This window comes from Streptomyces sp. NPDC005574 (genome assembly GCF_040605435.1).
Lineage (GTDB): Bacteria > Actinomycetota > Actinomycetes > Streptomycetales > Streptomycetaceae > Streptomyces.
This window is the reverse complement of the sequence record NZ_JBEXCW010000014.1, coordinates 1-57,671: the sequence shown is the minus strand read 5'-3', so window position 1 is coordinate 57,671 and position 57,671 is coordinate 1. Positions and strand designations below refer to the sequence as shown.

The following is a 57,671-nucleotide window of genomic DNA, read 5'->3' as shown; positions in this document are numbered from 1 at the left end:
TTCAGGCCGTGGCTTCCGCTCATCCGCTCCAGCAGGTAGCGGGCGGGATTGCGCAGCCGCGGGCCGTAGTAGTCGTTGGAGCCGAAGACGTACGCCCCCGGGAACTCCATCAGCGGCCCCAGCGCGTCCAGGACCTCCGGGACGCCCTCCGGGTCGGACAGGTTGTCGCCCGTGTTGATCACGAAGTCGGGACGCAGGCCGGCCAGTGAGCGCAGCCAGCGCTGTTTCTTGCGCTGACCGCCCACCATGTGGATGTCGGAGACCTGGAGCACGCGCAGGGGACGCATGCCGGCGGGGAGGACGGGGACCGTCACTCGCCGCAGGCGGAAGGAGCGGACCTCGAAGCCCGCCGCGTAGACCAGTCCGGCGGCGCTGGCCGCCGCGACTCCCAGAGGTACTCCGTATCGCGCGCGCATACGTCCATCGTGTCAGACCCCGCCGGTGCCCCGTGCCCCACCGTCCCTTTAATGAACGGGCGTAGGGCGTGCGACACCTGCGACAATCACCCCATGACCACGCTCAAGTCGAAGCTGCAGGCAGACCTCAACGCCGCGATCAAGGGGCGCGACGAGCTCCGCTCCTCGACGCTCCGGCTGACCCTCTCCGCCATCACGAAGGAGGAGGTCGCGGGCAAGGAGAAGCGCGAGCTCTCCGACGACGAGGTCCTCAAGGTGATCACCAGGGAGGCGAAGAAGCGCCGTGAGGCCGCGGACGCCTTCGAGCAGGGTGGCCGCCCCGAGTCGGCCGAGCGGGAGAAGGCGGAGGGCGAGGTGCTCGCCGCGTACCTGCCGCAGCAGCTCAGCGACGAGGAGCTGCGCGGGATCGTCGGCCAGGCCGTCGAGGAGGCGAAGGCGGCCGGTGCCGAGGGGCCGCGGGCCATGGGCGCGGTCATGAAGATCGTCAACCCGAAGGTCGCCGGGCAGGCCGAGGGCGGCCGCGTCGCCGCCGTGGTCAAGCAGCTCCTGGCCGGCTGACCTCCACTTCGCAACCCGGCACCCGACCGGCCACCGGTAAACACAGGGGCGCCCTTCCCGTCGTACGACAGGAAGGGCGCCCTCGTTCGTGCCGTCAGCGGGCAAGCGGCCCGGGGCTGATCACCGGCTCAGCCCCGTCCCCCGTTCCCGTTGCCGCCGTTGCCTCCGTTGCCCTGTCCCTGGAAGAAGTTGTCCGGGATGGAGAAGGTGGGGTCCGGGAAGGTGTTGCCGCCGTCGTTCGTGCCGCCGTTGTTGTCGCCGTTGTTGCCGTTGTTGTCTCCGTTTTCGTCACCCTTGTCCTTGTGCTTCGGGGGGTCGGGGATGTTGACGAGGTTGAAGGACTCGGCGTTCTTGCCGGCGAGGGCGCCGGCCATGGCGTCCTTCCAGATCGGGCCCGGGACCTGACCGCCGTAGACCAGGTCGTGGTAGACGCCGCCGATGCTGATCTGCCGCATCTGGACCTTCTGGGTGGCACTGCCGACCCAGACGGCGCCCGACATGTTCGGGGTGTAGCCGACGAACCAGGCGTTCTTGCGCTCGTCCGTCGTACCCGTCTTACCGGCGCTCTCGCGGTCGGTGAGACCGGCCTCCTGCCCCGTACCGGAGTCGATCACTCCGCGCAGCAGGGTGTTGACGGTGTCCGCGGTCTTCTCGCTCATCGCCCGCGAGCACGTCGACTTCGGCACCTGCATCGACTTCTGCTCGTCGCCGACCTTCCGCGTGATCGACTCGATGGCGATCGGCGTGCAGTACATGCCGCGGGAGGCGAAGGCGGCGTACGCGCTCGCCATGGTCAGCGGGGACAGGCCCACCGAGCCGAGCGCGATGGCGGGCCGCTCCGGCAGCTTGGTGCCGTTGCCCTGCCTGACCTGGAGCTTGTCCGTCATGTTGACGACGGGGCACAGGCCGATGTCGGAGATCATCTGGACGAAGTAGGTGTTGACCGACTTGGCCATCGCCTCCTTCAGCCGGTACGGCCCGACCTCGGACTCGCTCTCGTTCGAGACCTTCTGCGCGCCCTGGTTGGTCCACGGCTTGTTCTCGCAGGTCTGGACGGGGCTCGGGTACTCCATCTCGTACGGCGAGGAGAACTCCTGGGTCGCCGGCCGGCCCTGCTCCAGCGCGGCCGCGGCCACGAACGGCTTGAACGTCGAACCCGTCGGGAAGCCGAAGTTGGAGCCGCCCATGGCCGCGTCGACCGAGTAGTTGTACTCCGTCTCGTTCTTGCTGTAGCCGTACGGCTTCGACTGGCCCATGCCGACGACCTTGCCGGTGCCGGGCTCCACCAGGGTGGCGGCGGCGGCGACCGAGTCGGACTTGTAGACGTGGTCCTTGAGCGAGGCCTGCACCGACGCCTGCGCCTGCGGGTCCAGCGTCGTACGGATCGTCAGACCGCCCCGGTTCCAGACCTTGGCGCGGGCCTCCTTGGTCTTGCCGAAGACCGGGTCGCTGAGGAAGACCTTCTCGACGTACTTGCAGAAGAAGCTGGCGCCGTTGACCGCCGTGATGCAGCCGTTCTTGGACTCGCTGACCTTCAGGCCGAGCGGTGACTGCTTCGCCTTGGCCGCGTCCGCCCGCGAGATGTCACCGACCTCGGCCATGCGCTCCAGCACCGTGTTGCGCCGCTTGGTGGCCTCGGCCTCGTCATTGACCGGGTCGTAGCGGCTCGGCGACTGCACGATGCCGGCGAGCAGAGCCGACTCCTGGAGGTTCAGGTCCTTGGCGTGCTTGGAGAAGTAACGCTCGGCGGCGGCCTCGACGCCGTACGCCTGCTCGCCGAAGAAGGTGATGTTCAGGTAGTTCTCGAGGATCTTCTTCTTGCCGAGTTCCTCTTCGACCTGGATCGCGTACTTCAGTTCCTTGATCTTGCGGCCGAGGGTCTGCTGCGTGGCCTGGGCGACCTTCGTCGGGTCGTCACCGGCCTCCTCGACGAAGACGTTCTTCACCAGCTGCTGGGTGAGCGTGGAGGCGCCCTCGGACACCCCGCCGCTCTGCGCGTTCTTGTTGAGGGCGCGCAGGACGCCCTTCAGGTCGATCGCGCCGTGCTGGTAGAAGCGCGCGTCCTCGATCGCGACGATCGCCTTCTGTATGAACGGCGACATGTCCTTGAGGCCGACCACCGTGCGGTCACGTGAGTAGACCGTGGCGATCTGATGGCCCTTGCTGTCGAGGATCGTGGTCCGCTGGCTCAGTGGCGGGCTCTTCAGGTTGGCCGGGATCTCGTCGAAGCCCTCGACCGATCCCTTGGCCGCGAGGCCCAGCGCACCGGCCGCGGGCAACGCGATGCCGGCCATCACGGCTCCCGCGAGCACACTGACACCGAGGAACTTCGCGGCCTGCTGCGTTGACGACAGACCACCGCCCGAGCGCTTCTTTGGCATGGGGGCAGCCTACGTTCTCATTCGCCGGACACGCGTATATGCCTTGGCCTAAGCTGCTCTCGACTGTCACAGCAGTAGGTCCACGTATCAATACGTCCGGCGAACCCGAATCGTTCCGGAGGTACCCCGATTTTTTTGGGGAGGGCGTGTCCGAATCCGCCTTGTGTGTCACCTGGCGCCCGTTGTGACGCAACATAACTGTCCCGTTTCGCCGGGAAGGTCATGTATGTCGCCAGCTCACTCCCCCGGGTGATCTGCCGCTTACCCATAGTCCGTTCGGGCCATTCAAGATTGGGCCCGAAGGGGGTGTTGCGCTGTCCCCGCCTTCCGTAACGTCCTCAACTGGCGGCGGTGAATATGCCGCTGCCGCCGTGGGGGAGCCTCGATTCGGGAGAGGACGGCGCCGGTATGGGCTGGGTAACCGACTGGAGTGCGCAGGCGGCCTGCCGCACTACCGATCCGGATGAACTGTTCGTTCAGGGAGCAGCGCAGAACAGGGCCAAGGCGGTGTGCACCGGATGTCCGGTTCGCACCGAGTGCCTGGCCGATGCGCTCGACAACCGCGTCGAGTTCGGCGTGTGGGGAGGCATGACGGAGCGGGAGCGCCGCGCACTGCTGCGCAGGCGGCCCACGGTGACGTCCTGGCGTCGGCTGCTCGAGACCGCGCGCACGGAGTACGAGCGCGGGGCCGGCATCCTGCCCCTCGACGACGACGAGATCTACGAGAACTACGCGGCGGTGGGCTGAGGGGAAAGCCTCCCGGCTCAGCCTCCGGCAGGCTCGGGCAGCTCCGGCCGCCCGGCCGCGAGCCGGTCGCCGATGTCCCGCAGTCCCGCGAGGTCGTGCACATCGCCCGGCAGCGCGGCCACTTCGGCCACGGCCACCTCGGGGTGGAGCGCGCTGAAGCGGTCACGCGTGCGCTGCTCACGCGAGAGCAGCCGCATGCGATCGGCATGCAGCCTCAGAAGGGCTGCGGTGAGCTGGGCGGGGGAGCCTGACTCGGACGCCGTGCCGTGTGCTGGATCGAGGCCGGGTTCTGCTTCCGGGCTGGGTGCTGATGCGGGGCCGGGTGCTGCTTCGGGCGCCCGACCCGGTGACGGACCGGATGCCGGCTCGGGTGCGGGCGGTTCTGAACTGCCGTACGTGTCGGGAGAGTTACGAAGTCCAGCTTTCCCGCCGTCCTGATCCACAATGCGGGGCTCTTCAAGATTTTCCGCGTCGTCGGATTCGTCGAGGTCAAGTGTCTCCGCGGCGGCCAGTGCCCGCTCGGCCGACAGCTGGACGGCGCCGCTGCCGTGGACCCGGTTGAGTACCAGGCCGGCCAGCGGCATGTCCTCGGCGGCCAGCCGCTGCACGAAGTACGCCGCCTCACGCAGCGCGTCCCGCTCGGGCGCCGCGACGACCAGGAACGCCGTGCCGGGCGCCTGGAGCAGTTTGAAGGTGGCGTCCGCCCGTGTGCGGAACCCGCCGAACGTGGTGTCCATCGCGGACACGAACGTCTGCACGTCCTTCAGGAGCTGGCCGCCGAGCAGCTTGCCCAGGGTGCCGGTCATCATCGACATCCCGACGTTCAGGAACTTCATGCCGGCCCGCCCGCCCAGCTTCGCCGGGGCGGTCAGCAACCGGATCAGCCGTCCGTCGAGGAAGGACCCGAGGCGCTTGGGCGCGTCCAGGAAGTCCAGCGCCGAGCGGGACGGCGGGGTGTCCACCACGATCAGGTCCCACTCGTCCCGCGCGCGCAGCTGCCCCAGCTTCTCCATCGCCATGTACTCCTGCGTGCCGGCGAAGCCGGCGGACAGCGACTGGTAGAAGGGGTTGGTCAGGATCGCTGCGGCCCGCTCGCGGTCGGCGTGCGCCTCGACGATCTCGTCGAAGGTCCGCTTCATGTCGAGCATCATGGCGTGCAGTTCGCCGGTAGCGGAGTCGTCGATGCCCTTCACCCGGCGCGGCACGTTGTCCAGCGAGTCGATGCCCATCGACTGCGCGAGCCGGCGGGCCGGGTCGATGGTGAGAACCACCACCTTGCGCCCCCGCTCGGCGGCGCGCAGCCCGAGCGCCGCCGCCGTCGTCGTCTTGCCGACCCCGCCGGAGCCGCAGCACACCACGATGCGGGTCTCCGGGTCGTCGATCAGCGGATCGAGGTCGAGCACGCGCGCGGGAGACAGGCGGCGGGCCGCGGAGTCCTGCGCGCGGGCCGGTTCCGGACGGCTCATGACATCCCCTGCTTCCCCTGCTGGTGCTGTCCGCTGTGCTGCTCGTGGTCCTGCTTCCGAAGGGTGAACGGCCTCATGCCGTGCCCTGGTTCCGCAGCTCGCCGGCCAGTGCGTACAGACCGGCCAGATCCATGCCCTCCGTCAGCAGGGGCAGTTCGTCCAGCGGCAGTCCCAGGTCACCGAGGACGGCCCGCTGCTCGTGCTCCAGCTCGTACCGCTCGGCGTACTCCTCGGCCTGCCGGAGCAGCGGGTCCACCAGCTTCTCGGCGTTCCCGCCCCGCCGGGCGCCGCCCAGCCCGGCCGCCGACAGCGACTTGGCGACGGCGGTGCGGGGCACATGGCGTACGAGTTCCAGATCGGCGGCGTCCAACACCTGCGGCCGCACCATGTTGACGATGATCCGCCCGACCGGCAGCCGCGCGGAGCGCAGTTCGGTGATCCCGTCCGCGGTCTCCTGGACGGGCATCTCCTCCAGCAGGGTCACCAGGTGCACGGCCGTCTGCGGCGACTTCAGCACCCGCATCACGGCCTGCGCCTGATTGTGTATCGGCCCGATCTTCGCCAGCCCGGCGACCTCGTCGTTGACGTTCAGGAAGCGGGTGATGCGCCCGGTGGGAGGCGCGTCCATGACGACATGGTCGTAGGCGAAACGTCCGGACTTGTCCTTTCTGCGCACCGCCTCGCACGCCTTGCCCGTGAGGAGTACGTCTCTGATCCCGGGCGCGACGGTGGTGGCGAAGTCGATCGCGCCGAGTTTCTTCAGGGCCCGTCCGGCGCTTCCCAGCTTGTAGAACATCTGGAGGTAGTCCAGAAGGGCCTGTTCCGCGTCTATGGCGAGGGCGTACACCTCCCCGCCCCCGGGAGCGACGGCGATCTTTCGCTCCTCATAAGGCAGCGCCTCCGTTTCGAAGAGCTGCGCGATGCCCTGCCGACCCTCCACCTCGACGAGAAGCGTCCGCTTCCCCTCGGTGGCGAGGGCCAGCGCGAGGGCGGCGGCGACCGTCGTCTTTCCGGTCCCGCCCTTGCCGCTGACGACCTGGAGCCTGCTCACGTCTTCGAGCCTAACCAGTCCGCGTCCGTGCCACGCGGGGGCCTGTGGACAACGTGGCTGCGGTCGGCCGTCGAGGCCACCCCGGCCAGCGGCTAAAGTCGGCCGCATGACCAAGTGGGAATACGCAACCGTGCCGCTGCTCGTCCATGCCACGAAGCAGATTCTGGACACCTGGGGCGAGGACGGCTGGGAGCTCGTCCAGGTCGTGCCCGGGCCGAACAACCCCGAGCAGCTCGTGGCCTACCTGAAGCGGGAGAAGCAGGCGTGAGCGCGGTCGAGGCGAAGCTGGCCGAGCTCGGCCTGACCCTGCCGTCGGTCGTGCCGCCGCTCGCCGCGTACCAGCCGGCCGTCCGATCCGGCGTGTACGTGTACACCTCGGGCCAGCTGCCCATGGTGGAGGGCAAGCTTCCGGTCACCGGCAAGGTGGGCGCCGAGGTCACCCCCGAGGAGGCCAAGGAGCTGGCGCGTACCTGCGCGCTGAACGCCTTGGCCGCCGTCAAGTCGGTGGCCGGCGACCTGGACCGCATCGCGCGCGTGGTGAAGGTCGTCGGCTTCGTCGCCTCGGCCTCGGACTTCACCGGCCAGCCCGCCGTGGTGAACGGCGCCAGCGAACTGCTCGGCGAGGTCCTCGGCGACAAGGGCGTGCACGCCCGCAGCGCGGTCGGTGTGGCCGTACTGCCGCTGGACGCGCCGGTGGAGGTCGAGATCCAGGTGGAGCTCACCGGGGCCTGAGCGGCTGCCGAGCGTGGCCCGATCGGGCTCTGACCGGGGCTCCGTCGCGCTGGGGGAGGATCACCGCCGCCCCTCGAACATCGGCGCGCCACGGGATAGCCTCCGAGCATGGCGAACGGGCAGTGGTATCCCCAGGAGTGGCCGGACCGCATCCGCGCGCTGACGGACGGCGCCCTCACCCCGGTCACCCCCAGGCGGGCGGCCACCGTCATGCTCCTCAAGGACACCGACGGCGGCCCGGTCGTCCACATGCTGCGCAGACGCGCCTCCATGGCCTTCGCCGGAGGCGCGTACGCGTATCCCGGCGGAGGCGTCGACCCGCGCGACGACGACCATCACGTCCGCTGGGCGGGTCCCCCGCGCGCGTGGTGGGCGGACCGGCTCGGCGTCGGCGGGGCGGAGGCCCAGGCGATCGTCTGCGCGGCCGTCCGGGAGACGTACGAGGAGGCGGGCGTCCTGCTCGCCGGCCCGACCGCCGACTCCGTGGTCGGCGACACGACGGGGGAGGACTGGGAGGCGGACCGCGCCGCGCTGGTCGCCCGCGACCTGTCCTTCGCCGAGTTCCTCGACCGGCGCGGACTGGTCCTGCGCTCGGACCTGCTCGGCGCCTGGACCCGCTGGATCACCCCCGAGTTCGAGGCCCGCCGCTACGACACCTGGTTCTTCGTGGCCGCCCTCCCCGAGGGCCAGCGCACCCGCAACGCCTCCACGGAGGCCGACCGCACGGTGTGGATCCGGCCCGAGGACGCGGCCGCCGGGTACGACAGGGGCGAGCTGCTGATGCTGCCGCCCACCATCGCGACCCTGCGCCTGCTGATCCCGTACGGCACGGCCGCCGAGGCGCTCACCGCGGCCCCCGCGCGCGATCTGACCCCTGTCCTGGCGCGGGCCCGGCTGGAGGGCGACGAGATCGTCCTGTCCTGGCCCGGGCACGACGAGTTCACCAAGCACATCCCGACCGGTGGAGCCCCCGCATGACGGACGCAGCAGCCCTTCCCGGACGGCCGCGCGACGGCGCCCTGTCGGGGCCCGCCACCGCGCGCGCGGTGAACGTCCTGGCGCCCAACGCCTCCCCGATGACCCTGGACGGGACGAACACCTGGATCCTGTCCGAGCCGGGTTCCGAGCTCGCGGTCGTGGTGGACCCGGGCCCACTGGACGAGGGACACCTCGCCAACGTCGTCGACACCGCCGAGAAGGCCGGCAAACGCGTCGCCCTGACCCTGCTGACGCACGGCCACCCGGACCACGCCGAGGGCGCCGTACGCTTCGCCGCGCTGACCAGCACGAAGGTGCGGGCGCTCGACCCGGCGCTGCGGCTCGGCGACGAGGGGCTCGCCGCCGGGGACGCGGTCGGCGTCGGCGGCCTGGAGCTGAGGGTCGTTCCCACGCCGGGGCACACGGCGGACTCCCTGTCCTTCCACATTCCGGCCGACCGTGCGGTCCTGACCGGCGACACCGTCCTCGGCCGCGGTACGACGCTCGTGGCGCACCCAGACGGCCGCCTCGGCGACTATCTGGACACGCTGCGGCGGCTGCGGTCCCTGACGGTCGACGACGGCGTCCACACCGTGCTGCCCGGCCACGGGCCCGTCCTGGAGGACGCGCAGGGCGCCGTCGAGTTCTACCTCGCCCACCGCGCCCACCGCCTCGCACAGGTCGAGACCGCCGTGGAGGACGGCCACCGCACCCCGTCCCAGGTCGTCGCACACGTGTACGCGGACGTGGACCGCTCCCTGTGGCCGGCGGCGGAACTGTCGGTGCGCGCCCAACTGGAGTACCTGGAAGAACACGGCCTCATCTGACCAAGCCCGCCGGGCGGGGCAGCAGGGGAGGGCGAGGTCCCCGTCGGTCTCCTGCGCGGTGGCGGCCACAGGCCGGAAGGCGTGCCCTACGCGCGCGTGCCTCGGGGTCGGTGCCGTGCGGCCGGTCTGCGGCACGGCTCCGGGCGGCCTGGCGCGATTCCGTACGACCACGGGTGCCGGGCCGCTCCGGAGGGTGCCGGCCCTCTACGCGCGCGGGCGCGACGGCGCGCGGCGGCCCTGGAGGGCGGCCACACGCGCCGGACCCGGGTCAGCGCGAGCGCTTCGCCAGTCGCTCCACGTCCAGCAGGATGACCGCGCGCGCCTCCAGGCGGAGCCAGCCGCGCTGCGCGAAGTCGGCCAGCGCCTTGTTCACGGTCTCGCGGGACGCGCCGACCAGCTGGGCCAGCTCCTCCTGCGTGAGGTCGTGGACGACGTGGATGCCTTCCTCCGACTGCACGCCGAAGCGGCGGGACAGGTCGAGGAGGGCGCGGGCCACGCGGCCCGGGACGTCCGAGAAGACGAGGTCCGACATGGCGTCGTTGGTCTTGCGCAGCCGGCGTGCGACGGCGCGCAGCAGGGCGGTCGCCACCTCGGGCCGGGCGTTCAGCCAGGGCTGGAGGTCGCCGTGGCCGAGGGCGAGGAGCTTGACCTCGGTCAGCGCGGTGGCGGTCGCCGTGCGCGGGCCGGGGTCGAACAGCGACAGTTCGCCGATGAGTTCGCCCGGGCCGACCACGGCCAGCATGTTCTCGCGGCCGTCCGGGGACGTGCGGTGAAGCTTCACCTTGCCCTCGGTGACGACGTAGAGCCGGTCACCGGGGTCGCCTTCGTGGAACAGCGAGTCTCCGCGGGCGAGGGTCACCTCACTCATGGAGGCGCGGAGCTCCGCGGCCTGCTCGTCGTCGAGAGCAGCGAAGAGCGGATTGCGCCGCAGAACGTCGTCCACGAGTTCTCTCCTTGTCGACCTGCTCAGGGGATCTTGTCCCCGCTACCAGGGGACCGTGTTCCCCATTTTGCCGGACGGTCCAAACAGTGTGATCTGTCACAAGGATGCCGCACAGGTGTCCCGGGGTAAGCGGCAGGGGTCCAATTGGGGGCCGATCTTCAGGGTCCGAGGCGGATGTCAGTGCCGGGCTCTAGGCTGGCCGGGTGTCCAAATCGCCGGTGGGAGCACAGACCGAGGGGGCTGAGCGGGTGGTTGTACGTCGCGATTCCGCTGTGGGCGAACAGGCCCCCGGTGGTGGCGGGAAAACGGCAAAAGCAGCAAAGAAGGCGCCGGTGGCCCCGAGGAAGAAGGCAGTTCCGGCGGAGAAGGCGACCCCGGTGAAGAAGGCAGCCTCGGTGAAGAAGGCGGCCCCGGTGAAGAACGCGGCCGCAGTGAAGAACGCGGCCGCGGCGAAAAGTGCGGCCTCCGTGAAGAAAGCGGCCCCGGCGAAGTCGACGACGCCCGCCAAGACGCGCACGCCCGCCAGGACGGAAACCCCGGCGAAGGCGCGAACCCCTCTGAAGGACGAGTCCCGTACCGCACTCGTCCGCCGGGCCCGCCGCATCGACCGCGAGCTCGCCGAGGTGTACCCGTACGCCCACCCGGAGTTGGACTTCGAGAACCCCTTCCAGCTGATCGTCGCCACGGTGCTGTCCGCGCAGACCACCGACCTGCGGGTCAATCAGACGACGCCCGGTCTCTTCGCCAAGTACCCCACCCCCGAGGACCTGGCCGCGGCCGACCCGGAGAAGGTCGAGGAGATCCTCCGGCCCACCGGGTTCTTCCGGGCCAAGACCCGGTCCGTCATAGGGCTGTCCAAGGCGCTGGTGGAGGAGTTCGGCGGCGAGGTGCCCGGCCGGCTGGAGGACCTCGTCAAGCTGCCCGGCGTCGGCCGCAAGACCGCCTTCGTCGTGCTCGGCAACGCCTTCGGCCGCCCCGGCATCACCGTGGACACACACTTCCAGCGGCTGGTGCGGCGCTGGCGGTGGACCGAGGAGACCGAGCCCGACAAGATCGAGACCGCCGTCGGCGCGCTCTTCCCCAAGACCGACTGGACGATGCTCTCCCACCACGTCATCTTCCACGGCCGCCGCATCTGCCACGCCCGCAAACCCGCCTGCGGAGCCTGCCCCATCGCCCCGCTGTGCCCCGCGTTCGGCGAGGGCGAGACGGACCCGGAGAAGGCGAGGAAGCTGCTCAAGTACGAGAAGGGCGGCTTCCCGGGCCAGCGCCTCAAGCCCCCGCAGTCGTACCTCGACGCCGGCGGCAGGCCCGCCCCTCCGCTGGGGGCGGGATGACGGAACGATCTCCGTGGGGCCGGGCGTTGAGCGAGAGAGAACGGGGGTGGAGATGACGCGAGCGAGCCATACCCAGGGCGGCCCGGTGACACTCAGCAAGGAGGGCCTGCCCGCCTGGCTGGACCCGGTGGCGCACGCCGCCGAGACGGTGGAGCCGTTGCAGCTCAGCCGTTTCCTGCCCCCGGCGGACGGCGCGGGGCGCCAGTCGGCCGTCCTCATCCTGTTCGGTGAGGGCGAGCGCGGCCCCGAGCTGCTGCTCATGGAGCGGGCCACCTCCCTGCGTTCCCACGCCGGCCAGCCGTCCTTCCCCGGCGGAGCCCTCGACCCGGAGGACGGCGACCCGAAGGCCGACGGCACACTGCGGGCGGCCCTGCGCGAGGCCGAGGAGGAGACCGGGCTCGATCCGAGCGGCGTCCAGCTGTTCGGCGTGCTGCCCGCGCTGTACATCCCGGTCAGCGGGTTCGTCGTGACGCCCGTCCTGGGCTGGTGGCGCGAGCCCAGCCCGGTCGCAGTCGTCGATCCCAACGAGACCGCCCGCGTCTTCACCGTCCCCGTGGCCGATCTCACGGATCCCGCCAACCGGGCGACCACCGTGCACCCCAGCGGTCACCGGGGCCCGGCATTCCTGGTCGAATCGGCCCTCGTGTGGGGCTTCACGGCGGGCGTGATCGACCGCCTGCTGCACTTCGCGGGCTGGGAGCGCCCCTGGGACCGTGAGAAGCAGGTCCCGCTCGACTGGCGGTCATGACAGGCTGTCTGCCGTGTGTGTCTTTCCGGGGGATGCTGCGTCCGTGTGCCGCTTCGCGGTGGGCCGGTCCCCCGGCCGACCAGAGGTGACCGCGAAGTGATGAGGCGAGGCTCGAACCGGTGAACGTGCTCGACATCCTTTTGCTGGTCGCCGCCGTGTGGTTCGCGGTCGTCGGTTATCGCCAGGGCTTCGTCGTCGGCATCCTGTCGGTGATCGGTTTCCTGGGCGGCGGTCTCGTCGCCGTGTACCTCCTGCCCGTGGTCTGGGACGCACTGACCGACAACGCCGAGGTCAACACGACCGCCGCCGTCATAGCGGTGGTCGTCGTCATCGTCTGCGCCTCCGTCGGCCAGGCCCTGACCACGCATCTGGGCAACAAGCTGCGCCGGCACATCAGTTGGTCCCCGGCCCGCGCCCTCGACGCGACCGGCGGGTCCCTGGTCAACGTCGTCGCGATGCTCCTCGTGGCCTGGCTGATCGGCTCCGCGCTCGCGGGCACCACCCTGCCGACGCTCGGCAAGGAGGTCCGCAGCTCCAAGGTGCTGACCGGGGTCGCCCGGGCGCTGCCCGACCAGGCCGACACCTGGTTCACGGACTTCTCCTCCGTCCTCGCGCAGAACGGCTTCCCGCAGGTCTTCAGCCCGTTCGCGAACGAGCCGATCACCGACGTTCAGCCGCCCGACCCGGCCCTCGCCGACAGCGCGGTGGCCTCCCGCGCGCAGCGCTCCATCGTCAAGGTCATGGGCACCGCGCAGAGCTGCGGCAAGGTCCTGGAAGGCACCGGTTTCGTCTTCGGCTCACGCCGCGTCATGACCAACGCGCACGTCGTGGGCGGTGTCGACGAACCCACCGTCCAGATAGGCGGAGAGGGCCGGAAGTACGACGCCACGGTCGTCCTCTACGACTGGCGCCGCGACATCGCCGTACTCGACGTACCGGATCTCACCGCGCCCGCCCTGCGGTTCTCGTCCGCGGACGCGGCCGGCAACGACAGCGCCATCGTGGCGGGCTTCCCGGAGAACGGGTCGTACGACGTCCGCGCCGCGCGCGTCCGCGGCCGCATCAAGGCCAGCGGGCCGGACATCTACCGCCGCAGCACCGTGCGCCGTGACGTCTACTCGCTGTACGCGACCGTGCGCCAGGGCAACTCCGGCGGTCCGCTGCTCACCCCGCAGGGCAAGGTGTACGGCGTGGTGTTCGCGAAGTCGCGCGACGACGCCGACACCGGTTACGCGCTGACCGCCGACGAGATCCGGGAGGACATCGTCAAGGGTCGCACCGCGAACCAGCAAGTGGACAGCGACAGCTGCGCGTTGTGATCCGGGCCGGGTCAGCCTCGCGGATGACGCAGGCGTACCGAGACCCAGCGGGCCCGGCGACGCAGGATGCGCGGGATTCCGACGCGGAGATCCGTGCCCGTCAGTTGCGGGGCACCGCCTCGATGGTGGGAACTCAGGCCACCGCCCGAGCGCCGATTGCGTGCCGCGTCACTGTAGTCGTGCGTCCAGCCCATACCCCGACGTCTGCCCCCGCCCCAAGGTCGATAACCGCCCCGCAGGCGGCCAATTGGCCTATGCGCCGGGCAAGTGGCCGTTCGTAGGACAGGTGTTCCCGTCCATGGATACCGGGCGCGTCCACCCGGTCACCGATCGGGCTCGGGGTCCTTCAGCCAGTTGACGAGTTCGGTGGAGAACGCCACCGGATCCTCCTCGTGCGGGAAGTGGCCGAGCCCGTCGAACAGCCGCCAGCGGTACGGCGCTTCGACGTACTCCCCGGAGCCGGCCGCGCTCCTGGTGCGCATCACGGGATCGAGCGAGCCGTGCAGGTGGAGGGTCGGCACCCGCACCGGGCGCTTCATCCGGCGGTTGAACTGGATGCCGTCGGGACGCGCCATCGACCGCACCATCCAGCGGTACGGCTCGATCGAGCAGTGCGCCGTGGAGGGGATGCACATCGCGCGGCGGTACGTCTCGACCGCCTCCTCGTCCAGCAGGCCGGGCCCCGACCAGTCCCGCAGCAGCCGGGCCACCAGCGCGCCGTCGTCGGCGAGGAGCCGGCGCTCCGGCAGCCAGGGCCGCTGGAACCCCCAGATGTAGGAACCCGCGGAGGTCTGCTTGACGTCGGAGAGCATCGCCGAGCGCCAGCGCCGGGGATGCGGCATGGAGGAGACCGCGAGCCGCCGCACCAGCTTGGGGCGCATCACGGCCGCCGTCCACGCCAGGTATCCGCCCAGGTCGTGGCCGACCAGCGCGGCGTCCGGCTCACCCAGCGAGCGGATCACGCCGGTGACGTCGAGGGCGAGGTTGGCCGGGTCGTAGCCGCGCGGGGTGCGGTCGCTGCCGCCGACGCCCCGCAGGTCCATGGCGACGGCCCTGAATCCCGCGTCGGCCAGCGCCACCATCTGGTGCCGCCAGGCCCACCAGAACTGCGGGAAGCCGTGCAGCAGCAGCACCAGCGGCCCGTCCCCGAGCTCGGCGATGTGGAAGCGGGCGCCGTTGGCGGCGACGTCCCGGTGGGTGACCTCCTGCCCACCGGGGAGGTCGATGCGTACGACCGAGGCAGGCTGCGCCCAGGGGGCGGCGGGATCCGTCATGAGGTCGAGCGTGCCACAGCCTCGATGGCCTCGCGGCCACGGTCCTGCGGCAGCTCCGGCCGCGGATGCGGCTTGGCCTTCTGGAGCACGCCCGCCGTCTCCTTCACCGAGGCGGCGACCTTCTGCGGGCCCTGGCCCTTCTTGGCCTTCTTCGCGAAGACGACGCCGACCAGCGCGAGGAGACCGGCGACGAGCACGTTCGCCGCGAAGGACAGCAGGAAGCAGACCGCGAGGTTCCAGTCGCTCCAGGTCCGGATGCCGTACGCCAGCGCGAAGTTCAGCATCGGCAGGGAGAACACCAGGACCGCGCCGGCCAGCGAGAACGCGCCGCCGCTCGTCGCGCCCCGCTTGACGTCCTGTTTCAGCTGCGCCTTGGCCAGCGCGATCTCGTCGTGCACCAGCGCCGACATCTCGGTCGTCGCCGAGGCGAACAGCTGGCCGATGCTGCGTTCTGCGCCGACCGGGCTGCCGTCGGGTGCGCTCATCGCGGTCTCCCTCATCTGCCTGACTTCTGCGTGACTTCCGCGTGCCCGCGGACGTGTTCTTTTGTACCGTCCCGTCAGATCATGCCGGACTGTCGCCGTCCTCGCCTGCCCCGCCCGTCACTTCGGCAAGCCCGTGGCGCGCGGCGGCCTCCCGTTCCGCCGTCCTGAGGGCGGCGATCCGACGGTGCTCGGCGGCCTTGCGCTCGTGGATGTCGGCCATCCGCAGGTGGTACGCCGGGTCGTGTTCCTCGTAGATGTCCGGGATCCCGTCGAGGTCCTCGTCGCGCTCCTCCGCCTCGCACATCCTGCGGTACTTGGCGTTCCGGATCTTCAGTACGACGGTCGCCAGGACGGCCGCGACGAGCGACCCGGTCAGCACGGCGGCCTTGACCTCACCCGTCAGTACGGCGTCGCCGGCGAAGGCGAGTTCCCCGATCAGCAGGGAGACCGTGAAGCCGATGCCGGCCAGGGTCGCCACCGCGAAGACGTCCGCCCATTCGAGGTCGTCGCTGAGCGAGGCCCGGGTGAAACGGGCCGTCAGCCAGGTCCCGCCGAAGATGCCGATCGTCTTGCCGACGACGAGCCCGAGGACCACGCCGAGCGTCTCCGGCCTGCCGAACACATCGCCCAACGCGCCGCCGGAGATCGCCACACCGGCGCTGAACAGGGCGAACAGCGGCACGGCCAGGCCCGCCGACAGGGGGCGCACGAGGTGCTCGACGCGCTCGCCGGGGGAGTGCTCCTCCTGCTGCGGCCCGCTCGGACCGGTGACCTCGCGGGTGGTGCAGCGCAGCATGAGGCCCATGGCCACGCCGGCGATGGTGGCGTGGATGCCGCTGTTGTACATCAGCCCCCAGATGACGAGGGCGAGCGGCACGTACACGTACCAGCCGCGCACGCCCTTGCGCAGCAGCAGCCAGAAGACGACGAGACCGGCGACGGCGCCGCCGAGCGCGGCGAAGTGGATGGTGTCGGTGAAGAACACCGCGATGATCAGGATCGCGAAGAGGTCGTCGACGACGGCGAGGGTCAGCAGGAAGGCGCGCAGCGCGCTCGGCAGCGAGGTGCCGATCACGGCGAGCACGGCCAGCGCGAACGCGATGTCCGTCGCGGTGGGCACCGCCCAGCCCCCGAGTGAGCCGCCGCCGGCAAGGTTGACGACGGTGTAGACGAGTGCCGGTACGGCCATGCCGCACAGCGCGGCCACCACGGGCAGGGCGGCGGCCCTCGGGTCGCGCAGGTCACCTGCGACGAGTTCCCGCTTCAGCTCGATACCGGCGACGAAGAAGAACACCGCGAGGAGCCCGTCGGCGGCCCAGTGCGCGACGGACAGATGCAGGCCGAGCGCCTCGGGGCCGAAGTGGAGGTGGCTGACGGTCGCGTAACTGTCGCCGAAATCGGGCACGTTCGCCCAGGTCAGCGCGGCGATGGTGGCGATGAGCAGCAGCACACCGCCGACGGTCTCGGTGCGCAGCGCGTCCGCCACGAAGTTCCGCTCGGGCAGGGACAGTCGTCCGAGAACGCTGCGGGAAGGGGAGGAGCGGGGGGCGGTCACGGGCGAGACCTCCAGTCGGTGGGCAGCACGCATCACATGCCGACCAGACTTCCCGGCGCACCTTTTTTATCGCTCTTGCTTTGTTTAGTTTACCTAAGGTGCGCGGGAAGGCGCGGGGAGGAACCCGGCAATTCTCTCATCAGGGCAGGCCATGGGCGCCGAAAAGGCACCCGGCGTGCTGATCGCCGGGTGCCCCGGAGGGCCGCACACAGTCCTCGTGCGCGGCTCTCGTGCGCTGCTCCTGTGCTCAGTCCTCGCTGCCCGCGCTCGGGAGGTTGGTCTGGATGAGGTCCATGACCGTCGAGTCGGTCAGCGTGGTGACGTCACCGAGCTCACGGTTCTCCGCCACGTCCCGCAGCAGGCGGCGCATGATCTTTCCGGACCGGGTCTTCGGCAGTTCCGCGACCGGCAGGATCCGCTTGGGCTTGGCGATCGGGCCGAGGGTGGCGCCGACGTGGTTGCGCAGATCGGCGACGAGTCCCTCGTCCTCGGCGTTCGCCGTGCCGCGCAGGATGACGAAGGCCACGATGGCCTGCCCGGTCGTCTCGTCCGCCGCGCCGACCACGGCCGCCTCGGCGACCGACGGGTGCGAGACGAGCGCCGACTCGACCTCGGTGGTGGAGATGTTGTGGCCCGACACGAGCATCACGTCGTCGACGCGCCCGAGGAGCCAGATGTCACCGTCGTCGTCCTTCTTCGCCCCGTCGCCGGCGAAGTAGCGGCCTTCGAAGCGTGACCAGTAGGTGTCGAGGAACCGCTGGTCGTCGCCCCAGATCGTGCGCAGCATGGAGGGCCACGGCTCGGTCAGGACCAGGTAGCCGCCACCGCCGTCGGGCACCTCGTTCGCCTCGTCGTCCACGACGGTGGCGGAGATGCCGGGCAGCGGTGTCTGCGCGGAGCCGGGCTTGGTGGCGGTGACGCCCGGCAGCGGCGAGATCATCATCGCGCCGGTCTCGGTCTGCCACCAGGTGTCCACGATGGGGGTGCGGTCGGCGCCGATGTGCTTGCGGTACCACATCCACGCCTCGGGGTTGATGGGTTCGCCGACGGATCCGAGGACGCGCAGCGACGACAGGTCGAACTTCGCGGGTATGTCGTCACCCCACTTCATGAAGGTGCGGATGGCCGTGGGCGCCGTGTAGAGGATGGTGACGCCGTACTTCTGCACGATCTCCCAGAAGCGGCCCTGGTGCGGGGTGTCCGGGGTGCCTTCGTACATGACCTGCGTCGCGCCGTTGGCCAGCGGCCCGTACACGATGTAGGAGTGGCCGGTCACCCAGCCGACGTCGGCGGTGCACCAGTAGACGTCGGTCTCCGGCTTGAGGTCGAAGACCGCGTGGTGGGTGTACGCCGTCTGTGTGAGGTAGCCGCCGGAGGTGTGCAGGATGCCCTTCGGCTTACCCGTGGTGCCCGAGGTGTAGAGGATGAACAGCGGGTGCTCCGCCTCGAACGCCTCCGGCGTGTGCTCGGCGGACTGCCGGTCGACGATCTCGTGCCACCACGCGTCCCGCTCGTCGTTCCAGGCGACGTCCTGGCCCGTACGGCGGACCACGAGCACGTGCTCGACGTTGCCCGCCTTCTCGACGGCGTCGTCGACGGCCGGCTTGAGCGCCGAGGGCTTGCCGCGCCGCCAGCCGCCGTCGGAGGTGATGACGACCTTGGCGTCCGCGTCCTTGATCCGGGTGGCGAGCGCGTCCGCGGAGAAGCCGCCGAAGACGACGGAGTGCGCCGCCCCGATGCGGGCGCAGGCGAGCATCGCGACCGCGGTCTCGGGGATCATCGGCATGTAGACGGCGACCCGGTCGCCCTTGCGCACCCCGAGTTCCAGCAGCGCGTTGGCCGCCCTGGAGACCTCGTCCTTGAGTTCGGCGTAGGTGATGGCGCGGCCGTCGCCGGGCTCTCCCTCGAAGTGGATGGCGACCCGGTCCCCGTTGCCCGCCTCCACGTGACGGTCGACGCAGTTGTACGCGACGTTGAGCTCGCCGTCCTTGAACCACTTCGCGAACGGTGGGTTCGACCAGTCCAGGGTCTCGGCCGGCTCCTTGGCCCAGGTCAGCCGACGGGCCTGCGCGGCCCAGAAACCGAGCCTGTCAGCCTTGGCCTGCTCATACGCCTCCGCCGTGACGTTGGCGTTCGCCGCCAGGTCGGCGGGGGGTGCGAACCTGCGCTCTTCCTTGAGCAGGTTGGCCAGGCTTTCGTTGCTCACGGCATCTGCCTTTCCCGGGGTGTCCGTTGTGTCCCAGGCCACAGCTCATCAGACCGGGGGGTCCGATGACAAGGGTCGACCGACGATTGGTTTAGACCTCTGCTTCCTGAGTTGCCGTGCTGGTCTCCGTGGCCGGAGTCAATGGTTCCCACGGACGCCGGTCAGCCGGAGTTCAGCCCCGGGTGCGCCTTTCCGCCCCGTTCCTCGCGTTCGGGCCGTCGGCGGGGGCGCTCGTGAGGGGGCGCGTGCTGGGCGGCGGGGGCGGCACGGCCTGGCCGGGGCCGGCCCGAGGTCACGGGAAAGGTGCCGTGACCTCGAGCGCGGCCCCGGGCCGGACGAGGCATTGTTCACACGGGCAGGTCGGCCGCCCGGACGTGGTCGAACAGTTTGCCCTCGTCCGCCTCGGCGAGCAGGTACGCCTGGGCCTCACCCACGTGGAAGTACATCCCGTGGAGCTCCAGCTCACCCTCCCGCAGCGCCCTGGCCACCGACTCGTGGGCGCGCAGGTGCTCCAACTGCTGGACCACGTTGGTCAGACAGAGCTGCTCGACCGCGTCGGCGGGTGCCCGCCCGGCCAGTCCGGCCCACGGCCGGCTGTCGTCGGCCATGCGCTCCAGGCTGGGCAGCCCGTGTCGCAGCCACCGCTTCAGCGGGGTCTGCACGCCGCCCGGCTCGGAGGAGAGCAGCGCCTGCATGGCCCCGCATCCGGAGTGCCCGCACACCGTGATGGAGCGCACCTTGAGCACGTCCACCGCGTATTCGAGGGCCGCGCCCACCGAGTCGTCCCCGCTCTCCTGGCCGGGCGGCGGAACGAGGTTGCCCACGTTGCGCACCACGAAGAGGTCCCCGGGTCCGCTGGAAGTGATCATCGACGTGACCAGCCGTGAGTCGGCACAGGTGAGGAAGAGCTGAGTGGGCTGCTGCCCCTCGCGCGCCAGCCGCGCCAGCTCGCCCCGGACCAGGGGCGCGGTGTTGCGGTGGAACGCGCTGATGCCTCGGGCCAGTTCGTCCCCGCCGGACCCGCGGCCGGTCGCGGACTCGCCGATCCCGCCGATGCCGCAGGGCTTACGGGACTGGTCGGGCCCGCCAGACGTGCCGGACGTGCTGATGTGCTCGGGTCTGCCGATCGCGTCGGTCTCGGTGTCGGCTGCTGCCGCACTGTTCAGTTGTGCGCCGGGTGGTGGTGCGAGCTGCGGGAGGTCGCACTGGTGGTTGCGCCACGGCGTCCAGGGGCTGCACCGGCAGTCCCCCAGGGGGATCACCTCCGCCGGAACGAGGCCGAGGGCGTGGGAGAGGTCGAGGGCGTGGGCGTGGGAGGACGCCGGCTCGCTGTCCCGCCTCCCGGGGTGGCGGCCGGTCAGCTCGACCGACCCGCTCTGCGCGATGTGCGTGTTCTGCCAGTCGTGCAGTGCCTCGTAGGCCGCGTGGTCCATGAACGATCCGTCCAACTCCACGACGGCGTGGGTCCCCTGAGGCACGAGATGCAGGGCCCGGCTGAGCCGCGGCACGGCGAGGAACGTCAACTGGCCTCGTACGTGGACGTAGTGGGCTCCTTCCTTCTCCTCATGCGTGATCCGGGTGTGGGCGAGGCGGTTCAGGGCGACGGAGACCGCGACGGCGATGCCCAGCGTCACGCCTTCCAGGACGCCGAGGAACACCACGCCGAGTGTGGTGACGACGTAGACGAGCACTTCTCGGTGGCGGGTCACCGTACGGATGTGGTGCAGGGACACCATCTGGATGCCGACGGCCATCACCAGGGCGGCGAGCGAGGCGAGCGGGATGAACTCGAGGACCGGGACCATCAGCAGTGCGGCGACTACTACGAGAACGCCGTGCAGCATCGTGGAGTTCCGGCTCACCGCACCCGCGTTCACATTCGCGGAACTCCTTACGGCGACCCCGGCCACCGGAAGGCCGCCGAGCGCGCCGGAGACGATGTTGGCGGCGCCCTGGCCGAACAGCTCGCGGTTCAGGTCGGACCGGCCGACCCGGGCGGACAGGCCCGGCCTCCCGGCCGCCAACTTGTCCACGGCGACCGCGCCGAGCAGTGACTGCACACTGCACACCAGCGTGGTGGTGAGCACGGCGGCGGCGACGCCGAGCACCGGCCCCTCGGGCAGCCCGGCCAGGGCATGGCTGCTCCAGGAGGGCAGATCGACCTTGGGCAGCGTGAGCCCGGCGAGCGAGACGGCCAGGGTCGCGCCGGCGACGGCGACGAGCGCGGCCGGAACCCTGCGCAGGAGCCGTCCGACCCGCCCGGGAATCCGTGGCCAAAGCAGCAGCAGGGCCAGCGTCAGCACGCTCGCCGAGACGGCGGCGGGCTGCAAGTCGGCCAACTGGCGGGGCAGCGAAATCAGGTTGTCGAGGACGGAGCTCTGCGGGGTGCCGCCCAGGACGATGTGCAGTTGGGCGACGGCGATGGTGACGCCGATGCCGGCGAGCATCCCGTGCACGATTGCGGGGCTGACGGCGAGGGCCGTACGGGCCACCCGCAGACACCCGAGGCCGATCTGGGCGAGCCCGGCGAGGACGGTGATGGCGCACGTCGTTCGCCACCCGTAGTGGTGGATGAGGTCGGCGGTGACGACTGTGAGGCCGGCGGCGGGTCCGCTGACCTGGAGCGGGGCGCCGCCGAGCCGCCCGGCGACGAGCCCTCCGACGGCGGCCGCCACGAGGCCCGCCTGGAGGGGGGCACCGGTGGCGAGGGCGATGCCGAGGGACAGCGGGAGTGCGATCAGGAAGACGGCGATCGAGGCCGACAGGTCGGCGCCCTCGACGCGGAAACGCCGGGGCGGAGCCGGTGGCGGGCTGTGGGACGAGGGGGTGCGCTCGGTCCGACTCGGGTCGGTGGTGCGGGTGGGGACGCAGGCAGACATGGTTCCCGTCTCCTCCGGGGCAGCGCGGTCGCGGATCAGGTGGTCCCCCGCCCGTGACGGGGGGTCGGGTCGCGGCCGTGGGGTCACGGCATGCAGCGGCGGGATGAATTGACGCTCAGTAAATGGATCGTAATGCAGAGTAAAGCAATGGCATAGACTTAATGCGCAAATGGGGTAACGAAGCACCCATTAGGGTGAGGCGGTTATTTCATCGGCTTGTCGTACTAATTCCTTCTCGGTCCCGTGCGACCTTGGCGGCGCTGTCGGCCCACCGCGGCAGACGGCACCAGAGAACGCCCTCACCGGCGTTGGCCTGAGAGAAGGAAGAAGGTGGGCGGAACATGGCCGCCACCCAGAGGTTCGCCGCGGGCGCCGTGGTCGCCGCGGTCTGTGCGGTGTCGCTCGCCGGCTGCGCGATCGGCACCGACGCTTCCAAGACAGGGGCCTCCGGCCCGCAGAAGGCGAAGCCGGCCCCCGCGCCGAAGAGCGTGATGCGCCTGATCGGCGACGGCTCCACCGCGTACACCGGAGCGCAGCCCCACCTGCCCAGAGCCGAGCGCCTCAAGCCCGGTCAACGGCCCCCGCAGTTCGTGGTCTTCTCGTGGGACGGCGCCGGCGAGGACAGCCAGCGGCTCTTCTCCCACTTCCGCAAGGTCGCGCAGGCGAACAACGCGACCATGACGTACTTCCTCAGCGGCGTCTACATGCTGCCGGAGGCCAAGCGAGACCTGTACCGGCCGCCGCAGCACTCCCCGGGCCGCTCGGACATCGGCTTCAACGACGAGCAGGGCATCTCCGACACCGTGAAGCAGCTGCGCCTGGCGTGGCTGGAGGGCAACGAGATCGGTACCCACTTCAACGGCCACTTCTGCGGCAAGAACGGCGGAGTGGGCGAGTGGTCGGTGGACGACTGGAAGGACGAGATCTCCCAGGCGAAGCAGTTCGTGAAGTCCTGGAAGACCAACACTGGCATGAAGAATGCGGCCCCGCTGCCCTTCGACTACGACAGGGAACTCGTCGGCGCCCGGACCCCGTGCCTCGAAGGCCAGAAGAACTTCATGGCCGCCGCCCGCGAGCTGGGCTTCCGCTATGACACCAGCGGCGTCGACCAGCAGGTCTGGCCGGCGAAGAAGAAGGGCCTGTGGGACCTGTCGATGCAGCTCGTGCCCTTCCCCGGGCACACCTACGAGCAGCTCACCATGGACTACAACTTCATGGTCAACCAGTCCGGCACCACGACCCAGGGCGACCCCGCCAAGTACCAGTTCTGGGGCGACCAGATGCGTGAGGGCCTGCTCAAGGGGTTCAACCGGGCCTACGACGGCAACCGGGCGCCCCTGATCATCGGCAACCACTTCGAGTCCTGGAACGGCGGCACCTACATGCGCGCCGTCCAGGAGGTCGTCGAGCAGGTGTGCACCAAGCCGGAGGTGCGGTGCGTCTCCTTCCGGCAGCTCGCCGACTGGCTGGACGCCCAGGACCCGCAGGTCGTCCGTAAGTTGGGCACCCTGAACGTCGGCGAGGCCCCGAAGCAGGGCTGGGCGTCCTTCCTGGCGGACCACCCGGCCCCGGCCCCGAAGGGCGTGCCCGGAGCTCCGGCGGTGAAGCAGTAGGGCCGCCAGGCGCGGGCTCCGACCGGGCGGGCACGTGGCGTGCCTGCCCGGCGGGCTCTCCGGGCGTGCCTGCCCGGTGTCGTCCGGGCGGGTCCGGTCCTGTGATCGGCTGCCGGAGCCTGTCCGGACCGGACCGGGCCGGCGTCAGGCGCCCGGTTGCCGGACGCCTGTTTCCGGCCCGGCCCTCTCCCACGTCAGGCGTTCGCCGACACTTCCTCGCCGAGCACGAAGTCCGGGTCGACCTGCGCCGCCAGGTCGACCCCGGTGCGCGCATTGCCCCAGGACCGGGCGTTCCTCAGGTGGAAGTCCACCATCTGCCGCGTGTAGCGCTCCCAGTCCCGCAGTTCGTACGTCGAATCGACCGCCGTCCGCAGCAGGTGCAGGGCTCGCCGGTTGGCGTCCTCCAGGAGGTCGAACCGGGGCGGCCGGCCCTTCTCCAGAGCGCGCACCCAGTCCGAGTGACCCACCGTCACGAGCAGGTCGTCCCCGGCTTCGGCGCGGAGGAAGTCGAGGTCCTCCTGCCCCTGCACCTTGTTGCCGACGACCTTCAGGGCCACGCCGAAGTCGCGGGCGTACTCCTTGTACTGGCGATAGACGGAGACCCCCTTGCGTGTCGGTTCGGCGACGAGGAACGTGATGTCGAAGCGGGTGAACATGCCGGACGCGAACGAATCCGAGCCCGCCGTCATGTCGACCACGACGTACTCGCCGGGGCCGTCGACGAGGTGGTTGAGGCAGAGCTCCACCGCGCCGGTCTTCGAGTGGTAGCAGGCCACTCCCAGATCGGCGTCGGTGAACGGCCCGGTGACCATCAAACGGACGGCGCCGCCGTCGAGTTCCACCGGCCGGGCGCAGGCGTCGTAGACCGGATTGTCCTCGCACACCCGCAGCAGCCGTGAGCCCTCGCCGGGCGGGGTCGTCTTGATCATCTCGTCGGCCGAGGAGATCCGCGGGTTGGTGCCGCGCAGGTGGTCCTTGATCAGGGGCAGCCGCTCACCCATCGCGGGCAGCGCCGCGGCCTCCGCCTCGTTCAGGCCGAGCGCGGGGCCCAGGTGCTGGTTGATGTCGGCGTCGACCGCGACGACCGGGGCGCCGGTGGCCGCGAGATGGCGGATGAACAGGGACGACAGCGTGGTCTTGCCGCTGCCGCCCTTCCCGACGAAAGCAATTTTCATGTTCACGAAGCGTAGTCGAGTCATAGCTGTACGTGTCAGACGGGCGTGAAGAAGACCACTCCATCGTGGGGTGTGCCGCCCGGGTGCGTAGGGTCGTACTCATGAGTACGACAGGCGCGACCGCCGATCCGCTCGCGGCCCTGGGTGCGCTGCCCGGGGTGGCCGAGTCCGTGGAGTCCGTGCGCAAGGCAGTGGACCGGGTCTACGGGCACCGGGTCATGCGGCGCCGCAGCAACGAGATCACCGCCGAGGCGGCCCTGCGCGGCTCCCGCGGGTCGGCGGCGCTGTCCGGTGCGGACTGGGCCCTGGAAGAGGTGCGCCGGCGTACCGACTTCAGCGGTGACGTCGAGGCACGCGTAGTGGGTGCCTCCCTCCGGCTGAGCGCCGAAGCGGGACAACTGCTGTCCATCTGGCGCCAGTCACCCCTGCGTGTGCTGGCCCGGCTCCACCTGGTCGCGGCCGCGGGCAAGGGCGACGACGTCGGTCGTCCGCGCCAGGAGGGCGAGCCGGTCGACGAACCACTGATCGAGCTGCCGCTGCCGGGCCCCGCCGAGGTGTCCGGTCGCCTCGAAGGGCTCTCCGAGCTGATCATCGCGGGCGGTTCGGCGCCGGCGCTGGTGACGGCCGCGGTCGTGCACGGCGAGCTCCTCGCGCTGCGCCCCTTCACCTCCCACAACGGCCTGGTCGCACGCGCGGCCGAGCGGATCGTCCTGGTCGGCAGTGGCCTCGATCCCAAGTCGGTCTGCCCGGCGGAGGTCGGACACGCCGAGCTGGGCCGTGCGGCCTACCTGGCGGCGCTCGAGGGATACGTCTCCGGCACCCCCGACGGCATGGCCGCCTGGATCGGGCACTGCGGCCGGGCGGTGGAGTTGGGGGCGCGGGAGTCCACCGCCGTGTGCGAGGCGCTCCAGCGCGGGGCGGCGTAACAACGCGGCGTACCAAGGCGGCGCAACAACGAGGAATCGGCCCTCGCGCAGAGGGCCGAAAAGGGTTGCGGCGGTACGAGTTGTCGTACCGCCGCTGGCATGTTCACCGGGTTACCAGGCGTCCTCGTTGTGTCGCCCATCAGGTCGGGACTTTGCCCGTCACCTGGTGCGGCTGGCCCGTAATCGACGGGTCGACGTCGCGTGGGTGCTCGGTGTTCATGCGCGGTCCGTGGGGCCGGAATGCGTATTGAAGGTGATCCTCGCGGATGTCCTTGGTCTCGCGGGCCGTTAAACCCTTTGTACTCCTGGTCCCGGGCAAGCGGAACCCCTGGCTGCGGTTCTTTGCTTTTAGACTCAAACAGTTCAAAAGCGGACCGAATAAATTGCGGAGCAACTGCCGTGTGTCCGGCGCCGGGTGGCCGCACCGGTCGTCGGTGAGGCTCACCAGGGGGCGCGGGGCGCGGGGCGTGCCGCGGGATGTCGCGCGGGCGCGCTCAGGCCACCGCCGTCCGGCGCCGGCTCGCGTACCAGACGAGGCCCGCCGTGGCGGCCGCGGCGCCTATCGCCGCTGCCGCCACGAGCGCCGGGCGGGGCGGTACGGAGAAGGTGGGGAACCGCTGCTTGAGCCGCACCGGGCGGTGGAAGTCGAGGATCGGCCACCCGCGCGCGAGGGCCTCGCGGCGCAGGGTCCGGTCGGGGTTCACGGCGTGCGGGTGACCGACCGCCCCCAGCATCGGCAGGTCGGTCGCCGAGTCGCTGTACGCGAAGCAACGCTCCAGGTCGTATCCCTCGGACAGGGCCAGTTCCCTGATCGCCTCCGCCTTCGTCGGCCCGTACGCGTAGTACTCCACCTCTCCGGTGAAGCAGCCGTCGTCTCCCACGACCATCCGGGTGGCCACCACGCGGTCCGCGCCGAGGAGTTCACCGATGGGCTCGACCACCTCCGCGCCCGAGGTGGACACGATCACGACGTCACGGCCGGCGGTGTGATGCTCCTCGATGAGGGAGGCCGCCTCGTCGTAGATGATCGGATCGATGATGTCGTGCAGTGTCTCGGCGACGATCTCCTTGACCTGCTGGACGTTCCAGCCGCGGCACAGCGCGGACAGGTACGTGCGCATGCGCTCGATCTGGTCGTGGTCGGCGCCGCCCGCGAGGAACACGAACTGGGCATATGCGGTGCGCAGGGCGGCCCTGCGGTTGATCAGGCCGCCTTGGTAGAAGGACTTGCTGAAGGTGAGCGTGCTCGACTTCGCAATGACCGTCTTGTCCAGGTCAAAGAAGGCCGCTGTGCGGGGCAAGGAGTGGTTTTCCACGCCCCGAGCATAGGCGCAGCCCATTCGGCGTAAGGTAGGCGCGTTGGTTTGCCTGAGAGGCCTCTCGGGTACACCATGGAAGTCACGGATCGTTCGCGACCGTGCTAACGCGGTCCGGCTCCTCCCCCCCCGAGTCGGCCGTGAAGGCGACCCCCGCTCTCCCCCCCGGCGGGGGTCGTCGCATGTCCGGGTGGGTTTCTCCCTTTCTGTGTGCGGCTGTCCTGCCGCTGCCGGGCGGCCGAGGCCGCCCCGCTCGCATGTTCACGATCCCTCACGCTGTGTAGTCGTCGTGCTGCGCTGTGGAAGTCGTACGGCGTTGTGCACAGGGGTCACCGGTATGGGTGAAGCTGATATTCACAGCCGTCGAGTTGTCCACAGTTATCGACCAAGATCCACACGTTTTCCCGGATCGCTGCACCGTGATTCCAGCGCTTCCCGCCGATGCCGACTTCATGGCCGGTTCCGGTTAGTCGGAGGCGTTTGGCCGGTTCGTATCGGCCGCACATATGGAGGCCGCTCGCCGGTTCTTCACATGTCTGGGAATCGCGGGGCCGCAGTGGCTGCGCGAAAGATGCAGCGAAGGGGGAGACAGACCGTGGCCGGAACCGTCACACACGATCCACCGCCCGCCGCCGGAGGGCGGCAGGGCGCACCGCTGATCGTCACCGAGGACGCCGAACTGCTCGACGACCTGCTGCGACTGTGCGCCGCTGCGGGCGCCACACCCGAGGTCCACCACGGAGTTCCCGAGCGCGGGGGCCGCTGGGAGGCGGCGCCGCTCGTCCTGGTCGGCGACGACGCGGCGCGGCGGGTGCGGGGAGCGGCGAGCAGACGCGGGGTGGTGCTGGTCGGTCGCGACCAGGACGACTCGGGTGTCTGGCAGCGAGCCGTCGAGATCGGCGCCGACCATGTCCTGATGCTGCCCGACGGGGAGCAGTGGCTGGTCGACCGCATCGCCGACGTGGCCGAGGGGGTGGGCCGGCCCGCGCTCACCGTCGGCGTCATCGGCGGCCGGGGCGGGGCAGGGGGCATGTTGACCGAACTAAATCTGCCAAAGATGCAGGTCACCGGCAGGGGTGAATCTGGTGCGGATGAGGGTCGTCCTGCTGTCAGTATTCCGGCATGCTTCTCGAACCGGGCCGCGATGTGGCCAATCTCGTCGTGCCTCAGGTCGGGCGGTTGGCGGTGGTCGACGATCCCGTACAGCCGTACCGGGTCACCGATCGCGAGGACCAGGAGGTCGCGGCCGTCTCGGACTTCCTCAAGGACCTCCGCGCCCGGGACCTGAGCATGGAGACGCTGAAGTCGTACGGGCGGGCTCTGCTGCGCTGGCAGCGCTTTCTCTGGGCGATCGAGCACCCATGGGAGCGAGCCGGCCGGACAGAGGTCCGGGACTTCGTGCTGTGGCTCCAGCAGGCCCGCAAGCCCGCGAGGCGACGGCGGCCGGACGCGCCGCGGCCCGGCTCGGTGAACATCACCACGGGCAAGCGCTACACGGGCACCGGATACGCGCCCAGGACCATCAACCACAACCTGACCGTGGTGAAGGAGTTCTACGACTTCCAGTCGGTCGCCGGCCGGGGGCCGATCGTCAACCCGGTGCCCCGGCCGAGGGCGGCCGACGCCGCCGGACGGCTGCACGCCCACCACAACCCGATGGAGCTCTACCAGCGCCACCGTCGGGCTCCCTACCGGCAGAAGGAGCCCAAGCGGATTCCCCGTGCGATCCCCGACCGGCTTTTCGATGAACTGTTCGCGAGGATGCCCAGCGACCGGGACCGCGCGGTCCTCGCCTTCTACGTCTCCACAGGTGCCCGCGCCTCCGAACTCCTCGGCGTCACCGGCCAGTTCGTTGACATCGGACAGCAGCTGATCGGCGTCCACCGCAAGGGCACCCGCGAACTCCAATGGCTTCCGGCCTCGGCGGACGCGTTTGTCTGGCTGCGGCTCTACCAGCAGGCCGCCCGCAAGAACGGCGTCCGCTTCGGCCCCGGCAAGCCGTTGTGGGTGACGCGGCGGTGCCCGGTCCGGCCACTGAACTACGCGGCCTTCCGCGCGGTCCTGGTGAGGGCGAACAAGACCCTGGGCACCAACTGGACTCTGCACGACCTGCGGCACACCGCAGCCCACCGCATGATCGACGACCCTCAGCTGTCCCTCGCCGACGTCCAATGGGTCCTCGGACACGCGCACATCACGTCCACACAGATCTACCTCGAACCCCGCCAGGAGGACGTGGTGGCCAAGATGCTCGCCCATCACGCGGCGGCCCGCTCGCCCGAACGCCCCGCCCCGCAGCCGGCCCCGGGCTACCGCCCGGAGGTCTTCGACGCCCTGTTCGGAGGGATGTTGACATGAGCGAGACGGAGACGTTCGAGGAGGTCTTTGCCTCCGAGGAGATCGGCGTCCCCGCCGACCGGCGCACGCAGTTCCGCCACTCCGGGCACCAGGCCCCGCGGCGGGACCTGACCGCCGCCGAGTTCGCCGAGCTTCTGGCGGAAGCCTCCGAGGGCGACCGCGTCCCCACCCCGAGGACGACCCCGGTCACCTGGGACCGCACCGAGCTGGACGTCGAGGGAGTCATCGAACTGATCGGACGGCTTCCGTTCCGGGGCAACGACGACCACTACCGCCGGCGCCGCCGCTCAGCCCGGGCCCTGCTGAAGTGGCTGGCCCAGTTCGAGGGCGCGACCTGGCAGGAGCGATGGATCAACGGCGGCCTGGAGGATGCCCAGCGCACTTGGGTTGACCAGGTCGTGGCCAGTTACCCCGACCCCGGCAGCCGGTCCATCAGGTCGCTGACCTGCGAGATCCATACCGGCATGATGGCTCTCCTGGTCGGCCAGGTCATCCGGCCCGCCTACCGGTGGCTGCTTGCCCAGCACTTCAACTTCACCCTCAGCCAGACCCGCCTCATGATCGACCCGGACGGCTTCGCCCAGCTGGAAGCGCACTGTGACAAGACCGACCGCACCGGGCAGTGCCGCACCGGTGCCATGAACTGCGTCGCGATGATCCTGCTGAACAAAGGCGGCCGGATCGCGGACATCACCGCCGACGACTCCGTGGAGTTCGCCGCCGCCATGCGGGTCAGCCACCGCGCCGCCCGCCACGTCACGCTCTTCTACACACTGCTGTTCGAGATGGGCATCCTCGGTGACGACGCACCGCCCTCCCTCGCCGCCGCACGAGCCCACGGTCAGCGGACCGTCCAGCAGATGGTGGACTCCTACCGGATCGTCTCCCCACGCGTCCGCGAACTGCTGATCGCTTACCTCACCATCCGCAAGCCCGAGCTGGACTACACCTCACTGCGGGGCCTGGCCAGCACGCTCTGCCTCACCTACTGGCGCGACCTGGAGAAACACCACCCGGGCATCGACAGCATCGACCTGACCCCAGACGTCGCGGCCGCCTGGAAGCACCGGCTGAAGACCATCCGGGAGAGCAAGCAGCGGAAGGGGCAGAAGCGGGAGAAACCCGAGCGGATCATGCTCGCGCTGCGGGCCTTCTACCTCGATCTGGCCCAGTGGGCGGTCACTGATCCGGCCCGATGGGGCGCATGGGCGGTCCCCTGCCCGATCCGCGCGAATGAGTGCGTGGGCACCAAGCGTGAACGCGCGTCGAAAGCCCGAATGCACCAGCGCACGCGGCAGCGGGCACCCGTCCTCCCGACCCTCGTCGCCACGGCCGAGCGGCTGAAGAAGGAAGCCGTCGGCCGGGTCGAAGCCGCGCGGGCCGTCACCCCCGGCGAACGGTTCATCGTCGACGGCGAGACGTTCATCCGCGGTGGCGGCGATATCGCCAAGACCACGTTCGTCTTCGACGCAAGCACCGGCCGCCGCCGGAACTTCGGCCTGGAGGAGGACGAAGCGTTCTGGGGCTGGGCCATCGTCGAGGTTCTGCGGCACACCGGCATCCGGGTCGAGGAGCTGATGGAGCTGACCCACCACAGCTTCGTCGCCTACACCCTGCCCAGCACCGGCGAGGTCGTCCCGATGCTCCAGGTCGCCCGTCCAAGACCGACCGTGAGCGGCTGATCCTGGTCTCCCCTGAACTAGGCGACGTCCTGACCACGATCATCCACCGTGTCCGGAACGGGAAGGCGGTCCTGCCTCTCGTCTCCCGCTACGACCACCACGAACACGTCCACAGCCCGCTGCTGCCGTTCCTCTTCCAGCGACGGATCTACATGCGGGACTCCGCCACGAACCGGAACTTCGTCGCCCGGTGCATCGACAACATCCTGCTGGCCTCCGGGCTGACCGATGCTAGCGGCGAGCCGCTGAGGTTCACCCCGCACGACTTCCGAAGGATCTTCGCGACCGACGCGATCCGCACCGGCCTGCCCCCGCACATCGCCGCCAAGATCCTCGGCCACACCAACGTGAACACGACCATGCGCTATGCCGCGATCTACTCCGACGACGTGATCGCCCACCACCGGGCGTTCATCGCCCGCCGGCGGGCCCTGCGGCCCGGCGCCGAATACCGCGATCTCACCCCAGAGGAGTGGCAGGAATTCCTCGGCCACTTCGAGCTGCGGAAGCTCGAACTCGGTATCTGCACCAGAGACTTCGGATCTCCCTGCGTCCATGAGCACGCTTGCATCCGATGTCCGGCCCTACGGCCGGACCCCGCGCAGGCGCCCCGCCTGCACGAGATCATCGACAACCTTCATGCCCGCGTCGCCGAGGCCCAGCAACAGGGCTGGCTCGGCGAGATCGCGGGCCTGGAGGTGAGCCTCGCCGCGGCGAACGACAAGCTCACCGCGATGAACCGCCTCACCGAACGGCACGGTGTCGTCCACCTCGGCATGCCCGACTTCCGGCCTGCCACCGGTCGCCAGGGGTGACACAAGCCACGCATTGCTCAAACCTTGAAGTTCAATTGCGCAGTCATGTCGCCGACCCTCGTGGGCAGCACCGTGAACTCGACTGGCTGCCCACTTGCGATTCTCTCCGCTTCGTCCTTAGCGCTTTCCAGGTCGGGCCATTCACTCAACCTGGAACCCTGCTCCAGAAGTTCAAACGTGAACCCCGCTTTGTCCTTGCGCTTTACAGGGAACACCAAGCGAGGTCGGATTTGGAATCGCCGCGGAGGGGGTGGTTCCTCGGGTGGTGGCGCTGTGGGGAATACAGGGATGTCATCATCTTCTGGGGGTGGTGCTGGCGTGAATCCCATAGCGGCTCCCGGAGGCCCAGAGCCCGGACCGGGGCCTCAACCAGAACGCACGGGGCTTTGCTCAAGGTGTGAGAAACTTGTGCGGAGCCGGCGAACCCACCAGCTAGACCGCCCCAAGTGCACTCCCACCTGACCTCCGCTGGTCCGTCGAACTGGGGTCGGCTTGTCCGATCCGGGGCACTGGCTCTACCGACGCCGGTTCTTACCTCCCTTTCGCTTGTTTACCTTCCGCTGGTTCCCTGCTCCTCTTCCGAGGATATGGTCCAGCATTCGGGCAACTATCAGCAATGCGGAAAGCATTGCCAACGCCAGTAGAGTTATAGATATTTGTTCCATGCGGCGATTAATCTCCTCTTCAGGTTCACCCTCCCATCTCTGGAAAAGGCGAACCCCGCTCGCCTCGCCACGAGACGAACGCATCACCTCCGAGGAGGTGACGCCACCCTTGGGCTGACAGGGTGGGAGGGGGGTTCGATATCCCAACTTCCACGCTACGACTCGTGGGTGCGGTGCGGAAGTGGCCGCAACGACGAATGCATAGCGCGAGCGAATACTTACGGCATGCATCGCCGGGGGCTGTCGACCGACCGGCACTCTGGGCCTTCAAGAGGGTCGATAGACGGACCCACGGCCTTCTGCCATCTCCTTAAGTCGTTCAAGTAAGCCTCCACACTGGCCTGCGCGCTCGCCGTGACCTCGGCGCGAGAGGGGCTGCGCACCCTCCTCGTGGACGCCGATCCGCTGGGCGGCGGACTCGACGTGCTCCTCGGGGGTGAAACAGCCGAGGGACTGCGCTGGCCGGCGTTCGCCGCCTCCCGCGGAAGGGTCGGCGGGGGTGCTCTGGAGGAGTCGCTGCCGCGGCTGCACTCGCTTCGCGTGCTCAGCTGGGACCGGGGTGACTGCATGGCCGTCCCGCCCCAGGCCGTCCGGGCGGTGCTCGCCGCAGCCCGTCGGCGAGGTGGCACGGTCGTGGTCGACCTGCCGCGCCGCGTCGACGACGGGGTTGCCGAGATCCTCGCCCAGCTCGACCTCGGGCTTCTCGTGGTCCCCGCCGAACTGCGCTCCGTCGCTGCGGCCGGCCGTGTCGCCTCCGCCGTCGGCATGGTGCTGCGAGACCTGCGGCTGGCGGTGCGCGGACCGTACGGGCCCGGGCTCGACGACCGGGAAGTGGCCCGGCTGCTGGGACTGCCCTTGGCCGGAGAAGTGCCCGTGGAGTCCGCGCTGCTGCGGCCGGACGGAGGCAAGGCACCGCCGGGCGCGGCCCCCCGAGGCCCGCTGGCGCGCTTCTGCCGGGAGTTCTGGGAGCGGGCGCTGCTGGAAGCGGGTGCGGCGTGAGCGCGGCCCCCGGGCTCGACTGGCCGGGACGGCAGGGCGGGGCCGCTCCCCGCCGACCGGGCGGCCGGGACATGCCCGCACCGGCTCCCTCCGGGCTGCTGGACGGAGTGCGGCGGTGGCTGGCCGAGAGCGGGGCCGAACCGACACCCGCGCGGGTGGCCCAGGCACTACGGGAACAGGGTCGCGTGCTGGGAGACGCCGAAGTCCTCGGCGCGGCCGCCCAGTTACGGTCCGAGCTGGTCGGGAGCGGCCCTCTGGAACCGCTGCTCGCCGACCCGTGGGTGACGGACGTGCTGGTGTCCGCGCCCGACCGGGTCTGGGTGGACCGGGGAGGCGGCCTGGAGCTGTCGGCCGTGTCCTTCCCGGACGCGGCGGCCGTACGACGCCTCGCGCAGCGCCTGGCCGCCGTGGCCGGACGCCGGCTGGACGACGCCCGGCCCTGGGTCGACGCCCGGCTGCCCGACGGGACCCGGCTGCACGCGGTACTGCCCCCGGTCGCCGTCGGCTGCACCTGCCTGTCGCTGCGGGTCGTACGGCCCCGGGCGTTCACGCTCGGCGAGCTGGTGGCCGCGGGCACGGTGCCGCCGGGCGGGGACCGCGTCCTGCGGGCGCTGATCGAGGCGCGGCTGTCCTTCCTCGTCAGCGGCGGCACCGGCAGCGGCAAGACGACGTTGCTGAGCGCCCTGCTGGGGCTCGTCGGGCCGGGTGACCGGATCGTGCTCGCCGAGGATTCGGCGGAGCTGCGGCCCGACCACCCCCATGTCGTACGGCTGGAGACCAGACCCGCCAACCAGGAGGGCGCGGGGCTCGTCACGCTCCAGGACCTGGTGCGGCAGGCGTTGCGGATGCGGCCGGACCGGCTGGTGGTGGGTGAGGTTCGGGGGCCCGAAGTGGTGCATCTGCTGGCCGCGTTGAACACGGGTCACGAGGGCGGCTGCGGGACCGTGCACGCGAACGCCGCCGCTGACGTGCCGACCCGGCTGGAGGCTCTCGGCACGGCCGCCGGGCTCGATCGTGCCGCCCTGCACAGTCAGTTGGCGGCCGCGCTGTCGGTGGTCCTCCACCTGGCACGGGACCGCGCGGGCCGCCGGCGCGTCGCCGAGGTGCGTGTGCTGGAGCGGGACGCCTCGGGATGGGTGCGGACGGTGCCGGCGCTGCGCTGGGGCGCGGAGGCGTTCGCGTACGAGCGGGGATGGGGGCGGTTGCGGGAGCTGCTGCGAAGCGGGGGTGGCTACGAGGAGGGGGATGAGGGCGGCGCGACGGGGCGGGGGTGAAGGCGTGCGCCCGACTGCGTTCCGTTGAGGGCGGGTTGCGAAGCGCAGGCGAGTGAGTGTGCGGGCGAGGCGAGTCGGGGGCAGGCCCGGCTGTCTGGCCGACGGCGCCTCACACGGGAGAGAAGCGGGAGTGCGGCGAGGTGGATCGGAACGGTGAACGGGATGGGTGAACGTCCATGAGAGCGATGTCGATGGAAGAGGCGTGGTCGGGACGGACGGCGCTGGCGCCGCTGGTGCGGACAGCGATGGCACAGACGCCGTGGACGCAGACACCGCTGGGGCAGCTGTCGTTGGGGGCTGCCGTGGTGTGTGCCGGAGCGGCGGTCTGGTTGCTGGGCGGGCGGCACTCCGGTGCGCGGCGGGCGCGGTTGTTGCTCGCGGGAGGCGGAGTCGTGGGGGCCGGGCCACCCGCAGGGGACCGATGGGCCGCTCGGCTGCGGCTCCTGCGCGAGAGAGTGCGGCCCGAGTGGTGGTCACTGGTGGCCGGGCTGGTGCTCGGCGTGCTGGGTGCGTCCGTGCTGCCGGTCGTCGCGGGGGCGGCCGGGGTGCCGTTGCTGCGGCAGGTGCGGTTGGCCAACGAGATGCGACGCGGCCGGGAGCGCCGAGGGGACGCGGTGATCGCGCTGTGCGGGGCGCTCGCCGGGGAGGTGCGGGCCGGGCGGCAACCTGGCGAGGCACTGCTGAGTGCCGTCCACGACTCCGGAGGGCTCGGTGAGACGCAGGCGGCGGTGCTGGCGGCGGCCCGCTTCGGTGGCGATGTTCCGGGCGCGCTCGCTGGAGCCGCCCGGCAACCGGGCGCCGACGGGCTGTTGGGCCTCGCGGCCTGCTGGCGGGTGGCCGTGGACCAGGGTGCCGGACTGGCGGCCGGACTGGACCGTCTCGAAGGGGCACTGCGAGCCGAACGCGACCAGCGGGCTGACCTGCGAGCCCAGTTGGCGGGCGCCCGATCCACCGCGGTGATGCTGGCCGGGCTGCCGGCGCTGGGCCTGCTCCTCGGGTTCGCCCTCGGCGCCGATCCGCTGCACGTGTTGCTGCACACCGGACCAGGGTTCGGGTGCCTGCTGATCGGCGGCCTGCTGGAGGGCCTCGGGATGTGGTGGGCGATGCGCATCGTGCGGGGAGCGGAGGCGGTGTGAGCGCGGAAGTTTTCCACAGGCTGGGGGTGGCCTTGGGGACGCTGCTGGTCCTCGGTTGGCTGATCCGGAGGCTGGAGGCGGTGCGCCGCGATCGGCAGGTCAGGCGGCGGTTGGCCCAACTGCTGGCTGTGGGGGAGACGGCGTCCGCCGGACCACGGTTCGAGGTGAGGGAGGAGGTACGGCGATGGCTGCCTACGGCGGCAGTGGTGTGCGCCGGGTGGGCTCTGATCGGCGGTGTCCTGGGTGCGGCGGTGGGGCTTGCCGTGGGGTTCGGTCTGTGGCGATGGCGTGGACGGCGGCGGGCCGTCGACGCCAGGGCGGCCTTCGACATCCGCGAGGCGGTACGGCAACTACCCCTCGCAGCTGACCTGCTGGCGGCCTGTATCGCGGCGGGCGCCGGCCCCGTCATCGCGGCGCAGGCCGTAGGGGAGGCCCTGGGCGGGCCGGTCGGTGACCGGCTGGCACACGGTGCCGCGCAGGTGCGGCTCGGTGGCGAACCGAGCGAGGCGTGGCGCGGGCTCGCCTCGATACCGGGCGCGGAGGCCCTGGCCCGGCTGCTGGAACGGGCCGGCGTGTCCGGACTCCCCGCCGCCGTACCGGTCGCCCGGCTCGCGGCGGACGCCCGCGCCGACTGGGGCCGCGCCGCGACGGCACGGGCCAGACGGGCCGCCGTGATGGTCACCGCGCCGGTGGGGCTGTGCTTCCTGCCCGCGTTCATCACGATCGGCGTCCTGCCCGTGGTCATCGGACTCGCGGGCGGGGTGCTGGGAGGAGGCGGGAGATGAGAGGCACGGCATGACGGCCGGCCGCCTGGAGCGGGCGGTGCACGACGACCAGCGAAGAACAGAAGTCGAAAAATCCAAGTCAGAGCGGTACTGATCCCAACGGGGGATGCGATGTACAAGGTGGTTCGGGCGTGGATGCGCGTCCTGGTGTGCAGGGCGCGTACGGCGCGGAGGGACTCGGGGATGGTCACCTCCGAGTACGCGATGGGGATCGTCGCGGCGGTCGCGTTCGCCGTGATCCTCTACAAGGTGGTGACGAGTGGGGAGGTCACCGCGGAGTTGCAGGGCATCGTGAAACGGGCCCTCGATGCGGGGGTGTGAGCGGGACACGGACGAAGGGTTCGTGACGGCGGAGTCGGCCGTGGTGCTGCCCGTCCTCGTGATGTTCGCGATGGCGTTGGTGTGGGGGCTGCTCGTGATCGGCGCCCAGATCCAGTGTGTGGACGCGGCGCGGACGGGCGCGCGAGCGGCCGCCCGCCAGGACCCGGCGGACGCGGTGGTGAGGGTCACCCGGGAGGTGGCGCCGCGCGGAGCGAAGATCGCGGTCAGCCGGGAGGGGGACCAGGTCCGCGTGGCGGTGGTCGCGCGGCCACCGGTGCTGCGCGGGCTGCCCTTCGAGGTGCGGGAGGAGGCCGTGGCCCTGGCGGAGGAGACGGTGGCAGGAGCAGGAGCAGGAGCAGGAGCTGGGGCTGGGGCTGGGGCCGAGGCGGGCGCAGCAGGGACGGAGGCGGGGTGATGGCCGACGGCTCGGCGGGCTGCGGGCCCGCTGTCGACCGGGAGCCCGCCTGTCATCGTCGGGGCGGTGCGGAGTTCCGGGCAGGTGGCGGCTGCCGGGGCAAGGCGGGATACCAGCCCGGCCCGGGCTGCCGGCCCGGTGCCAGAGGCGGGGCCGCTGCCCGGTCCCGCCCGGCGCCTCGACGCCGAGGCGCCCTCCGTTCCGGCCCCGCACCAGCCGGGCGGTGGGCCCTCATACGGCGTTCCGACCGGGGTTCAGCCACCGTCTGGAGCATCGGCGCGATCGGGGTGCTGTGCGTCGTGTTCGGTGTCGTGCTCGCTCTGGGCCAGGCCGTCGTGAGCCGGCACCGTGCGGCGGGCGGCGCGGATCTCGCGGCGCTCGCGGCGGCGGACCACTGGGCGCAGGGCGGTACGGCTGCGTGCGCCCGGGCCGACCGGGTGACCGGAGCCCAGGGGGTGCGGCTCGTGCGGTGCGTGGTCGTGGGGCAGGTTTCGGACGTGACGGTCGCGTCGGGACGGGGACCCTTCGCGGCCGAAATCAGAGCGCGGGCTGGACCGGCGGAGCCGACAGCGCCGACGGACCCTCCGGACTCCGAAGGCCGACCCCCATCGGTCGACCCTCCGCACGCTGCCGACCAGGTGGCTCCGGCCGCGCCCTCGGGCGCTACGGACTCGGCACCGGCGCCGGCCCACCCGGCTCCGGTTCCGGCTCAGTCGCCGTCCGCTCTGCGCCCGCTCCCGCCGCCGTCCGCTCTGCGCCCGCTCCCGCCGCCGTCCGCTCTGCGCCCGCTCCCGCCGCCGTCCGCTCTGCGCCCGCTCCCGCCGCCGTCCGCTCCCCGCCCGCTCCCGCCGCGGTCTGCTCCTCGGGAGCCCCCCGAAGAAGCACCGTGAGCAGTCGCACCGCCCCGCGCTTGTGCAGGGGGTCGTTGCCGTTGCCGCACTTGGGGGACTGGATGCAGGACGGGCAGCCCGCCTCGCACTCGCAGGACGCGATGGCCTCACGGGTGGCCGTGAGCCAGGCGCGGGCCGTGTGGAAGGCGCGCTCCGCGAAGCCGGCGCCGCCGGGATGGCCGTCGTAGACGAAGACCGTCGGGAGGAGGGTGTCGGGGTGCAGCGGGATCGACACGCCGCCGATGTCCCAGCGGTCGCAGGTCGCGAACAGGGGGAGCATGCCGATCGACGCGTGCTCGGCGGCGTGCAGTGAGCCACCGAGGATCTCCGGGTTGATCCGGGCCTCGTCCAGTTGGTCCTCGGTGACCGTCCACCACACGGCACGCGTGCGGAGCGTGCGGGGAGGGAGGTCCAGTTTCGTCTCGCCGAGCACTTCGCCGGTCATGAGCCGTCGACGCAGGAAGGAGACCACTTGGTTGGTGACCTCGACGGAGCCGTAGCAGAGGCGGCCGCTGCCCCAGGGGATCTCGGTGTCCGTCTCCAGGACGGAGATCGCCGTCGTGTCGCGGGCGACCGTCGAATACGAGGGGCTCGCCTGTTCGACCAAGGCCACGGAGTCCTCCAGGTCGAGGGAGCGCACCAGGTACGTACGGCCCTGGTGCAGGTGCACCGCGCCCTCGTGGACGGTGGTGTGGGAGGCGCCCTCGTCGACCGTGCCGAGCAACCGGCCCGTGCTCGCCTCGACGATCTGCACCGGCTGTCCGCCTCCGCCGCGGATGTCGGTCAGGTCGGCGGCCCGTTCCCGGCGCGTCCAGTGCCAGGCCTTCGTCCTGCGGCGCAGCAGCTTGGCGGCCTCCAGCTGAGGAAGGAGCTCCTGCGCTGCGGGGCCGAAGAGCTCCATGTCCTCCTGCACCAGGGGCAGCTCCGCGGCCGCCGCGCACAGGTGGGGGGCGAGGACGTACGGGTTGTCGGGGTCGAGGACCGTGGACTCCACGGGCTGGTCGAAGAGGGCCTCGGGGTGGTGGACGAGGAAAGTGTCCAGCGGGTCGTCGCGCGCGATCAGGACGGCGAGGGCGCCCTGCCCGGACCGCCCGGCGCGCCCGGCCTGCTGCCACAGCGAGGCGCGTGTGCCCGGGTAGCCGGCGATCAGCACGGCGTCGAGGCCGGAGACGTCGATGCCGAGTTCGAGGGCGGTGGTGGCGGCGAGACCGAGCAGCTCGCCGGAGTGCAGGGCCTGTTCGAGGGCGCGGCGTTCCTCGGGGAGGTAGCCGCCGCGGTAGGCCGCGACACGCCGTGCGAGCGACCGGTCGACCTCGGCGAGCCGTTCCTGGGCGATCACCGAGATCAGCTCGGCACCGCGCCGGGAGCGTACGAAGGCGACCGTGCGGACGCCCTGGACGGCGAGGTCGGTCAGCAGGTCGGCGGTCTCGGCCGTGGCGGTACGGCGGACCGGCGCGCCCTTCTCGCCCTGCATCTCGGTGAGCGGGGGTTCCCACAGGGCGAAGACCAGCTCGCCGCGCGGGGAGGCGTCGTCGTCGACCTTCACCACGGGCAGGCCGGTCAGCCGGCGGGCGGCCACCGAGGGCTCGGCGGCGGTCGCGGAGGCCAGCAGGAAGACGGGGGAGGCGCCGTACCGGGCGCAGAGGCGGCGCAGGCGGCGCAGCACCTGGGCGACGTGGGAGCCGAAGACACCGCGGTAGGTGTGGCACTCGTCGATGACGACGTATTTCAGCGATTTCAGGAAGGAGGACCAGCGCGGGTGGGACGGGAGTATCCCGCGGTGCAGCATGTCGGGATTGGTGAGGACGTAGTTGGCGTACTGCCTGACCCACTCCCGTTCCTCGAACGGAGTATCGCCGTCGTACACCGCGGGACGCACGCGATTGCCCAGCGGTTGTGAAAGTTCCTTCACCGAGCGGCACTGGTCGGCCGCGAGGGCCTTCGTCGGGGCCAGGTAGAGGGCGGTGGCGCCGCGTCCGTTGGCGGCCTCGGAGCCGTCGAGGAGGGTCGAGAGGACGGGGACCAGATAGGCGAGCGACTTGCCCGACGCCGTACCGGTTGCGACCACGACCGACTCGCCGTCCAGGGCGTGCTCGGCCGCCCGTGCCTGGTGGGCCCAGGGGTGTTCGATGCCGCATGCCTGCACCGCGGCGATGACCTCCGCGCGAATCCGGTCAGGCCAGACGGCATGGCGGCCCTCACGTGGGGGCAAGTGCTCCGTATGAGTGATGCGCGAAGCTCGGCTCGGCCCCGTGGCGAGCCGGTCCAGGACCGCGGCCGGCGAGCGGCGGGACACGGGGTCCGTCGGGGTTCGATCGGATCGGTGATTCTTGGCCATCGGCACCGAGTGTGTCACTGGCGTGACGGACAATGGGACCAAGGCGTCGTGCACGCCTGCCGTAAGTGATTGAATGCCATCGCGGCTGGCGAACCGTCCAGGGGGCTCTGCCGAGGTGTCCCAGAGGGCGACCGCTCGATAGCAAGGTGCTGGAGGATCCGTGGACCTGTCCCTGTCGACCGAGACCATCGGCGATCGCACGATCGTCAGGGTCGGTGGCGAAATCGACGTATATACCGCGCCCAAGTTGCGCGAACAGCTGGTCGAGCTGGTGAACGACGGCAATTTCCACCTTGTCGTCGACATGGAGGGCGTGGACTTCCTCGACTCCACCGGGCTCGGCGTGCTGGTGGGAGGACTCAAGCGGGTGCGTGCCCACGAGGGCTCGTTGCGCCTGGTCTGCAACCAGGAGCGCATTCTCAAGATCTTCCGTATCACCGGCCTCACCAAGGTGTTCCCGATTCACACCTCGGTCGAGGAAGCGGTGGAAGCCACCGACTGACCACCGGTCCGGGCGGGGACGGCGTTCCGCTCCGGCCACCGGTCCGGGCGGAACGCAGTCCCGCCCGGACCGTCAGCAGTGAACGAGGGGGGTCCGGGAGTTTCGACGGCCCGGTTCCCCGACAGCACGCCCGTAGTTGCGAGGGGGATGCATGGCCACCGTTGAACTCCGCTTCAGCGCGCTGCCCGAGCACGTCAGGACCGCCCGTCTGGTGGCGGCAGCGGTGGCGCGCAGGGCCGGAGTGGACGAGGCCGTCCTCGACGAGGTCCGCCTCGCCGTCGGTGAGGCGTGTTCGCGAGCCGTCGGGCTGCACCAGTCCGGCGGCATCACAGCTCCCGTGATGGTGCTGCTGATCGAGGAGGAGAAGCAGTTCTCCATCGAGGTCGGCGACGAGGCACCGCACACCGTCCCCGGCGAACGGGGCTCCGGTGGCGCGGACGGGGCGACGGACGCGGACACCGAGGAGGACGAAATGGGCCTCGCGGTGATCAGCGGACTCGTCGACGACGTGGAGGTCTCCGCCGGCGAGCACGGCGGACTGATCCGCATGACCTGGCCGACCACACCACCGCTCGCGGTGCTCACCTGACGTCGACCACGTCACTCCCGTAACGCCAAGGGCCCTGCTGAGCAGGGCCCTTGGCGTTTTCCGGAAGACGCCTCCGACCGGCACGGGAATTCGTGAAGGAATTCACGATCAAAGCCTCCGCCATTCGATCAAGGGTCAGATCGAGAGCCGATCAAGGCCCAACGCTTTCAGGGCATTACTCCATTCGGGTCCTGTCGCGGCATGTCGATCATTTGCTGCGGGGCGTGCGAAGGCTAATTCCGTTTACCGCCTACTGTTTTGATCAGCTTCCGCTACTTACAATCCGTCCACATCTTGAGCTCAGCCCAAGCGTCAAGGAGGACGAATGGCGGGGCTTTCTACCCCTCAGCAGTTCGATCACCCGGCAACCTTCGCAGCCGCAGTACTGACCGACGGCAATCGCGTCATGGTGATGGTCATCGCCCTGGTCGCCCTGGCGGCCCTCGTGGTCGCGGGCGTCCTGGTGCGCCAGGTGCTCGCGGCGGGCGAGGGCACCGACAGCATGAAGAAGATCGCGGCAGCCGTCCAGGAAGGCGCGAACGCCTATCTGGCCCGGCAGCTTCGCACGCTCGGCGTATTCGCCGTGGTCGTGTTCTTCCTGCTCATGCTGCTGCCCGCGGACGACTGGAATCAGCGCGCCGGGCGATCGGTGTTCTTCCTGATCGGCGCGGGCTTCTCGGCGGCCACCGGCTATATCGGCATGTGGCTCGCCGTACGCAGCAATGTCCGTGTCGCCGCGGCGGCGCGCGAGGCGACCCCGGCGGAGGGCGAGCCGGAGAAAGATCTCACCGCCGTCTCGCACAAGGCAATGAAGATCGCTTTTCGCACCGGTGGCGTCGTCGGCATGTTCACGGTGGGGCTCGGTCTGCTGGGCGCCTCCTGCGTGGTGCTGGTGTACGCGGCCGACGCGCCGAAGGTGCTCGAGGGCTTCGGCCTCGGGGCCGCCCTGATCGCCATGTTCATGCGGGTCGGCGGCGGCATCTTCACCAAGGCCGCCGACGTGGGCGCCGACCTCGTCGGCAAGGTCGAGAAGGGCATCCCGGAGGACGATCCGCGCAACGCCGCGACGATCGCCGACAACGTGGGCGACAACGTCGGTGACTGCGCGGGCATGGCGGCCGACCTCTTCGAGTCGTACGCCGTGACGCTCGTCGCCGCGCTGATCCTCGGCAAGGCGGCCTTCGGCGACGCCGGGCTCGCGTTCCCGCTGCTCGTGCCCGCGATCGGCGTGCTCACCGCGATGGTCGGCATCTTCGCCGTGGCGCCCCGGCGCGCCGACCGCAGCGGCATGTCCGCGATCAACCGGGGGTTCTTCATCTCCGCGGTGATCTCGCTCGTGCTGGTGGCCGTGGCGGTCTACGTCTACCTCCCCGGCACATACGGCGACCTCGACGGCGTCACCGACGCGGCGGTCCGGGCCAAGGACGGCGATCCGCGGATCCTCGCGCTCGTCGCCGTGGCGATCGGCATCGTGCTGGCGGCGCTGATCCAGCAGCTGACCGGCTACTTCACCGAGACCAGCCGCCGGCCGGTGCGGGACATCGGCAAGAGTTCGCTGACGGGCGCGGCCACCGTCGTCCTCGCCGGTATCTCCGTGGGTCTGGAATCGGCCGTGTACACCGCCCTGCTGATCGGGCTCGGCGTGTACGGGGCGTTCCTGCTCGGCGGTACGTCGATCATCCTGGCGCTGTTCGCCGTGGCCCTGGCAGGCACCGGTCTGCTCACCACGGTCGGCGTGATCGTCGCCATGGACACCTTCGGGCCGGTCTCCGACAATGCCCAGGGCATCGCCGAGATGTCCGGGGACGTCGAGGGCGCGGGCGCGCAGGTGCTCACCAACCTGGACGCCGTCGGCAACACCACCAAGGCCATCACCAAGGGCATCGCCATCGCCACCGCGGTCCTCGCGGCGTCGGCGCTCTTCGGGTCGTACCGTGACGCGATCACGACCGGCGCGCAGGACGTCGGCGAGAAGCTCGGCGGATCCGGCGCACCGATGACGCTGATGATGGACATCTCGCAGCCCAACAACCTCGTCGGTCTCATCGCGGGCGCGGCCGTCGTGTTCCTCTTCTCGGGGCTCGCGATCAACGCCGTGTCGCGGTCGGCGGGCGCCGTGGTCTACGAGGTTCGGCGGCAGTTCCGCGAGAAGCCCGGGATCATGGACTACAGCGAGACGCCGGAGTACGGCAAGGTCGTCGACATCTGCACCAGGGACGCCCTGCGCGAACTCGCCACGCCGGGTCTGCTCGCCGTGCTGGCGCCCATCTTCATCGGGTTCACGCTCGGAGTCGGGGCCCTCGGCGCGTTCCTGGCCGGTGCGATCGGCACCGGCACCCTGATGGCCGTGTTCCTCGCGAACTCCGGCGGGGCGTGGGACAACGCGAAGAAGCTCGTCGAGGACGGCCACCACGGCGGCAAGGGCAGCGAGGCCCATGCGGCGACGGTGATCGGGGACACGGTCGGTGACCCCTTCAAGGACACCGCGGGGCCCGCGATCAACCCACTGCTGAAGGTGATGAACCTGGTGGCGCTGCTCATCGCGCCGGCGGTCATCAAGTTCAGCTACGGCGATGACCGGAGCGTCGGGGTGCGGATCACGATCGCCGTCCTCGCGTTCCTGGTCATCGCGGTCTCGGTCTACATCTCCAAACGGCGGGGGATCGCCGTGGGAGAGGACGACAACGCCGAGCGGGCGTCCAACTCGTCGGATCCCGCGGTGGTTTCGTAGACCGTCGTACGGCGCTCCTCACCAAGGAGCGGGCGGGCGGCGCGTGCTGACGCGCCGCCCGCCCGCTTCGTGCGTGTGCACGCCCTCGCCGTGAGCCTTCTCTCGCCCGGTGCAAATAATCACAATAATGGCCTTAACGGATGTTCGATTCGTGGACATGGCCCACATGGCGTGTATGTTCCGGGGCCGAGAGCCGTGGAAGGGACCAATCCGGTGAACAAGAAGCTCGCGGCCGCACTGTCCGGCGGTGCGGTACTGGTACTGGCGCTGTCGGGATGCGGTGGCGGCGACGACGGCAACGACAAGCTCGACGCCTGGGCCAAGCAGGTCTGCGACGGGGTGCGGCCGCAGGCCAAGAAGATCGAGGCCGCCAATGCCGCGATCCAGAAGGAGACCTCCGACAACAGCACGCCGGAAGCGGTGCGCAAGACCGACGCCGAGGCGTTCCAGGCCATGTCGGACGCCTACAAGGCGATCGGCGCCGCCGTGAACTCCGCCGGCGCGCCCGACGTCGACGGCGGCGCCAAGAAGCAGCAGGACGCCGTCAAGGAGCTGAACGGCATCTCCACGTCGTACGCCGGCCTCAGGAAGCAGGTCGACGACCTCAACACGAAGGACCAGGCGAAGTTCGCCGACGGCCTCAAGGACATCGCGACCGAGCTGGACAAGCTGAGCCAGAGCGGCAACGACGCGCTCAAGACCCTCGAAGAGGGCGATGTCGGCAAGGCGATGGCCCAGCAGGACACCTGCAAGGCGGCCGCCGCCTCGGCACCCGCGACGGCCGGCTGAGAGCCCGCCGGGGCCGCCGCCTCGACACCCGTGACGGCCGGCTGAGAGTCCGCCGGGGCCGGGCCGAGGAGCTGCCGGGGGCAGGCCGAAGTCCGGCGCGGGGCAGCGGTGTCCGCGCCCCGCGGGTCACAATGGGGGCGTGAGTAACTCCGGCCTGCCCGCGCTGCCCGCCCCCGACCGCGCCGATGTCACCGTCCGCCTGCGGGACGCCCTGATCGGGGCCTCCTTCACCGCCGACGGTCTGCTCGAACTGCTCGGCGCCCCCGCGTACGCGGCCCTCGCCCGCAGCGAGACCGTGCCCGCCCTCCGGGCCACCCGGGGCGACACGCCGCTGGAGACGCTCGTACGGCTGTTCCTGTTGCAGCAGCCCGTGCCGCACGCGCGCGTGGAGGGCGTCCTGCCCGTCGCCGCGTGCGTCGAGGCCGGCTGGCTGACCCGCGTCGGCACGGGCGCCGGAGCGGCGGTGGCGGCGACGGTGGACGTACGGCCCTACGGCGGTCCCGACGGCGAGGACTGGTTCATCGTCTCCGATCTCGGCTGCGCGGTCGGCGGTGCGGGCGGCATCGGCAGCCGCGAGGAAGGTGTCGTCCTCGGCGTCGGCGGCGCCTCCACGACGCTGGCCGGCATCACGGTCCGTACGCCCGTCTCCGCCGCCCTCGACCTCGGCACCGGGTCCGGCATCCAGGCGCTGCACGCGGCCCGGCACGCCACGCGCGTGACGGCGACCGACGTCAACCCGCGCGCGCTGCACATCACCGCGCTGACCCTGGCCCTGTCCGGCGCGCCGGCCGCCGATCTGCGCGAGGGTTCGCTGTTCGAGCCGGTCCGGGACGACGAGGTGTACGACCTGATCGTGTCGAACCCGCCGTTCGTCATCTCGCCGGGTGCGCGGCTCACCTACCGCGACGGCGGGATGGGCGGGGACGATCTGTGCCGCACGCTCGTTCAGCAGGCGGGGGCCAGGCTGCGCGAGGGCGGGTTCGCGCAGTTCCTCGCCAACTGGCAGCACGTGGAGGGGGAGGACTGGCAGGACCGGCTGAGGTCCTGGGTGCCGCGCGGGTGCGACGCGTGGATCGTGCAGCGTGAGGTGCAGGACGTCACGCAGTACGCCGAGCTGTGGCTCCGGGACGCCGGCGACCACCGCGCGGATCCGGTCGAGTACCAGACACGCTACGACGCCTGGCTGGACGAGTTCGAGGCACGCAAGGTGCGGGCCGTCGGCTTCGGCTGGATCACGCTGCGCAGGACGGACGCAGCCGTGCCCTCGGTCACCGTGGAGGAGTGGCCGCACGCGGTCGAGCAGCCGCTCGGTGACACCGTCCGGGCGCACTTCGAGCGTCTCGACCACCTGCGTGAGCACGACGACGCCGCCCTCCTCGCGGGTCACTTCAGGCTCGCCGCGGAAATCGTCCAGGAGCAGGTCGGGCTGCCCGGCGCGGAGGACCCCGAGCACGTGGTGCTGCGCCAGAACCGCGGCATGCGGCGCGCCACCAAGGTGGACACGGTCGGCGCGGGCTTCGCCGGGGTCTGCGACGGCAGCCTGAGCGCGGGCCGCATTCTGGACGCCATCGCCCAGCTGGTCGGCGAGGACCCGGTGCTGCTGCGCGACCGCACGCCCGCGCAGATCCGGCTGCTGGTGGAACAGGGATTCATCGAACCGGTCTAAAGTCCGGCGCGCGGGCGCTCACCGCGCACGTCAGGCGGGGCGGCGCGCTCCCGGCCGCGCCCTCACCCACGTCAAAAAAGACAAAAAGAAGACGACCGGAAAAACACCCGTGCCGGACCTGCAGCGGCGCCGGCCGGACGTCGGGAAGCCGGCGGAACCGGGGCGCCGCGGGCGAGCCCCCGGTCGCGGCAGCTCCGCGTTCACCTCGGGTTCGCCTGTCCGCCGCCCCCGCGTGTCAGCCTCCACGGGCTGGACACATCCGGACGGGAGAGAAGAGGCACGGGGAGCCATGGAGAGCGGACCGGCGATCTTCGCGGGAGTGGTGTTCGCCCTGTTCGGAGGCGGGCTGCTGATGTGGACCGCGGTCCGCGTGCGGCACCGCGAGCCGGTCGCCCACGGTGTGAGCCCTGTCGCATCGGCGACGCTCACGACGATCACCGCGATGATCGCGCTGGCCCTCGGCGCGTGGTGCTTCACGCGGCTCTGAGGACCGCGCCAGAGCCGCGTGCGAGGCTGCGGCCCGCCCGCGGCCGCGGTGAAGGGGAGGTCGCCCTCCGGACAGCCCCGAACAGACCGGCGGGCACTCGGGGCGGCAGGAATGGCGGTAGTCGGGTTACCGTTCGAGTGGCCGTTGCGGGCTTTTCCCGTTTGACACGGGGGCGGGATGTACCGTCACACTCCGCAGCGTCACCATGACCCGACCCCGGGACGAACGCCTGGGGAGGCCCCAGCGTCGACCGGAGAGAAGAGCGAAGTTGTCCCCGACCAGCGAGACCGCACAGGGCGGCCGCCGACTCGTCATCGTCGAGTCGCCTGCCAAGGCGAAGACGATCAAGGGCTACCTCGGCCCCGGATACGTCGTCGAGGCGAGCGTCGGGCACATCCGCGACCTCCCCAACGGCGCCGCGGAGGTGCCGGAGCAGTACACCGGCGAGGTGCGCCGACTCGGGGTGGACGTCGAACACGACTTCCAGCCCATCTACGTCATCAACGCGGACAAGAAAGCCCAGGTCAAGAAGCTCAAGGACCTGCTGCGCGACTCCGACGAACTCTTCCTCGCCACCGATGAGGACCGCGAGGGCGAGGCCATCGCGTGGCACCTCCTGGAGGTGCTGAAGCCCAAGGTCCCGGTCAAGCGCATGGTGTTCCACGAGATCACCAAGGACGCCATCCGCGCCGCCGTCGCCAACCCGCGCGATCTCAACCAGCGCATGGTCGACGCCCAGGAGACCCGCCGCATCCTCGACCGCCTCTACGGCTACGAGGTCTCGCCGGTCCTGTGGAAGAAGGTCATGCCGCGCCTGTCGGCCGGCCGCGTGCAGTCGGTGGCCACGCGACTCGTCGTGGAGCGGGAACGCGAGCGCATCGCGTTTCGTTCTGCTGAGTACTGGGACCTGACGGGCACCTTCGCGACCGGCCGCGCGGGGGACTCGTCCGACCCGTCGTCGCTGGTCGCCCGCCTCCAGGCCGTCGACGGGAAGCGGGTCGCGCAGGGCCGCGACTTCGACTCCCTGGGACAACTCAAGAGCGCGAACATCCTCCACCTCGACGAGGCGAACGCCCGCGCGCTGGCCGCCGCCCTGGAGAACACGCGGTTCGCCGTCCGCTCCGTCGAGTCGAAGCCCTACCGCCGCTCGCCGTACGCCCCCTTCCGTACGACGACGCTCCAGCAGGAAGCCAGCCGCAAGCTCGGATTCGGCGCGAAGGCGACCATGCAGGTCGCCCAGAAGCTGTACGAGAACGGCTACATCACCTACATGCGTACGGACTCCACGACGCTGAGCGAGACCGCCGTCAAGGCGGCCCGCGCCCAGGTCACGCAGCTGTACGGCGCCGACTACCTGCCGGCCCAGCCGCGCACCTACGCCGGCAAGGTGAAGAACGCGCAGGAGGCGCACGAGGCGATCCGGCCCTCGGGTGATCGTTTCCGCACCCCGGCCGAGACGGGCCTGACCGGCGACCAGTTCAAGCTGTACGAGCTGATCTGGAAGCGGACCGTCGCCTCCCAGATGAAGGACGCGACCGGCAACTCCGTGACCGTGAAGATCGGTGGCAGGGCCGCCGACGGCCGGGACGTCGAGTTCAGCGCCTCCGGCAAGACGATCACCTTCCACGGCTTCCTCAAGGCCTACGTCGAGGGCGCCGACGACCCGAACGCCGAGCTCGACGACCGCGAGCGCCGCCTGCCGCAGGTCGCCGAGGGCGACGCGCTGACGGCCGAGGAACTCACGGTCGACGGCCACGCCACCAAGCCCCCGGCCCGCTACACCGAGGCCAGCCTCGTCAAGGAGCTCGAAGAGCGCGAGATCGGCCGCCCGTCGACGTACGCGTCGATCATCGGCACGATCCTGGACCGCGGCTACGTCTTCAAGAAGGGCACGGCACTCGTCCCCTCCTTCCTGTCCTTCGCCGTGGTCAACCTGCTGGAGAAGCACTTCGGCCGGCTCGTCGACTACGACTTCACCGCCAGGATGGAGGACGACCTCGACCGCATCGCCCGCGGTGAGGCGCGCGCCGTGCCCTGGCTGAAGCGGTTCTACTTCGGCTCCGAAGAGGGCTCCGGCACGGGCGGTGCCGCGGACGCCGGCAACGGCGACGGGGACCACCTCGGCGGCCTCAAGGAGCTCGTCACCGACCTGGGCGCGATCGACGCGCGCGAGGTGTCCTCGTTCCCCGTGGGCAACGACATCGTGCTGCGGGTCGGGCGCTACGGTCCGTACATCGAGCGCGGTGAGAAGGACTCCGAGAACCACCAGCGCGCCGACGTCCCCGAGGACCTGCCCCCGGACGAGCTGAGCATCGAGCTCGCGGAGGAGCTGCTCGCCAAGCCGAGCGGTGACTTCGAACTCGGCGCCGACCCGTCCACGGGCCACCAGATCATCGCCCGCGACGGCCGCTACGGCCCCTACGTCACCGAGGTGCTGCCCGAGGGCACCCCGAAGACCGGCAAGAACGCCGTCAAGCCGCGTACCGCCTCGCTGTTCAAGTCGATGTCCCTGGACACGGTGACGATCGAGGACGCGCTCAGGCTGATGTCGCTGCCGCGCGTCGTCGGCAAGGACGCCGAGGGCGTGGAGATCACCGCGCAGAACGGGCGCTACGGGCCGTACCTGAAGAAGGGCACGGACTCCCGCTCGCTGCAGACCGAGGACCAGCTCTTCACGATCACCCTCGAAGAGGCGCTGGAGATCTACTCCCAGCCCAAGCAGCGCGGCCGGGCCGCCGCCAAGCCGCCGCTGAAGGAGCTGGGCGAGGACCCGGTCAGCGCGAAGCCGGTCGTCGTCAAGGACGGTCGCTTCGGGCCGTACGTCACCGACGGGGAGACCAACGCGACCCTGCGCTCCGGCGACAGCGTCGAGGAGATCACCCCGGAGCGCGGCTTCGAGCTGCTCGCCGAGAAGCGTGCGAAGACGCCCGCGAAGAAGACGGCCAAGAAGGCGCCCGCGAAGAAGGCCCCGGCGAAGAAGGCGACGGCCGCCAAGAAGACCGCGGCCAAGACCACGACCGCCAAGAAGACGACAGCGAAGAAGACGACGGCCACGGCGAAGAAGGCGGCGGCCGCCAAGTCGGCCTCCGAGGACTGAGCCTTTCGAGCCGCGTTCGCAGGCCCGGCGCTCCGAACCCGCCCGTTTCCGGACGGTGTTCGGAAGCCGGGCCGTCCGCGTGGCCGCGGCGGACTCCGGTCGCGAATTCTCCACACCGGCTTCGCGAAAGGAACGCCCCGGCATCACTTTGGTGTCGGGGCGTGCGCACGAGCGGACGCGCGCCCCAGGCTGTCAGTTGCTCCCGATAGGCTGAAAGCATGACGCGAGGCGAGCAGCCAACGGCCCACCACCCGGCCCCCGACGACGCCCTTGTCGCGGACTCCCGCGAGCGCGCCGTCCGCGCCCTGTTGCGCCGGCCACAGCTGAAACGGCTGTGGAGCGCGCAGCTCGTGGGCGGTGTCGGCGACACCCTCGCCCTGCTGGTGCTGGTCGTACTCGCCCTCCAGGCGGCGATCGCCGAGGGCTCGTTCGGCGGCGGCTACCGGGGCGTGGCGTTCGCGGTGGCGACCGTGTTCGGGGTGCGCGTCCTCGCGACGCTGCTCTTCGGAGCCGTGCTCCTCGGCCCGCTCACCTCGCTCACCGCGCACGAGGGCCCGCTCGACCGCCGCTGGACGATGGTCGGCGCCGACGGTCTGCGGGCCGCGGTGCTCATCGTGGCGCCCCTGTGGATCGACTGGATGCCCGACGACGCGCTGGCCATGATCCTGGTCACCGCGTTCGTGACCGGCGTCGCCGAGCGTTTCTGGACGGTGTGCCGCGAGAGCGCGGCGCCCGCGCTGCTGCCCGCCCCGCCCCCGGAGGGCGCGACGGTACGACCGCTGCCGGACCACCTGGACGCACTGCGCCGCCTGTCGCTGCGTACGAGCTTCGTCGCCATCCCGCTCGCGGCCGCCGCGCTCGTCGTCGCGTCGCTCGTCAACAACCTGCTGGGCGCCGGCATCGACTGGTTCGCGCAGCACCAGGCGGCCCTCGCCTCCTATGTGGCGGCCGGACTGTTCGCCGCCTCGCTGTCGGTGCTGACCTACCTGGAACTCCCCGACACCCGTACCCCGCGCGCGCGTTCACCCCTGGAGGGACTGCGGCGCCCCAGGACGGGCGCGGGCGTCGACACGGGCCGCACCGGCGCGATTCCGCTGCTGGTGCTCGCCTGCGCCGCCGTCGCCGGATCGGTGGCGGCCGCGGTGGCCGTGTCCGTGCTGCACGCCAAGGACCTGGGCGGCGGCCCGGTGCTGTACGGCCTGCTGGTCCTCGCGCTGACCGGGGGAGTCGTCCTCGGCATCCGTACGGCGCCCGCCGTCCTGCCCACCCTGTCGCGCCGGCGCCTGCTGTCCCTGGCCATCGCCTTCACCGGTGTCGCGCTGCTCGCCGCCGGGCTCGTCCCGGACGTCACCAGCGTGCTGCTGATCGCCGCGCTGGCCGGAGCCGGCGCGGGCGTCGCCGCCAACACCGGGCACACCCTGCTCGACCAGGAGGCCGAGGAATACCGCCGGGCCCGCACCACCGAGCACCTGCACGCGGTCGTACGGGTCTCGGTGGCCCTGGGCGCGCTGCTGGCGCCGGTGGTCGCCGCGGCCGTCGGACCGCACCGGCTGGAGAACGGCAAATTCGTCTTCGCGCACGGCGGCGCCGCGTTCACCCTGATGCTGATCGGCGCCTTGCTGCTGCCGGTGGCCGCGCTGGTGCTCGCCAAGGTCGACGACCGGTCCGGTGTGCCGCTGCGGCACGACCTGCGCGACGCGCTGCTCGGCGGCGACGACCCGGTGCCGGCGACCACGACGAACGGTTTCTTCATCGCCCTGGAGGGCGGTGACGGCGCCGGAAAGTCCACCCAGGCCGAGGCGCTCGCCGAGTGGATCAGGGCCAAGGGCCACGAGGTCGTGGTGACGCGCGAGCCGGGGGCGACGCCCGTCGGCAAGCGACTGCGGTCGATCCTGCTGGACGTGTCGAGTGCGGGACTCTCGCACCGCGCGGAGGCACTGCTGTACGCGGCGGACCGCGCGGAGCACGTCGACACGGTCGTACGTCCCGCCCTGGAGCGTGGCGCGGTGGTCGTCTCCGACCGCTACATCGACTCGTCCGTCGCCTATCAGGGCGCGGGCCGTGACCTGTCGCCGACCGAGATCGCGCGCATCAACCGGTGGGCGACCGACGGACTCGTACCGCACCTGACCGTCCTGCTCGACGTGTCGCCGGAGATCGCCCGCGAGCGCTTCACCGAGGCCCCCGACCGGCTGGAGTCCGAGCCGGCCGAGTTCCACGCGCGCGTGCGGTCCGGCTTCCTCACACTGGCCGCCTCCGACCCGGGCCGCTACCTGGTGGTGGACGCGGGCCAGGAGCCCGAGGCCGTCACCACGGTCGTCCGGCACCGGCTCGACCAGATGCTGCCGCTGTCCGAGGCCGAGGTGAAGGCCCGGGAGGAGGCGCGCAAGGCGGCCGAGGAGGAGGCCCGGCGCAAGGCCGAGGAAGAGGCCGCCCGCAAGGCCGAGGAGGAGCGCCTGGAGCGTGAGCGCCAGGAGCAGCTCGCGCGGCTGCGCGCCGAAGAGGAGGAGCGCAAGCGTCGCGAGCTGGAGGAAGCGCAGCGACGCGAGGCCGAACGGCAGGCGGAGGAGGCCCGGGTGCGGGCCGAGGAAGCGCGCCGCCGGGCCGAGGAGGAACGCGCGCGACTGCTGGCCGAGGAGAAGGCCCGGGCCGAGGAAGAGGCCCGGCGCAAGGCCGAGGAGGAGCGCCGGCGCAGGCAGGCCGAGGAGGAGGCGCGGCTGCGCGCGGAGGCCGAGGCACTGCGTCTGGAGAAGCAGCGCAAGGCGGAGGAGGCTCTGCTGCGCGCCGAGGAGGCGCGCCGGCTGGCCGAGCAGGCCACGGCCGCGGCCAAGACGGGCCCGCAGCGGCCCCCGGCGGTTCCGCGGGACGCTGCGACCGTGCCGACTCCGGTGGTGGCGCCGACGAACGCGTCGGGCGGACCGGTGGACGAGACCGCCGTACTGCCGCCCGTGCGGGACGAGCGGTCCGAGGGCCGGTCCTCCACGACCGCCTCGCCTTCGGCCCGCGCGTCCCGGGTGCCGGACTCGGAGGTGACGGCCGAACTGCCGCAGCCGCCGGTGGCCGGCGCGGCGGACGAGACGGCGGTCCTGCCGCCGGTGCCGGCCCACGCGGCGGACGACGAAACGGCAGTGCTGCGTCCCGTGTCCCGGGGCGACGCGGAGGAGACCGCGGTTCTGCCGCCGGTCCGGCCCGGCGCGGCCGACGAGACGGCGGTCCTGCCGCGGGTCCGCGGGAACACCGACGCAGACCGCGTTCCGCAGGGCTTCTTCCGGGACGAGCAGGCGGACGAGACCCCGGCGGTACGACCGGACGGGACCGAGGGCCACACGCGCGAGCTGCCCCAGGTCGACGCGGACGGGACACCGCAGCGGCGGGCCCGGTCCGACTGGGCCGAGGAGACACCGCTGGACGACCTCCCGACCCTGGCGGACGAACTGCTCGGCCCGCGGGACGACGAGGAGGACCAGGGCGACCAAGGCCAAGGGGGCCGGGGTCGCGGCCGCGGGCGGGGCAGAGGACGCCGGGACTGAGCGGTGCGGCTGTGAGCGGGGTGCGCCTCCGATGGGGCCCTGCTGTAGGTGCTGCGGTGCTGCGGTGCTGCGGTGCTGCGGTGCTGCGGTGCCGCCGGGTGACCGGGGTTCGGGTCGTGGGCCGTGGCCCTCCCGTGGCCGGCGTTGTCAGTGGCGCCGCGCACAATGGAGTCCGCACCGCGAAACATGACGAAAGGGCGGGGTGAGGCGTGACCGTCTGGGACGACCTGGTGGGCCAGGAGAGGGTGAGCGAGCAACTCGGCGCCGCCGCACGGGACGCCGACGCCCTGGTCACCGCGATCGCCACCGCCGCGCCGCCGCCCGAGGCGTCGAAGATGACGCACGCCTGGCTGTTCACCGGCCCGCCCGGAGCGGGACGGAACCAGGCGGCGCGGGCCTTCGCCGCCGCCCTGCAGTGCGTCAGCCCCGACCGCGCCCTCGGCGGGATCCCCGGCTGCGGCTTCTGCGACGGCTGCCATACGGCGCTGATCGGCACCCACGCCGACGTCACCACCGTCGCGGCCGTCGGCAGCCAGATCCTCGCCGACGACATGCGTGACACCGTCCGCAAGTCCTTCACCTCGCCGGCGAACGGCCGCTGGCAGGTCATCCTCGTCGAGGACGCCGAGCGGCTGAACGAGAAGTCGGCCAACGCTGTCCTCAAGGCGGTCGAGGAACCGGCCCCCCGCACGGTGTGGCTGCTGTGCGCGCCCTCCATCGAGGACGTCCTGCCGACGATCCGCTCCCGCTGCCGGCACCTGAACCTCTCGACGCCCGCGGTGGACGCCGTCGCCGACATGCTCGTGCGCCGTGACGGAGTCGAGCCGGCCGCCGCCATGGCCGCCGCCCGCGCCACCCAGGGGCATGTCGACCGGGCCCGCCGCCTGGCCACCGATCCGGCCGCCCGAGCACGCCGGGCCACCGTGCTGAAGCTGCCGCTGCGCGTGGACGACATCGGCGGCTGTCTCAGGGCGGCCCAGGAACTCGTCGACGCGGCCTCGGAGGACGCCCGGCAACTCGCCGAGGAGCGGGACGGCAAGGAGACCGAGGACATGAAGACGGCGATGGGCGCCGTCCAGGGCGGCCGGATGCCACGCGGTACGGCGGGCGTGATGAAGGACCTGGAGGACAAGCAGAAGCGCCGAAGAACACGTACCCAGCGGGACAGTCTCGACGTCGCCCTGACCGACCTCACCGGCTTCTACCGGGATGTTCTCGCCCTCCAGTTCGGCTCCCGCGTGGCGATCGCCAACGTGGACGCCGAGGACGCGTTGGAGCGACTGGCCCGCGGCAGTTCCCCGGAGTCCACCCTCCGCCGGATCGAGGCGATCGCCGCCTGCCGCGACGCCCTCGACCGCAATGTCGCCCCGCTGCTCGCGGTGGAGGCGATGACGATGGCCTTGAGAGCGGGCTGACACCACCGGTCCGGCCGGGGCCTGCGCGGTCGGCGGTCCGCGGGTTGACGAGGTACCTCGTACGAGGCACAGGGTGCACGCAACGCACCCGGTTCGTCGCACAGCGTTACGCTCGTCTGATGTACATCAGGCGAAATGTCCGCCCGTCCTTCCCTCGCGAGGCCCGTCCCCGTCAGCGCGGCTCCGTCCGCAGGGTCCGTGCCGGTGGTGTCCTGCTCGCCGCCGCCGCGCTGCTCGTGTCGGCCTGCTCGTCCGGCGCCTCGACGAGTTCCGCCAGCTCCGAGGCGGGGATGGCGCTTGCTGCGCTCCCGCAGGCCACGCCGTCCGCGCTCGCGTCGTACTACGGCCAGAAACCGGGCTGGCGCGGCTGCGGGGTCCCCGGTTTCGAGTGCGCTGAGGTCAAGGTGCCCCTCGACTACGCCGACCCGTCGGCCGGTGACGTGCGGCTCGCCGTCGCCCGGAAGAAGGCCACCGGTCCGGGCAAGCGGCTCGGCTCGCTGCTGGTGAACCCGGGCGGACCGGGCGGCTCGGCGATCGGCTACCTCCAGGCGTACGCCGGGCTCTCCTACCCGGCCGGCGTCCGCGCCCGGTACGACATGGTCGCCGTCGATCCGCGCGGAGTCGCCCGCAGTGAGCCCGTCGAATGCCTGGGCGGGCGGGACATGGACGCGTACACGCAGACGGACGCCACGCCCGACGACGCGAAGGAGACCACCCGACTCGTCGACGCCTACAAGAAGTTCGCGGAGGGCTGCGGTGCGGACGCGCCGAAACTGCTGCGCCACGTGTCGACCGTGGAGACGGCCCGGGACATGGACATCGTGCGGGCGGCGCTGCGCGACCCGAAGCTGAACTACGTGGGGGCGTCGTACGGGACGTTCCTCGGGGCGACGTACGCGGGTCTCTTCCCCGGCCGTGTCGGGCGGATGGTCCTGGACGGCGCGATGGACCCGGCGCTTCCCGCCCGGCGGCTGAACCTCGATCAGACGGCGGGCTTCGAGACGGCGTTCCAGTCGTTCGCGAAGGACTGCGTACGGCAGAGGGACTGCCCCCTGGGCACGAAGGGCACCACGCCCGCCCAGGTCGGCACAAACCTGAAGGCGTTCTTCCGGAAGCTGGACGCGCACCCGATCCCCACCGGCGACGCGGACGGCCGCAAGCTCGGCGAGGCCCTGGCCACCACCGGCGTGATCGCGGCGATGTACGACGAGGGGGCCTGGGCCCAGCTGCGTGAGGCCCTGACCTCGGCCATGAGGCACAACGACGGCGCGGGCCTGCTCGTGCTGTCCGACAGCTACTACGAGCGGGACGCCGAGGGCCGCTACACGAACCTGATGTTCGCCAACGCGGCCGTGAACTGCCTCGACCTCCCGCCCGCCTTCTCCACCCCCGACCAGGTGCGCAGCGCGCTCCCGGCCTTCGAGAAGGCGTCGCCCGTCTTCGGTGAGGGCCTCGCCTGGGCCTCCCTGAACTGCGCCTACTGGCCGGTGCGGGCCACGGGCGAGCCGCACCGCATCGAGGCGAAGGGCGCGGCACCCATCGTCGTGGTCGGCACCACCCGCGACCCGGCGACCCCCTACCGCTGGGCCAGGTCGCTCGCCCGCCAGCTCTCCTCGGCCCGCCTGCTCACCTACCAGGGCGACGGCCACACCGCGTACGGCCGCGGCAGCAACTGCATCGACTCGGCGATCAACACGTACCTGCTCCACGGCACCCCTCCGGCGCGGGGCAAGCGCTGCTCGTAGCCGCCGCGGAAGCAGCGGGTGCGGACGCCCTTGAGGGGAAGAAACCCCAGGTCACCGCCCCCGGGCCGTCGATCGGCCGCCGCCCCGACCGGCCCCGGATCCCCACCTCCGGGGCCGGTACGGAGCACCCCCGGAAACTGTGTAGACTTACCGACGTTGCTGATCGCACCATGGTGTGGCAGCGCGCCGCCTTAGCTCAGATGGCCAGAGCAACGCACTCGTAATGCGTAGGTCTCGGGTTCGAATCCCGAAGGCGGCTCTGTGGAAGCCTCAGGACTCACTCGCCGTGACCTGGGGCTTTTGCTTTGCCCTGAGGGAGGCGCCTGGCTGCTCCTCGTCGCGCCGGAATCCGCCCTGGTGCCGGCGTCGACCGCCGTCCGCGCCGGCGGTCGGCGTTCTGTCGGCGAGCGTTTCGGGGGGAGCGGACGGACAATGTGGGTGACGGGTCCGGTGATGGACTCGTTCGCGGTCGGGAGGTCGTGAGCCGCGGCTGGTGTCCCCGGGATCGGG

Annotated in this window: 43 protein-coding genes, 1 tRNA gene and 3 pseudogenes (1 of these 47 running past the window's edge); 33 read left to right on the top strand and 14 right to left on the bottom strand. The window is 71.0% G+C overall.

Going from position 1 to position 57,671, the window contains the following annotated elements; translation table 11 throughout:
- Positions 1-416 carry the start of a metallophosphoesterase gene (locus ABZT03_RS12575; RefSeq protein WP_356037432.1) on the bottom strand. The gene continues 514 nt to the left of window position 1, outside the view, so the window shows 416 of its 930 coding nt (coding positions 1-416); the start codon lies at positions 414-416; its stop codon lies beyond the left edge, outside the window.
- Between the two features lie 93 nt (positions 417-509).
- On the opposite strand from ABZT03_RS12575, the gene ABZT03_RS12570 reads away from it, so the two are divergent.
- On the top strand, positions 510-974 hold the full coding sequence (locus ABZT03_RS12570) for a GatB/YqeY domain-containing protein (RefSeq protein ID WP_356037430.1): 465 nt from the start codon (positions 510-512) through the stop codon (positions 972-974).
- A 128-nt stretch (positions 975-1,102) separates the two neighbouring features.
- Here ABZT03_RS12570 and ABZT03_RS12565 read toward each other — a convergent pair whose 3' ends face one another.
- On the bottom strand, positions 1,103-3,355 hold the full coding sequence (locus tag ABZT03_RS12565) for a transglycosylase domain-containing protein (protein ID WP_356037427.1): 2,253 nt from the start codon (positions 3,353-3,355) through the stop codon (positions 1,103-1,105).
- A 408-nt stretch (positions 3,356-3,763) separates the two neighbouring features.
- On the opposite strand from ABZT03_RS12565, the gene wblA reads away from it, so the two are divergent.
- Positions 3,764-4,102 (top strand): transcriptional regulator WblA, encoded by a 339-nt coding sequence (gene wblA / locus ABZT03_RS12560; protein ID WP_356037608.1) that lies wholly within the window; start codon positions 3,764-3,766, stop codon positions 4,100-4,102.
- Between the two features lie 17 nt (positions 4,103-4,119).
- Here wblA and ABZT03_RS12555 read toward each other — a convergent pair whose 3' ends face one another.
- Together ABZT03_RS12555 and ABZT03_RS12550 are read right to left on the bottom strand one after the other, a co-directional pair.
- Entirely contained in the window at positions 4,120-5,568 is a 1,449-nt protein-coding gene (locus ABZT03_RS12555; protein WP_356037425.1) for an ArsA-related P-loop ATPase, read from the bottom strand.
- Positions 5,569-5,641: 73 nt separating this feature from the next.
- Positions 5,642-6,619, bottom strand: coding sequence for an ArsA-related P-loop ATPase (locus ABZT03_RS12550; RefSeq protein ID WP_356037422.1), 978 nt, complete (start codon positions 6,617-6,619; stop codon positions 5,642-5,644).
- 106 nt (positions 6,620-6,725) lie between these two features.
- Here ABZT03_RS12550 and ABZT03_RS12545 point away from each other — a divergent pair, with 106 nt between their 5' ends.
- The 4 genes from ABZT03_RS12545 to ABZT03_RS12530 all read left to right on the top strand — a co-directional run bounded on the left by ABZT03_RS12545 (position 6,726) and on the right by ABZT03_RS12530 (position 9,156).
- Entirely contained in the window at positions 6,726-6,887 is a 162-nt protein-coding gene (locus tag ABZT03_RS12545) for a DUF4177 domain-containing protein (protein WP_003975360.1), read from the top strand.
- Entirely contained in the window at positions 6,884-7,351 is a 468-nt protein-coding gene (locus ABZT03_RS12540) for a RidA family protein (RefSeq protein WP_356037419.1), read from the top strand. Before ABZT03_RS12545 ends, ABZT03_RS12540 begins: the two co-directional genes overlap by 4 nt.
- Before the next feature lie 108 nt (positions 7,352-7,459).
- Complete coding sequence (locus tag ABZT03_RS12535; protein WP_356037416.1) at positions 7,460-8,329, top strand: NUDIX hydrolase; 870 nt, start codon at positions 7,460-7,462, stop codon at positions 8,327-8,329.
- Positions 8,326-9,156 carry an MBL fold metallo-hydrolase gene (locus ABZT03_RS12530; RefSeq protein WP_356037414.1) on the top strand — a complete coding sequence of 277 codons (831 nt, stop codon included), beginning with the start codon at positions 8,326-8,328 and terminating at the stop codon, positions 9,154-9,156. The genes ABZT03_RS12535 and ABZT03_RS12530 overlap by 4 nt, the downstream gene beginning before the upstream one ends.
- A 268-nt stretch (positions 9,157-9,424) precedes the next feature.
- Here ABZT03_RS12530 and ABZT03_RS12525 read toward each other — a convergent pair whose 3' ends face one another.
- The gene (locus ABZT03_RS12525; RefSeq protein WP_356037411.1) at positions 9,425-10,099 is read right to left on the bottom strand and encodes a Crp/Fnr family transcriptional regulator; all 675 of its coding nucleotides are present in this window, start codon (positions 10,097-10,099) and stop codon (positions 9,425-9,427) included.
- 332 nt (positions 10,100-10,431) lie between these two features.
- Here ABZT03_RS12525 and nth point away from each other — a divergent pair, with 332 nt between their 5' ends.
- The 3 genes from nth to ABZT03_RS12510 all read left to right on the top strand — a co-directional run bounded on the left by nth (position 10,432) and on the right by ABZT03_RS12510 (position 13,503).
- The gene (gene nth, locus ABZT03_RS12520; RefSeq protein WP_356037408.1) at positions 10,432-11,436 is read left to right on the top strand and encodes an endonuclease III; all 1,005 of its coding nucleotides are present in this window, start codon (positions 10,432-10,434) and stop codon (positions 11,434-11,436) included.
- A gap of 52 nt (positions 11,437-11,488) precedes the next feature.
- Positions 11,489-12,184, top strand: coding sequence for a CoA pyrophosphatase (locus ABZT03_RS12515; protein ID WP_356037405.1), 696 nt, complete (start codon positions 11,489-11,491; stop codon positions 12,182-12,184).
- Positions 12,185-12,303: 119 nt separating this feature from the next.
- A complete protein-coding gene (locus tag ABZT03_RS12510) occupies positions 12,304-13,503 on the top strand; it encodes a MarP family serine protease (protein WP_356037402.1) in 1,200 nt (399 codons plus the stop codon).
- An 11-nt stretch (positions 13,504-13,514) separates the two neighbouring features.
- Here the strand turns inward: ABZT03_RS12510 and ABZT03_RS12505 are convergent, their stop codons facing one another.
- The 6 genes from ABZT03_RS12505 to ABZT03_RS12480 all read right to left on the bottom strand — a co-directional run bounded on the left by ABZT03_RS12505 (position 13,515) and on the right by ABZT03_RS12480 (position 21,902).
- Positions 13,515-13,697 (bottom strand): hypothetical protein, encoded by a 183-nt coding sequence (locus ABZT03_RS12505; RefSeq protein ID WP_356037399.1) that lies wholly within the window; start codon positions 13,695-13,697, stop codon positions 13,515-13,517.
- A gap of 129 nt (positions 13,698-13,826) precedes the next feature.
- Complete coding sequence (locus tag ABZT03_RS12500; RefSeq protein ID WP_356037396.1) at positions 13,827-14,777, bottom strand: alpha/beta hydrolase; 951 nt, start codon at positions 14,775-14,777, stop codon at positions 13,827-13,829.
- The gene (locus ABZT03_RS12495; RefSeq protein ID WP_356037392.1) at positions 14,774-15,262 is read right to left on the bottom strand and encodes a phage holin family protein; all 489 of its coding nucleotides are present in this window, start codon (positions 15,260-15,262) and stop codon (positions 14,774-14,776) included. The genes ABZT03_RS12500 and ABZT03_RS12495 overlap by 4 nt, the downstream gene beginning before the upstream one ends.
- 79 nt (positions 15,263-15,341) lie before the next feature.
- Positions 15,342-16,817 carry a Na+/H+ antiporter NhaA gene (gene nhaA / locus ABZT03_RS12490; protein ID WP_356037389.1) on the bottom strand — a complete coding sequence of 492 codons (1,476 nt, stop codon included), beginning with the start codon at positions 16,815-16,817 and terminating at the stop codon, positions 15,342-15,344.
- A 247-nt stretch (positions 16,818-17,064) separates the two neighbouring features.
- Positions 17,065-19,023: an acetate--CoA ligase gene (gene acs, locus ABZT03_RS12485; RefSeq protein WP_356037386.1), complete on the bottom strand. Its 1,959-nt coding sequence runs from the start codon at positions 19,021-19,023 to the stop codon at positions 17,065-17,067.
- Between the two features lie 347 nt (positions 19,024-19,370).
- Positions 19,371-21,902 (bottom strand): SulP family inorganic anion transporter, encoded by a 2,532-nt coding sequence (locus ABZT03_RS12480; protein ID WP_356037384.1) that lies wholly within the window; start codon positions 21,900-21,902, stop codon positions 19,371-19,373.
- A gap of 341 nt (positions 21,903-22,243) precedes the next feature.
- Here ABZT03_RS12480 and ABZT03_RS12475 point away from each other — a divergent pair, with 341 nt between their 5' ends.
- A complete protein-coding gene (locus ABZT03_RS12475) occupies positions 22,244-23,515 on the top strand; it encodes a hypothetical protein (RefSeq protein ID WP_356037381.1) in 1,272 nt (423 codons plus the stop codon).
- A gap of 194 nt (positions 23,516-23,709) precedes the next feature.
- Here ABZT03_RS12475 and ABZT03_RS12470 read toward each other — a convergent pair whose 3' ends face one another.
- Positions 23,710-24,690, bottom strand: coding sequence for an ATP-binding protein (locus ABZT03_RS12470; protein ID WP_356037378.1), 981 nt, complete (start codon positions 24,688-24,690; stop codon positions 23,710-23,712).
- A 101-nt stretch (positions 24,691-24,791) separates the two neighbouring features.
- Between ABZT03_RS12470 and ABZT03_RS12465 the strand changes: the two genes are divergently transcribed.
- Positions 24,792-25,616 carry an oxidoreductase gene (locus tag ABZT03_RS12465; protein WP_356037376.1) on the top strand — a complete coding sequence of 275 codons (825 nt, stop codon included), beginning with the start codon at positions 24,792-24,794 and terminating at the stop codon, positions 25,614-25,616.
- A 494-nt stretch (positions 25,617-26,110) separates the two neighbouring features.
- Here the strand turns inward: ABZT03_RS12465 and ABZT03_RS12460 are convergent, their stop codons facing one another.
- Positions 26,111-26,956 (bottom strand): HAD-IB family hydrolase, encoded by an 846-nt coding sequence (locus ABZT03_RS12460; RefSeq protein ID WP_356037373.1) that lies wholly within the window; start codon positions 26,954-26,956, stop codon positions 26,111-26,113.
- Between the two features lie 571 nt (positions 26,957-27,527).
- Here ABZT03_RS12460 and ABZT03_RS12455 point away from each other — a divergent pair.
- The 11 genes and pseudogenes from ABZT03_RS12455 to ABZT03_RS12405 all read left to right on the top strand — a co-directional run.
- A pseudogene (locus ABZT03_RS12455) lies at positions 27,528-27,959 on the top strand (septum formation initiator); the annotation flags it as partial.
- 158 nt (positions 27,960-28,117) lie between these two features.
- Entirely contained in the window at positions 28,118-29,290 is a 1,173-nt protein-coding gene (locus ABZT03_RS12450; RefSeq protein ID WP_356037370.1) for a tyrosine-type recombinase/integrase, read from the top strand.
- The gene (locus tag ABZT03_RS12445) at positions 29,287-30,972 is read left to right on the top strand and encodes a hypothetical protein (RefSeq protein ID WP_356037367.1); all 1,686 of its coding nucleotides are present in this window, start codon (positions 29,287-29,289) and stop codon (positions 30,970-30,972) included. Before ABZT03_RS12450 ends, ABZT03_RS12445 begins: the two co-directional genes overlap by 4 nt.
- Positions 30,969-31,787: a site-specific integrase gene (locus tag ABZT03_RS12440; RefSeq protein WP_356037605.1), complete on the top strand. Its 819-nt coding sequence runs from the start codon at positions 30,969-30,971 to the stop codon at positions 31,785-31,787. The genes ABZT03_RS12445 and ABZT03_RS12440 overlap by 4 nt, the downstream gene beginning before the upstream one ends.
- A gap of 992 nt (positions 31,788-32,779) precedes the next feature.
- A pseudogene (gene ssd / locus ABZT03_RS12435) lies at positions 32,780-33,451 on the top strand (septum site-determining protein Ssd); the annotation flags it as partial.
- A 71-nt stretch (positions 33,452-33,522) separates the two neighbouring features.
- A complete protein-coding gene (locus ABZT03_RS12430; RefSeq protein WP_356037602.1) occupies positions 33,523-34,725 on the top strand; it encodes a TadA family conjugal transfer-associated ATPase in 1,203 nt (400 codons plus the stop codon).
- A 245-nt stretch (positions 34,726-34,970) separates the two neighbouring features.
- The gene (locus tag ABZT03_RS12425) at positions 34,971-35,861 is read left to right on the top strand and encodes a type II secretion system F family protein (RefSeq protein WP_356037599.1); all 891 of its coding nucleotides are present in this window, start codon (positions 34,971-34,973) and stop codon (positions 35,859-35,861) included.
- A complete protein-coding gene (locus ABZT03_RS12420; RefSeq protein ID WP_356037365.1) occupies positions 35,858-36,646 on the top strand; it encodes a type II secretion system F family protein in 789 nt (262 codons plus the stop codon). The genes ABZT03_RS12425 and ABZT03_RS12420 overlap by 4 nt, the downstream gene beginning before the upstream one ends.
- 111 nt (positions 36,647-36,757) lie before the next feature.
- Positions 36,758-36,967, top strand: coding sequence for a DUF4244 domain-containing protein (locus ABZT03_RS12415; protein ID WP_356037362.1), 210 nt, complete (start codon positions 36,758-36,760; stop codon positions 36,965-36,967).
- Positions 36,954-37,382, top strand: coding sequence for a TadE family type IV pilus minor pilin (locus tag ABZT03_RS12410; protein WP_356037360.1), 429 nt, complete (start codon positions 36,954-36,956; stop codon positions 37,380-37,382). Before ABZT03_RS12415 ends, ABZT03_RS12410 begins: the two co-directional genes overlap by 14 nt.
- A gap of 233 nt (positions 37,383-37,615) precedes the next feature.
- Positions 37,616-37,942 (top strand): annotated as a pseudogene (locus ABZT03_RS12405) (Rv3654c family TadE-like protein); the annotation flags it as partial.
- Between the two features lie 103 nt (positions 37,943-38,045).
- On the opposite strand, the gene ABZT03_RS12400 reads toward ABZT03_RS12405, so the two are convergent.
- Positions 38,046-40,610: a DEAD/DEAH box helicase gene (locus ABZT03_RS12400; protein ID WP_356037357.1), complete on the bottom strand. Its 2,565-nt coding sequence runs from the start codon at positions 40,608-40,610 to the stop codon at positions 38,046-38,048.
- A gap of 160 nt (positions 40,611-40,770) precedes the next feature.
- Between ABZT03_RS12400 and bldG the strand changes: the two genes are divergently transcribed.
- The 11 genes from bldG (at position 40,771) to ABZT03_RS12345 (ending at position 57,420) form a co-directional block, all read left to right on the top strand.
- Positions 40,771-41,112 carry an anti-sigma factor antagonist BldG gene (gene bldG, locus ABZT03_RS12395; protein ID WP_356037354.1) on the top strand — a complete coding sequence of 114 codons (342 nt, stop codon included), beginning with the start codon at positions 40,771-40,773 and terminating at the stop codon, positions 41,110-41,112.
- Positions 41,113-41,263: 151 nt separating this feature from the next.
- Positions 41,264-41,701: an ATP-binding protein gene (locus ABZT03_RS12390; RefSeq protein WP_356037351.1), complete on the top strand. Its 438-nt coding sequence runs from the start codon at positions 41,264-41,266 to the stop codon at positions 41,699-41,701.
- 325 nt (positions 41,702-42,026) lie between these two features.
- The gene (locus ABZT03_RS12385; protein ID WP_356037349.1) at positions 42,027-44,432 is read left to right on the top strand and encodes a sodium-translocating pyrophosphatase; all 2,406 of its coding nucleotides are present in this window, start codon (positions 42,027-42,029) and stop codon (positions 44,430-44,432) included.
- Between the two features lie 195 nt (positions 44,433-44,627).
- Positions 44,628-45,221, top strand: a complete 594-nt coding sequence (locus ABZT03_RS12380) for a small secreted protein (RefSeq protein WP_356037346.1) — start codon at positions 44,628-44,630, stop codon at positions 45,219-45,221.
- A gap of 139 nt (positions 45,222-45,360) precedes the next feature.
- The gene (locus ABZT03_RS12375; protein WP_356037344.1) at positions 45,361-46,887 is read left to right on the top strand and encodes a class I SAM-dependent methyltransferase; all 1,527 of its coding nucleotides are present in this window, start codon (positions 45,361-45,363) and stop codon (positions 46,885-46,887) included.
- Positions 46,888-47,176: 289 nt separating this feature from the next.
- Entirely contained in the window at positions 47,177-47,374 is a 198-nt protein-coding gene (locus ABZT03_RS12370) for a hypothetical protein (RefSeq protein WP_356037341.1), read from the top strand.
- 268 nt (positions 47,375-47,642) lie between these two features.
- On the top strand, positions 47,643-50,471 hold the full coding sequence (topA, locus tag ABZT03_RS12365) for a type I DNA topoisomerase (RefSeq protein ID WP_356037338.1): 2,829 nt from the start codon (positions 47,643-47,645) through the stop codon (positions 50,469-50,471).
- 218 nt (positions 50,472-50,689) lie between these two features.
- Entirely contained in the window at positions 50,690-54,001 is a 3,312-nt protein-coding gene (gene tmk, locus ABZT03_RS12360; RefSeq protein ID WP_356037336.1) for a dTMP kinase, read from the top strand.
- Positions 54,002-54,210: 209 nt separating this feature from the next.
- Positions 54,211-55,416, top strand: coding sequence for a DNA polymerase III subunit delta' (locus ABZT03_RS12355; RefSeq protein ID WP_356037333.1), 1,206 nt, complete (start codon positions 54,211-54,213; stop codon positions 55,414-55,416).
- A gap of 119 nt (positions 55,417-55,535) precedes the next feature.
- Positions 55,536-57,161 (top strand): alpha/beta hydrolase, encoded by a 1,626-nt coding sequence (locus ABZT03_RS12350; protein WP_356037330.1) that lies wholly within the window; start codon positions 55,536-55,538, stop codon positions 57,159-57,161.
- A 185-nt stretch (positions 57,162-57,346) separates the two neighbouring features.
- Positions 57,347-57,420, top strand: a tRNA-Thr gene (locus ABZT03_RS12345).
- Positions 57,421-57,671: the final 251 nt, after the last annotated feature.

Excerpts from the sequence above, each read along its gene's own strand:
- ABZT03_RS12370 (WP_356037341.1), top strand. The coding sequence starts at position 47,177 with ATGGAGAGCGGACCGGCGATCTTCGCGGGAGTGGTGTTCGCCCTGTTC.
- ABZT03_RS12350 (WP_356037330.1), top strand. The coding sequence starts at position 55,536 with ATGTACATCAGGCGAAATGTCCGCCCGTCCTTCCCTCGCGAGGCCCGT.
- ABZT03_RS12410 (WP_356037360.1), top strand. The coding sequence starts at position 36,954 with ATGCGGGGGTGTGAGCGGGACACGGACGAAGGGTTCGTGACGGCGGAG.
- wblA (WP_356037608.1), top strand. The coding sequence starts at position 3,764 with ATGGGCTGGGTAACCGACTGGAGTGCGCAGGCGGCCTGCCGCACTACC.
- ABZT03_RS12425 (WP_356037599.1), top strand. The coding sequence starts at position 34,971 with ATGGCACAGACGCCGTGGACGCAGACACCGCTGGGGCAGCTGTCGTTG.
- ABZT03_RS12400 (WP_356037357.1), bottom strand. The coding sequence starts at position 40,610 with ATGGCCAAGAATCACCGATCCGATCGAACCCCGACGGACCCCGTGTCC.
- ABZT03_RS12475 (WP_356037381.1), top strand. The coding sequence starts at position 22,244 with ATGGCCGCCACCCAGAGGTTCGCCGCGGGCGCCGTGGTCGCCGCGGTC.
- ABZT03_RS12480 (WP_356037384.1), bottom strand. The coding sequence starts at position 21,902 with ATGTCTGCCTGCGTCCCCACCCGCACCACCGACCCGAGTCGGACCGAG.
- ABZT03_RS12495 (WP_356037392.1), bottom strand. The coding sequence starts at position 15,262 with ATGAGCGCACCCGACGGCAGCCCGGTCGGCGCAGAACGCAGCATCGGC.
- ABZT03_RS12390 (WP_356037351.1), top strand. The coding sequence starts at position 41,264 with ATGGCCACCGTTGAACTCCGCTTCAGCGCGCTGCCCGAGCACGTCAGG.
- ABZT03_RS12570 (WP_356037430.1), top strand. The coding sequence starts at position 510 with ATGACCACGCTCAAGTCGAAGCTGCAGGCAGACCTCAACGCCGCGATC.
- ABZT03_RS12565 (WP_356037427.1), bottom strand. The coding sequence starts at position 3,355 with ATGCCAAAGAAGCGCTCGGGCGGTGGTCTGTCGTCAACGCAGCAGGCC.
- ABZT03_RS12465 (WP_356037376.1), top strand. The coding sequence starts at position 24,792 with ATGAGTACGACAGGCGCGACCGCCGATCCGCTCGCGGCCCTGGGTGCG.
- ABZT03_RS12500 (WP_356037396.1), bottom strand. The coding sequence starts at position 14,777 with ATGACGGATCCCGCCGCCCCCTGGGCGCAGCCTGCCTCGGTCGTACGC.
- ABZT03_RS12460 (WP_356037373.1), bottom strand. The coding sequence starts at position 26,956 with ATGGGCTGCGCCTATGCTCGGGGCGTGGAAAACCACTCCTTGCCCCGC.
- ABZT03_RS12445 (WP_356037367.1), top strand. The coding sequence starts at position 29,287 with ATGAGCGAGACGGAGACGTTCGAGGAGGTCTTTGCCTCCGAGGAGATC.
- ABZT03_RS12430 (WP_356037602.1), top strand. The coding sequence starts at position 33,523 with ATGCCCGCACCGGCTCCCTCCGGGCTGCTGGACGGAGTGCGGCGGTGG.
- tmk (WP_356037336.1), top strand. The coding sequence starts at position 50,690 with ATGACGCGAGGCGAGCAGCCAACGGCCCACCACCCGGCCCCCGACGAC.
- ABZT03_RS12515 (WP_356037405.1), top strand. The coding sequence starts at position 11,489 with ATGACGCGAGCGAGCCATACCCAGGGCGGCCCGGTGACACTCAGCAAG.
- ABZT03_RS12470 (WP_356037378.1), bottom strand. The coding sequence starts at position 24,690 with ATGAAAATTGCTTTCGTCGGGAAGGGCGGCAGCGGCAAGACCACGCTG.
- ABZT03_RS12385 (WP_356037349.1), top strand. The coding sequence starts at position 42,027 with ATGGCGGGGCTTTCTACCCCTCAGCAGTTCGATCACCCGGCAACCTTC.
- ABZT03_RS12555 (WP_356037425.1), bottom strand. The coding sequence starts at position 5,568 with ATGAGCCGTCCGGAACCGGCCCGCGCGCAGGACTCCGCGGCCCGCCGC.
- ABZT03_RS12535 (WP_356037416.1), top strand. The coding sequence starts at position 7,460 with ATGGCGAACGGGCAGTGGTATCCCCAGGAGTGGCCGGACCGCATCCGC.
- ABZT03_RS12545 (WP_003975360.1), top strand. The coding sequence starts at position 6,726 with ATGACCAAGTGGGAATACGCAACCGTGCCGCTGCTCGTCCATGCCACG.
- ABZT03_RS12530 (WP_356037414.1), top strand. The coding sequence starts at position 8,326 with ATGACGGACGCAGCAGCCCTTCCCGGACGGCCGCGCGACGGCGCCCTG.
- ABZT03_RS12415 (WP_356037362.1), top strand. The coding sequence starts at position 36,758 with ATGTACAAGGTGGTTCGGGCGTGGATGCGCGTCCTGGTGTGCAGGGCG.
- ABZT03_RS12505 (WP_356037399.1), bottom strand. The coding sequence starts at position 13,697 with ATGGGCTGGACGCACGACTACAGTGACGCGGCACGCAATCGGCGCTCG.